52 protein-coding genes and 1 other RNA gene (2 of these 53 running past the window's edge) are annotated in these 57,671 nt (G+C 53.4%); 37 read left to right on the top strand and 16 right to left on the bottom strand.

The window, feature by feature from the left end; all coding sequences use genetic code 11:
* Together JIN85_RS01890 and JIN85_RS01885 are read right to left on the bottom strand one after the other, a co-directional pair.
* Positions 1–552: the 5' portion of a hypothetical protein gene (locus tag JIN85_RS01890; RefSeq protein WP_200267045.1), read on the bottom strand. It extends 372 nt beyond the left edge of the window; the window shows 552 of its 924 coding nt (coding positions 1–552); it begins with the start codon at positions 550–552; the stop codon falls past the left edge of the window.
* A 60-nt stretch (positions 553–612) separates the two neighbouring features.
* Positions 613–1,104: an asparaginase domain-containing protein gene (locus tag JIN85_RS01885; protein WP_200267042.1), complete on the bottom strand. Its 492-nt coding sequence runs from the start codon at positions 1,102–1,104 to the stop codon at positions 613–615.
* 189 nt (positions 1,105–1,293) lie between these two features.
* Between JIN85_RS01885 and JIN85_RS01880 the strand changes: the two genes are divergently transcribed.
* The 6 genes from JIN85_RS01880 to JIN85_RS01855 all read left to right on the top strand — a co-directional run bounded on the left by JIN85_RS01880 (position 1,294) and on the right by JIN85_RS01855 (position 8,901).
* A complete protein-coding gene (locus tag JIN85_RS01880; RefSeq protein ID WP_200267040.1) occupies positions 1,294–1,671 on the top strand; it encodes a GntR family transcriptional regulator in 378 nt (125 codons plus the stop codon).
* Positions 1,672–1,678: 7 nt separating this feature from the next.
* Positions 1,679–2,581 carry an ABC transporter ATP-binding protein gene (locus tag JIN85_RS01875; RefSeq protein ID WP_200267038.1) on the top strand — a complete coding sequence of 301 codons (903 nt, stop codon included), beginning with the start codon at positions 1,679–1,681 and terminating at the stop codon, positions 2,579–2,581.
* Positions 2,550–4,271: a hypothetical protein gene (locus JIN85_RS01870; RefSeq protein ID WP_200267037.1), complete on the top strand. Its 1,722-nt coding sequence runs from the start codon at positions 2,550–2,552 to the stop codon at positions 4,269–4,271. The genes JIN85_RS01875 and JIN85_RS01870 overlap by 32 nt, the downstream gene beginning before the upstream one ends.
* A gap of 118 nt (positions 4,272–4,389) precedes the next feature.
* Positions 4,390–5,607 carry a hypothetical protein gene (locus JIN85_RS01865; protein WP_200267035.1) on the top strand — a complete coding sequence of 406 codons (1,218 nt, stop codon included), beginning with the start codon at positions 4,390–4,392 and terminating at the stop codon, positions 5,605–5,607.
* Between the two features lie 104 nt (positions 5,608–5,711).
* Positions 5,712–7,691 (top strand): DNA gyrase/topoisomerase IV subunit A, encoded by a 1,980-nt coding sequence (locus tag JIN85_RS01860; protein ID WP_200267033.1) that lies wholly within the window; start codon positions 5,712–5,714, stop codon positions 7,689–7,691.
* A 61-nt stretch (positions 7,692–7,752) separates the two neighbouring features.
* Entirely contained in the window at positions 7,753–8,901 is a 1,149-nt protein-coding gene (locus tag JIN85_RS01855; RefSeq protein ID WP_200267031.1) for a cysteine desulfurase family protein, read from the top strand.
* 15 nt (positions 8,902–8,916) lie between these two features.
* Here the strand turns inward: JIN85_RS01855 and JIN85_RS01850 are convergent, their stop codons facing one another.
* Positions 8,917–11,082: a serine/threonine-protein kinase gene (locus tag JIN85_RS01850; RefSeq protein ID WP_200267029.1), complete on the bottom strand. Its 2,166-nt coding sequence runs from the start codon at positions 11,080–11,082 to the stop codon at positions 8,917–8,919.
* 140 nt (positions 11,083–11,222) lie between these two features.
* Between JIN85_RS01850 and JIN85_RS01845 the strand changes: the two genes are divergently transcribed.
* From JIN85_RS01845 to ykgO, 7 genes are all read left to right on the top strand, one after another.
* Entirely contained in the window at positions 11,223–12,506 is a 1,284-nt protein-coding gene (locus tag JIN85_RS01845) for an argininosuccinate synthase (protein ID WP_200267027.1), read from the top strand.
* 40 nt (positions 12,507–12,546) lie between these two features.
* Positions 12,547–12,735: a hypothetical protein gene (locus JIN85_RS01840; protein WP_200267025.1), complete on the top strand. Its 189-nt coding sequence runs from the start codon at positions 12,547–12,549 to the stop codon at positions 12,733–12,735.
* A gap of 166 nt (positions 12,736–12,901) precedes the next feature.
* A complete protein-coding gene (locus JIN85_RS01835) occupies positions 12,902–15,964 on the top strand; it encodes an alpha-mannosidase (protein ID WP_200267023.1) in 3,063 nt (1,020 codons plus the stop codon).
* A 123-nt stretch (positions 15,965–16,087) separates the two neighbouring features.
* Positions 16,088–18,742: an FG-GAP repeat domain-containing protein gene (locus JIN85_RS01830; protein ID WP_200267021.1), complete on the top strand. Its 2,655-nt coding sequence runs from the start codon at positions 16,088–16,090 to the stop codon at positions 18,740–18,742.
* The gene (locus JIN85_RS01825) at positions 18,735–21,488 is read left to right on the top strand and encodes an FG-GAP-like repeat-containing protein (RefSeq protein WP_200267019.1); all 2,754 of its coding nucleotides are present in this window, start codon (positions 18,735–18,737) and stop codon (positions 21,486–21,488) included. Before JIN85_RS01830 ends, JIN85_RS01825 begins: the two co-directional genes overlap by 8 nt.
* Before the next feature lie 58 nt (positions 21,489–21,546).
* Positions 21,547–22,416: a hypothetical protein gene (locus JIN85_RS01820; RefSeq protein ID WP_200267017.1), complete on the top strand. Its 870-nt coding sequence runs from the start codon at positions 21,547–21,549 to the stop codon at positions 22,414–22,416.
* 198 nt (positions 22,417–22,614) lie between these two features.
* Positions 22,615–22,779 carry a type B 50S ribosomal protein L36 gene (gene ykgO, locus JIN85_RS01815; RefSeq protein WP_200267015.1) on the top strand — a complete coding sequence of 55 codons (165 nt, stop codon included), beginning with the start codon at positions 22,615–22,617 and terminating at the stop codon, positions 22,777–22,779.
* A gap of 130 nt (positions 22,780–22,909) precedes the next feature.
* Here the strand turns inward: ykgO and JIN85_RS01810 are convergent, their stop codons facing one another.
* On the bottom strand, positions 22,910–23,734 hold the full coding sequence (locus JIN85_RS01810; protein ID WP_325107922.1) for a tRNA threonylcarbamoyladenosine dehydratase: 825 nt from the start codon (positions 23,732–23,734) through the stop codon (positions 22,910–22,912).
* A 172-nt stretch (positions 23,735–23,906) separates the two neighbouring features.
* Between JIN85_RS01810 and JIN85_RS01805 the strand changes: the two genes are divergently transcribed.
* Entirely contained in the window at positions 23,907–25,220 is a 1,314-nt protein-coding gene (locus tag JIN85_RS01805) for a hypothetical protein (RefSeq protein ID WP_200267012.1), read from the top strand.
* Positions 25,221–25,222: 2 nt separating this feature from the next.
* Here JIN85_RS01805 and JIN85_RS01800 read toward each other — a convergent pair whose 3' ends face one another.
* On the bottom strand, positions 25,223–25,747 hold the full coding sequence (locus tag JIN85_RS01800) for an NUDIX hydrolase (protein ID WP_200267010.1): 525 nt from the start codon (positions 25,745–25,747) through the stop codon (positions 25,223–25,225).
* A gap of 59 nt (positions 25,748–25,806) precedes the next feature.
* On the opposite strand from JIN85_RS01800, the gene JIN85_RS01795 reads away from it, so the two are divergent.
* From JIN85_RS01795 to JIN85_RS01770, 6 genes are all read left to right on the top strand, one after another.
* Complete coding sequence (locus tag JIN85_RS01795) at positions 25,807–26,952, top strand: 3-dehydroquinate synthase (RefSeq protein WP_200267206.1); 1,146 nt, start codon at positions 25,807–25,809, stop codon at positions 26,950–26,952.
* Positions 26,953–27,016: 64 nt separating this feature from the next.
* Complete coding sequence (locus JIN85_RS01790; protein WP_200267008.1) at positions 27,017–28,525, top strand: SEL1-like repeat protein; 1,509 nt, start codon at positions 27,017–27,019, stop codon at positions 28,523–28,525.
* 77 nt (positions 28,526–28,602) lie between these two features.
* The gene (locus JIN85_RS01785; RefSeq protein ID WP_200267006.1) at positions 28,603–29,205 is read left to right on the top strand and encodes a TetR/AcrR family transcriptional regulator; all 603 of its coding nucleotides are present in this window, start codon (positions 28,603–28,605) and stop codon (positions 29,203–29,205) included.
* A 53-nt stretch (positions 29,206–29,258) separates the two neighbouring features.
* A complete protein-coding gene (locus JIN85_RS01780; protein WP_200267004.1) occupies positions 29,259–30,449 on the top strand; it encodes an efflux RND transporter periplasmic adaptor subunit in 1,191 nt (396 codons plus the stop codon).
* A gap of 33 nt (positions 30,450–30,482) precedes the next feature.
* Entirely contained in the window at positions 30,483–33,635 is a 3,153-nt protein-coding gene (locus tag JIN85_RS01775; RefSeq protein WP_200267003.1) for an efflux RND transporter permease subunit, read from the top strand.
* Positions 33,632–34,381 carry an SDR family NAD(P)-dependent oxidoreductase gene (locus JIN85_RS01770; RefSeq protein ID WP_200267002.1) on the top strand — a complete coding sequence of 250 codons (750 nt, stop codon included), beginning with the start codon at positions 33,632–33,634 and terminating at the stop codon, positions 34,379–34,381. The genes JIN85_RS01775 and JIN85_RS01770 overlap by 4 nt, the downstream gene beginning before the upstream one ends.
* A 126-nt stretch (positions 34,382–34,507) precedes the next feature.
* On the opposite strand, the gene hflC is transcribed toward JIN85_RS01770, so the two are convergent.
* The 5 genes from hflC to JIN85_RS01745 all read right to left on the bottom strand — a co-directional run bounded on the left by hflC (position 34,508) and on the right by JIN85_RS01745 (position 39,534).
* Positions 34,508–35,485 (bottom strand): protease modulator HflC, encoded by a 978-nt coding sequence (gene hflC, locus JIN85_RS01765; RefSeq protein ID WP_200267000.1) that lies wholly within the window; start codon positions 35,483–35,485, stop codon positions 34,508–34,510.
* Positions 35,486–35,498: 13 nt separating this feature from the next.
* Positions 35,499–36,437, bottom strand: a complete 939-nt coding sequence (gene hflK, locus JIN85_RS01760; protein WP_325107916.1) for an FtsH protease activity modulator HflK — start codon at positions 36,435–36,437, stop codon at positions 35,499–35,501.
* Positions 36,438–36,562: 125 nt separating this feature from the next.
* Positions 36,563–37,780: a hypothetical protein gene (locus tag JIN85_RS01755; RefSeq protein ID WP_200266998.1), complete on the bottom strand. Its 1,218-nt coding sequence runs from the start codon at positions 37,778–37,780 to the stop codon at positions 36,563–36,565.
* Between the two features lie 81 nt (positions 37,781–37,861).
* Entirely contained in the window at positions 37,862–38,290 is a 429-nt protein-coding gene (gene rpiB, locus JIN85_RS01750; protein WP_200266996.1) for a ribose 5-phosphate isomerase B, read from the bottom strand.
* A 62-nt stretch (positions 38,291–38,352) separates the two neighbouring features.
* Positions 38,353–39,534: an MFS transporter gene (locus tag JIN85_RS01745; protein WP_200266994.1), complete on the bottom strand. Its 1,182-nt coding sequence runs from the start codon at positions 39,532–39,534 to the stop codon at positions 38,353–38,355.
* Positions 39,535–39,604: 70 nt separating this feature from the next.
* On the opposite strand from JIN85_RS01745, the gene JIN85_RS01740 reads away from it, so the two are divergent.
* Genes JIN85_RS01740 through ispF form a run of 4 tightly spaced genes read left to right on the top strand, consistent with a single transcriptional unit; the run spans position 39,605 to position 42,449 of the window.
* A complete protein-coding gene (locus JIN85_RS01740; RefSeq protein ID WP_200266992.1) occupies positions 39,605–40,477 on the top strand; it encodes a LysR family transcriptional regulator in 873 nt (290 codons plus the stop codon).
* 28 nt (positions 40,478–40,505) lie between these two features.
* Entirely contained in the window at positions 40,506–41,207 is a 702-nt protein-coding gene (locus JIN85_RS01735; RefSeq protein ID WP_234047174.1) for a phosphopantothenoylcysteine decarboxylase domain-containing protein, read from the top strand.
* 4 nt (positions 41,208–41,211) lie between these two features.
* Positions 41,212–41,961, top strand: coding sequence for an inositol monophosphatase family protein (locus JIN85_RS01730; protein WP_200266990.1), 750 nt, complete (start codon positions 41,212–41,214; stop codon positions 41,959–41,961).
* Positions 41,962–41,984: 23 nt separating this feature from the next.
* On the top strand, positions 41,985–42,449 hold the full coding sequence (ispF, locus tag JIN85_RS01725) for a 2-C-methyl-D-erythritol 2,4-cyclodiphosphate synthase (RefSeq protein WP_234047173.1): 465 nt from the start codon (positions 41,985–41,987) through the stop codon (positions 42,447–42,449).
* An 89-nt stretch (positions 42,450–42,538) separates the two neighbouring features.
* Here ispF and JIN85_RS01720 read toward each other — a convergent pair whose 3' ends face one another.
* From JIN85_RS01720 to JIN85_RS01705, 4 genes are all read right to left on the bottom strand, one after another.
* Positions 42,539–43,129: a hypothetical protein gene (locus JIN85_RS01720; RefSeq protein WP_200266988.1), complete on the bottom strand. Its 591-nt coding sequence runs from the start codon at positions 43,127–43,129 to the stop codon at positions 42,539–42,541.
* A 7-nt stretch (positions 43,130–43,136) separates the two neighbouring features.
* Positions 43,137–43,505: a DUF6404 family protein gene (locus tag JIN85_RS01715; RefSeq protein ID WP_200266986.1), complete on the bottom strand. Its 369-nt coding sequence runs from the start codon at positions 43,503–43,505 to the stop codon at positions 43,137–43,139.
* A 75-nt stretch (positions 43,506–43,580) separates the two neighbouring features.
* Positions 43,581–43,969: RNase P RNA component class A (gene rnpB / locus JIN85_RS01710), an RNA gene on the bottom strand.
* A 30-nt stretch (positions 43,970–43,999) separates the two neighbouring features.
* Entirely contained in the window at positions 44,000–44,533 is a 534-nt protein-coding gene (locus JIN85_RS01705) for a DUF456 domain-containing protein (protein ID WP_200266984.1), read from the bottom strand.
* A gap of 402 nt (positions 44,534–44,935) precedes the next feature.
* Between JIN85_RS01705 and JIN85_RS01700 the strand changes: the two genes are divergently transcribed.
* From JIN85_RS01700 to JIN85_RS01660, 9 genes are all read left to right on the top strand, one after another.
* Positions 44,936–45,859 (top strand): D-alanyl-D-alanine carboxypeptidase family protein, encoded by a 924-nt coding sequence (locus JIN85_RS01700; RefSeq protein ID WP_200266982.1) that lies wholly within the window; start codon positions 44,936–44,938, stop codon positions 45,857–45,859.
* 22 nt (positions 45,860–45,881) lie between these two features.
* Positions 45,882–46,955: a 6-phosphofructokinase gene (locus tag JIN85_RS01695; RefSeq protein WP_200266980.1), complete on the top strand. Its 1,074-nt coding sequence runs from the start codon at positions 45,882–45,884 to the stop codon at positions 46,953–46,955.
* Positions 46,956–46,974: 19 nt separating this feature from the next.
* The gene (locus tag JIN85_RS01690) at positions 46,975–47,460 is read left to right on the top strand and encodes an Lrp/AsnC family transcriptional regulator (protein WP_200266978.1); all 486 of its coding nucleotides are present in this window, start codon (positions 46,975–46,977) and stop codon (positions 47,458–47,460) included.
* Positions 47,461–47,556: 96 nt separating this feature from the next.
* Positions 47,557–48,216 (top strand): RNA polymerase sigma factor, encoded by a 660-nt coding sequence (locus JIN85_RS01685; RefSeq protein WP_234047172.1) that lies wholly within the window; start codon positions 47,557–47,559, stop codon positions 48,214–48,216.
* Entirely contained in the window at positions 48,200–48,835 is a 636-nt protein-coding gene (locus JIN85_RS01680; protein ID WP_200266976.1) for an anti-sigma factor family protein, read from the top strand. The genes JIN85_RS01685 and JIN85_RS01680 overlap by 17 nt, the downstream gene beginning before the upstream one ends.
* Positions 48,832–49,347, top strand: coding sequence for a hypothetical protein (locus JIN85_RS01675; protein ID WP_200266974.1), 516 nt, complete (start codon positions 48,832–48,834; stop codon positions 49,345–49,347). Before JIN85_RS01680 ends, JIN85_RS01675 begins: the two co-directional genes overlap by 4 nt.
* Positions 49,348–49,353: 6 nt before the next feature.
* On the top strand, positions 49,354–50,025 hold the full coding sequence (locus tag JIN85_RS01670; protein ID WP_200266972.1) for a DUF1573 domain-containing protein: 672 nt from the start codon (positions 49,354–49,356) through the stop codon (positions 50,023–50,025).
* Positions 50,026–50,106: 81 nt separating this feature from the next.
* A complete protein-coding gene (locus JIN85_RS01665) occupies positions 50,107–50,778 on the top strand; it encodes a DUF1573 domain-containing protein (RefSeq protein ID WP_200266970.1) in 672 nt (223 codons plus the stop codon).
* Positions 50,775–51,221 (top strand): rhodanese-like domain-containing protein, encoded by a 447-nt coding sequence (locus JIN85_RS01660; protein ID WP_200266968.1) that lies wholly within the window; start codon positions 50,775–50,777, stop codon positions 51,219–51,221. Before JIN85_RS01665 ends, JIN85_RS01660 begins: the two co-directional genes overlap by 4 nt.
* Here the strand turns inward: JIN85_RS01660 and JIN85_RS01655 are convergent.
* Together JIN85_RS01655 and lexA are read right to left on the bottom strand one after the other, a co-directional pair.
* Positions 51,205–52,179, bottom strand: coding sequence for a hypothetical protein (locus JIN85_RS01655; protein ID WP_200266966.1), 975 nt, complete (start codon positions 52,177–52,179; stop codon positions 51,205–51,207). The two genes, JIN85_RS01660 and JIN85_RS01655, sit on opposite strands and share 17 nt — an antisense overlap.
* A gap of 497 nt (positions 52,180–52,676) precedes the next feature.
* The gene (gene lexA / locus JIN85_RS01650) at positions 52,677–53,288 is read right to left on the bottom strand and encodes a transcriptional repressor LexA (RefSeq protein ID WP_200266964.1); all 612 of its coding nucleotides are present in this window, start codon (positions 53,286–53,288) and stop codon (positions 52,677–52,679) included.
* Positions 53,289–53,426: 138 nt separating this feature from the next.
* Here lexA and JIN85_RS01645 point away from each other — a divergent pair, with 138 nt between their 5' ends.
* The 4 genes from JIN85_RS01645 to JIN85_RS01630 all read left to right on the top strand — a co-directional run.
* Complete coding sequence (locus tag JIN85_RS01645; RefSeq protein ID WP_325107898.1) at positions 53,427–54,671, top strand: MFS transporter; 1,245 nt, start codon at positions 53,427–53,429, stop codon at positions 54,669–54,671.
* A gap of 72 nt (positions 54,672–54,743) precedes the next feature.
* Positions 54,744–55,409 carry an OB-fold-containig protein gene (locus JIN85_RS01640; RefSeq protein ID WP_200266960.1) on the top strand — a complete coding sequence of 222 codons (666 nt, stop codon included), beginning with the start codon at positions 54,744–54,746 and terminating at the stop codon, positions 55,407–55,409.
* A 38-nt stretch (positions 55,410–55,447) separates the two neighbouring features.
* Positions 55,448–57,490: a flotillin family protein gene (locus tag JIN85_RS01635; RefSeq protein WP_200266958.1), complete on the top strand. Its 2,043-nt coding sequence runs from the start codon at positions 55,448–55,450 to the stop codon at positions 57,488–57,490.
* 58 nt (positions 57,491–57,548) lie between these two features.
* Positions 57,549–57,671, top strand: partial view of a DNA repair ATPase gene (locus JIN85_RS01630; protein ID WP_200266956.1) — the 5' portion only. 4,995 nt of this gene lie beyond the right edge of the window; the window shows 123 of its 5,118 coding nt (coding positions 1–123); its start codon is at positions 57,549–57,551; its stop codon lies beyond the right edge, outside the window.

Below are 57,671 nucleotides of genomic sequence, written 5' to 3'. Positions count from 1 at the left end.
TTCACCTTGGATCACCAACTTGGATCGAGGAGAAATGGCCTCCGGGAGCTCGATCAGATGGTGGTGATTGAGGAAATCCGGATCATCCTGAAGTAGGATTTTCGTTTTCAAAATGGCGGCATGGAGCCATTCCGTGCCTTGGTGAGATTCGGGATTCCGCCGGATTCCTTCTTCGATCCATTTTAAGGCGGAACCGAGATCGCCGTGAAGCTCGTATGCAGTTCCTAGATTCGAAGCAGTGCTGTAGCGACCGGGAAATTCGGCCTCAAGATCGGTCAAAATGGCGATGGCTTCGTCAAAGTGGCCGGACAGGATTTTCCGAACCCCGGATTTTTCCAGTTCAGTGATCGGGTCTTCATCTGGCCCGGATTCATGCGAGATCAAATCCATCATCGACCTCGGGTCGGAGTCCATCGCTCGTCTCAAATCACCGGCCGGATGACTGAAGAGCAAGGTTGATTTTCCATCGAGCGAAGTGCCCGGAACGTTGATGCAGGCTTGGCTCCTGAGCTGAAGAAGGAAAAACAACGGGATGAAGCGGAGAAAGTTCATGGACACCTTTCCCACCTGATCAGTTTGTTTGCAAAACGGCAACAATAAACGGGTTGCCAGTTATGGCGTATCCGTGCGCTCAAAGCGGCCTGCTTGATAATTCTTCCGAACTTTTCCAGCGGGAAAAATCGTGCCATTCATGGCGAGATACACGCCGGGAGTGAGGGATTGCACGGCTCCCAGCGCGAGCCCGAGGTTAAAGATCGCGTCCGTTGTACGAAACCTGGCAGGCGCCAAGGCTCCCGTGAGCACAATGGTTTTTCCGGCAATTCCAACGAGGGCTTCAGCGGTAACAGCCATCGAGTCGGTTCCGTGAGTGATCAGAATGTGTGACTCGGCGGCACCCTCGCACACTTTGCGAATTGCAGCCCGGTCGTTGTCGTCGAGCTCAAGGCTGTCCTTTCGCATCAGGGGTTCGAGTCGCCATGGCAAGGTTACGCCCGCTTCCTCGAACACGGCAGGAACGGTCGACGTGCCAACCTCATACTGGGATGAGGCGTCAAAGTAAACTTTGTCGATGGTGCCGCCGGTAGTCAGGATCAGGAGGTTCATGGGGAAGTAGCGCTAGTGGATTCCGATACGTGGAAACAAAGCAAACCGCCAGCGAAACTCGCCCCGGAATTTCATTCCTCATGCGGCGCAGCGCTTTGAGGCATCTGGCATTCAGATGAAATGATCGCTAAATCGCAAATTGTTCTTGAGGTGTAACAGTTGTAGTGATACACAAATAACACATTCAACATGCTTCCGTTTTCATTCCAACTACGCGATGGCGAACCGGTCTCGGACCAAATTGTCCGCGCGGCGCATCATGCTCTGGCGAGTGGTGAGTTGCGGGAAGGGGATCTATTTCCCTCGGTGCGCGCGCTGGCGCAGGAACTAAAAATTTCTCCAACCACCGGCCACAAGGTGATCCAGCAATTAAAGGATCTCGGCTTTCTGATCAGTCGACCCGGGATTGGCATGGTCATTCAGGCACCCCAGCTGCCATCGCTCGAACAACGGCTAGCGATGATGGAGCCGGCGGCGCGGCGGTTTCTCGATGAAGCGCGATCGCTCCATCTAACGATCGATGAAGTGGAGCAATTGCTACGGCGGTTGCAATCGAACCAAATCTAACAAAATCATGATAACTATTCGCGGATTGCAGAAGCGATTCCATGGGAAGGATGCCCTGCGCGGTGTCGATCTCGATATACCCGAAGGAAAGGTGACGGCCTTTCTGGGACCCAATGGCGCTGGGAAAAGCACCACGATCAAATGCGCCATGAACCTGATCGATCGGGATGCCGGTAAAATCCAGATTCTTGGATCTGATGCCCGTGATCTTGGCCCGGAGCAATGGCGGCGCATTGGCTACGTTTCAGAAAATCGCAGACTTCCGGAATGGCTGACAGTTCCCAAACTGCTCGATTTTATCCGGCCGATGTATGGGGATTTCTGGGACCGCGATTTTGAGAAAAAGCTGCTGAAGGATTTGGAAATACCGCTGAAAACCAAATTGCAGAACATGTCACGCGGTCAGAAAATGAAGGCCGCCTTGCTCGCTGCATTGCCTTATCGGCCACAACTCATCGTGCTCGACGAACCGTTCACAGGGCTGGATCCCTTGGTGCGGGACGAATTTCTAACAGGTCTGTTGGAACTGACCGAAACGGAAGGTTGGACTGTGTGGATCTCCTCGCATGACATTGAGGAAGTGGAGCGTTTTGCCGACCGCATCGCCGTATTGGAAAATGGCCGGATCGATTTGCAGGAAGATGTGGAAACCCTCCAGTCGAGATTCCGCCACGTGGAGCTTTGGTTCGATGAAGCGGTGGAATTGCCGGCGAATCTTCCTGAAACCTGGATCAACCTGCAGGCCGCAGGGCGAACCATTCGCTATGTCGATATCCAGTCGAACGGACCCGAGAGTTCCACAGCGTCGGTTCAGCTTTTTCCATCCTCCGTCCGACAAGAAATACGTCCCATGACTCTCCGGGAAATCTTCGTCGCGCTTGCTCGCAGTTATCGAATCAAAACTCACTAAAATTATGCCATTCTCACCGCTTACTCGGTTTCTTGGAATTACTATTGTTCTATCTTATGCCATTGCGATATTGTGGCCCGATGATCAATCCTACCTTTGGGGTTGGAAGATGATCCCTGCTTTGTCGCTGATTATCAGTCTCTTGAGTTGGAGCATGGTTCGTGATGCTGCGCCGTTTGATGATCGATCTTTTCATCGAACCTTGCCGGTAGCGAATGGCCTGATATTTAGGAGATTGCTCGGCATGTATGGATGGATTCTTCTTGGGATTGCTGTGGTTGTATTGATCTATTGTTGGGTATTTAACTTTGGTTGGCGTGCCATTAGCTATGGTATGGTTTATCTAACGGTGCCAGTATGGTCGATGATGGCTGCGACTGGGTTGGCTTTTAGCCTATGTGGTTCAAGAGGGTATCGTAAGTTGTTGAGCTGTTTAGCAGTTTTTTTTGTGCCATTGATCTCTGTGAGTCTATTGTTTTGGTGTAAAAACAAGTTTCAATATGGGGTATATGAAAAGAATAATCTGGTTATTGATGGGTTTATCTTCAAGAAAATGCATATTCTAGACTCGGTAGAAGTTGCTATTTTGGTTGCGGCGATATCGTATCCTTTGATTTGGTGGATGGTTTCGGTTCGGAGATTCTATTCTGTTGGGGTGTTACTAAGTGGTTTTGTGGGTGCAGTTTTACCTTGGGTCTGGACTTATCTCGATTTTGGTGAATTGCCTGAACGTTTTTATACGGGAGAATCTGCTCAAACTCAGCATCGCTTGGTAATAGAGATGAAGTCGGATTTTTCGAAGGATCAGAAGTGGATTCCTATTGAAAAGATGGTCTCTATAACGGGGCTGAAACCTGGTGAATTTACCGATATTTGGTTCATGATGGGCCGTGATGCAGCGGGTGACCACTTCGGGGTTCAACTATTTGATGTGCCTGATCAACCTGATTTCGGAGATCGCTCAATGAGGACACGATTGGTGGTTTCCAGATCTGCGGATGGAACAATGCACTGGGGTAGGAGGCCGGCTGTCTGGTCGCAACTTGAAAGGCTTATCCCTCAGCATGAAACATTTACTTTTTGGAATAAGGACGATCAAATTCCCACCCACTTGTCAGTCTCTAGAGATTCACTATATGCTAAATCTGAGGATGCCCAGCCTCTGCCAGTAGATGAGTCGACTGAAATCTATTGGCCAGATTTACATTTGCCGATACGGATTTATGGACCCGGGGTTTTTAAATTAGAGGAAGTCGGAATATTCGACTTGTCCTCGGGTGGGAGTAGTAGACTCGCAGGCGGAGGAAAAGCTGTGATTGGCAAGCTTTCGGAACATGATAATCATTACAGTATTACCCTCAAACGATATACCGAAGACCTTTCGGAATTGAAAGGGGCATGGCTCGGAGGAGAGATGTCTGACTCAATCCCAGACGCCTACGGTCAGCCCTGGTTGATTGCGATAGATCAATCAGGCAAACATGCAGTAGCTCTCTCTAGCGGTGAGAGACCGAGTATGCAGTTCGATTTGGTAATGCTGGGTCGTTGCTACAAAACGACCTTCGATCTAGGAGAAGTCAAAACACCAGAGGAGATCGCTCGTATGGAATGGTTACGAAAATCCAAGCTTTATGTGTTTTGGTCGAGACGTGTAGAGTCACTGCCAAAATTCATGAGCATCAGTAAATAGAATGCTAGTTTTTGGAGAATGGAGAATATTTCAAATGATGCTGGATTTTAAGTTGCTCATTTCGTAGATGGGCAACAGCACAGAAGTTTGAAATCTCCAATCTGGAAATATCCCATTCATGAAATCGTCCCGTTCTCCTTGGAAATCCTTTGCGATATTGGTTCTTGGACTCGCCCTCGGCACGGGCATCGGAGTTTTTGTTGGCCCGAAAGTCATCCCGGGCTCTCGCTCGATTGCTGATACTTCCGCATCTTCAGCTGCCGCGCCCAAACCTGCAGCTGAAGCCGGGAATGACGTGAAGGCTTCTTCTGAACCAGTGGCGCCAGAAGAGACTGCATCTCAAGATCTGGGAGATCGGGTTCGTGAAATTTTCCGCGAACGGGTAGAAACGGAGCGCTATGAGAAGTTCTGGAATTTAGTTCAAGGAATCGAGTTGAGCCAATATCCGGAAATGGTGGCTCTCGTTCGGGAAAGCGACCTGCAGGGGATTGATGCCGGAGGCGAGTGGTCGCGCATGTGGACGAGCTGGGGAAGGCGCGATCCGGTTGCGGCCATGGAGTTTCTGCGCACCAACACCTGGGCGGGTTGGGATTCGTTAGCGATCACCGAAGCTCGGGATCGGGCGCTGACGGCCTGGACGGAGGTCGATGCGGAAAGCGCTCGGAAATTTGTCGATGAGAGCCCAGAAATCGCAAGCGGCGATCGGTCATACGTTTACGGCCTGGTTCGTGGCTGGGCGAATGTGGACCCGGATGCAACCGTGGCTTGGCTCGCGAAAACCGGCCTGGGAATGCGCGGCGAGTTCAAAATGGTGGTGGCTGCGGTTTACCGAAAAGGTGGCCAGGAAGGCATCAATCAATGGTTTGCCAAGATCAATCAATCGGATTTGCCGGTGTCAGACAAGGCGGGCTACGCGCTGGAGATCGAGAAAGTGAAAGAGGAGTATCAGCCGGCGGAAACGGCCGCTTGGGTGGTGCCTTACTTGAGCGAAAACTGGATGCAGGGCAGTGAAATACCTCGGCGGGTCATCCAAGCATACGCCAAGAAAGATCCGGTGGCTGCACTTGAATGGACGGAACAGCATCAACCCAACTTGACCTATCTGGCGGTAGACTACTGGTGTCAAAATGACATCGGAAGCGCGATCATGTGGTTCGATAAACACGGTGATGAACTGAAGTCTGCCAACATGGCGAATATCATTTGCTTAAATCTAGTCAAAAAAGATCCGATTGGTGCGAAAAATTGGATCGAGTCCCTGCCTGACGAAACCATGCGGACGGACTTGATGCGGCTAGTTCCTAAGAGCATTTTGAAATCTCCAGCGACGCGTTGACTGGTTGACGGATTCCAGGCTCTGTCGGGGCTTTTTGCAAAAGCCACCAGCTTCCCGGTCAAGTTGCTTGCCTGCCCCTCCGCAGTCCTCTAAGTCTCCGCTGCATGACCCATGACCCGGACCAGCATTCCTCGTTGAAGGGGATGTACCAGGACTATTTCCTCGACTACGCCAGCTACGTCATTCTGGAGCGGGCGGTGCCGCATTTGCATGACGGCCTGAAACCGGTGCAGCGCCGGATTCTGCATTCGATGGAGGAGCTGGATGACGGGCGTTACAACAAGGTGGCGAATGTCGTCGGAAACACGATGAAATACCACCCGCACGGCGATCAATCGATCGGTGATGCGATGGTGCAATTGGGTCAGAAGGATCTGCTCATTGATACTCAGGGAAACTGGGGCAACACCCTCACCGGTGACGGCGCGGCGGCGCCCCGATACATCGAGGCCCGGTTGACGAAATTCGCGCTGGACGTGGTGTTCAATCCTAAGACCACCAACTGGTTGCCGAGTTACGATGGGCGGAACAAAGAGCCGGAAACCTTGCCGGTGAAATTCCCGCTACTGCTCGCTCAAGGCGTCGAAGGGATCGCCGTGGGCCTCGCCTGCAAGGTCTTGCCTCACAATTTCAACGAACTGATTGAGGCGTCGATTGCCGCGCTGCGCAATGAGCCGTTCACGCTTTTGCCGGATTTTCCCACCGGCGGGATCATGGACGCCAGCGATTATCGCGATGGTCTGCGAGGCGGCAAAGTGCGCGTCCGGGGCGTCATCTCCATGGAGAAAAAAGGCATCCTGCGCATCACCGAGATCCCATTCGGCACCACCACTGGCGGCGTGATGGATTCGGTGGTCAACGCTGCGGATAAAGGCAAAATCAAAATCGCCAAGATCGAGGATAACACCGCTGCCAATGCGGATATCCTGGTTTATCTCCCGGCCGGGGCCGATGCGGAAACCACACGCGACGCGCTCTACGCCTTCACGGATTGCGAGATGAGCATCTCGCCAAACGCGTGCGTGATCGTCGATGGCAAACCGCAGTTCCTCGGCGTTTCCGAAATTCTCAAGCGCACCGCGGACCAGACCCGCGAGCTGCTCCGCATGGAGCTGGAAATCAAACTCGGCGAGCTGGCCGACAAATGGCATTTCAGTTCGTTAGAGCGGATCTTCATCGAAAATCGCATCTACCGGGACATCGAGGAATGCGAAACCTGGGAAGCCGTTCTGAAGGCGATCGACGACGGATTGGAGCCGTTCAAGAAATTGCTCAAGCGCGAGGTGACGCAGGACGATCTGGTCCGCCTTACCGAAATCCGAATCAAGCGGATCTCGAAATACGATTCGTTCAAGGCGGATGAGGAAATTCTCGCTCTGGAGAAATTGATCGAAGAAACCGAGAAGAATCTGCGGAATCTGACCCGCTACACGATCCGTTGGTATGAGGGCCTGATGAAAAAATACGGCAAGGATCGCGAGCGCCGGACCGAGATTTCTTCGTTCGAAAAAGTCGATCGCTCACAGGTCGTCGCGTTGACCGAAACCTTGTATCTCGATGCGAAAAACGGTTTTGCCGGTTACGGCCTGAAGAAAGAAGAGCCGGTGGAGCGGTGTTCACGCCTGGACGATGTCATTATCTTCGCCAGCGATGCGAAGATGCGGGTGACGAAAATTGCCGAAAAATTCTTCGTTGGTGCCAAGCCGCTGCGCGTCGCCATTTTCCGCAAGGATGAGGAGCTGATCTATTCGCTGATTTATCGTGATGGCCGCAGCGGGCCGATTTTGGCGAAACGTTTTCGTGTTGGCGGGGTGACCCGCGATAAGGAATACAGCCTGACCAAGGAGACGCCGGGATCGAAAATCCTGTATTTTGCGATCCACACCTCGGAGGCGGAAAGTGATGCGCAGATGCTGCTGGTTCACATCAAACCGGCACTGCGGATGCGGAATTTGATCCGCCCGCTGTTGTTCTCCGAATTCGGCATCAAGGGCCGTTCCAGCAACGGCAATGTGGTCACCAAGCACGCGATCGAAAAAATCGTCCGCGCACCGAAGGATTACGATCCGACCAGCGGCAGCTGATGGCGCCACGGAACCGGATTTTCCAGGTTGAAAACACGCCGGGTGGATCGGATGCTGCGGCATGATTCATTTGGACGCCAATGCGACGACGCCGCTGTTGCCGGAGGTGTTGGACGCGATGCTGCCGTGGCTGCGCGATGGTTTTGCAAACCCGTCCGGGGCTTATGCGAGTGCGAAGCTGGCCCGCAAGGCGATCGATCAGGCGCGTCGCCAAGTGGCCGATTTGATCGGAGCCGAACCGAGCGAAATTCTGTTTACCAGCGGCGGAACGGAAAGTGTCAACACGGCGCTGCATTCCCTGGATCGCTTGACAGGGGAAGGGCACGCGGTGGTTTCGGCGATCGAACACAGCGCGGTCCTTCGCTATGCGGAGTCGCTGCAGCGTGAGGTCAAGCTGGCGCCGGTCGATGCCGATGGCCGGGTGAATTTGACGGCCTTCGCAGAATTGTTAGACGGTGCGGCGTTTGTTTCGATCATGACCGCGAATAACGAAACGGGGGTGATTCAGCCGATTGCAGAGATGCGAAAAATGGCGGCGGAAAAGGGTCTTCCGTTTCACTCGGACGCCATCCAGGCGGCGGGGAAAATGCCGATCGATGTCAAGGCAACCGGAGTCGATTTGCTCTCGCTCTCCGCACACAAATTCCACGGCCCCAAGGGCATGGGCGCACTCTATGTCAGGAAAGGCCTGCGCTTCATGCCGTTGCTGCGCGGTGGAGGTCAGGAGGATGGGCGGCGCAGTGGAACGGAAAATACGGCAAGCATCGTAGCAATGGGAGTCGCCGCTGCGTTCGCAGCCAAGCCTGACTATGGAAATCTGGATGAAATGCGAAATGCCTTTGAAAAAAAGGTGATGGAGCAGGTCGCCGGGGTCACCGTCAATGGAAGCCTGGAGCATCGCTTGCCGAATACGTCCCATCTGTCATTCGATGGCTGCGAAGCGGCGGGTTTGTTGATCTTGTTAGACGAAGCTGGCGTCGCCTGCTCGGCGGGGTCTGCGTGCATGACCGGGAAGCAAAAACCCTCGCACGTGCAGCTGGCGATGGGGATCGATGAAGCACGTGCCAAAAGCAGCCTGCGATTCAGTTTTTCGAAGTTGAACACGATGGAGCAAGCGCAGGCCGCTGCCGATCAAGTGAAGCGGGCGGTGGAAAAATTGCGCCGCATCCAAGGATCGGGAGTGGGGCCGGTGGTGGTTTACTCACCGTGAAACCGAAGGCCGGGATCAATTCCCGCTCATCGCATCGAGTGCCTTTTGGGCGCGGGTGATCACGGCTTCACTTTTGCCGTTGCTGATGATGGTTTTCAGCACATCTGCCACCCAGGCCTCGTTTCGGTTGGTGGTGATGCTGCGGACGAGTTGATCCTGCTCCAGGCTGGTTTCCGCGTTTGCCGCGAGTAACTTCCAGAACTGTTCGTCCTGCTCGGGTTTGCGCGAATGAGTCGGGTCCAGTAACAGCCGGAACGCCGAGTCAAAGAGGCTGGTTCGGAGTCCGGTGTTGGTGGTGGATTTCAGAGTGTCGACCAGCGGGAGAAACATCGAGTCATCCGGCCAGACTCCCACCGAAATCGCTGCGGCAGCCTTTTCCGGATCGGTTCCGGATTTTAGAATCTCACGGATTTTGTGCCCCGGTTGAGAGCCTCCCGCATGGCCCATTAATCGGATCAACGCGAGTCGCACGTTTGCATCCACCGCGCCTTGATAGGCTGCCACCAATTTCTCGCCAAATGTGTCGCGAAGGGGAGCCGCCAGGATCAGCTCGGTGATGGCCGCCTCGGAGGTTTCGCGGATTTCATCGCTCGTGGTGTAGAGCAGAAGCTGCAGAAAATCCTCCCATTGGCGCTGCGTGGCAAGTGCCCGGGCGGTCTCCAGCGCCATGTTGGCGAATGCTCCATCGTTGGTCTTGCTGACGTAATCGAGAAGGGGCTGCACGGCGGATGGCTTGCCGCGTTGGCGCAGGATTTCGCCGATCAAGGTCTCCCTAACCTTGTCCGGGAGATCCGGTTCACCGGCGAAAATGGCGATGCGTTTGTCCAAGTCCGCAGCGTTTTTGGGCGTGGCGATCAACAGGTCGCGGTAGATTTTCTGCAGGCGGGTGTTGTCACTGGTTTCCAGAGTTGCTCGCAGCAGGATGCCAATCTCGGATTCGGTGACCGGCAGCTCCCTGGTCCCTGGCTCCGAACCTTTCTCCAGCAATTGATCGAGGATTTCCGCCTGCTGGTGTCGGGTGTTTGCCTTGCTGATGAAAAGCACCGCCACACAGATCACCACCAGAGCGAGAACTCCGATGACGGTTTTCTGGACGTTGCTCATGCCCGGTTTCGGGCGCGGTGGCAGCGGGCGGCTCGGCGGCCGCCTGACTGGAGTCGGCGCAAGTCGGGTCGTCGGCCCCGGCGTCATGCGCTGGGTGGGTAAATCTGAAGCCGAAAGCGTCACTGGCGTGGTGTGGACGCTCGGTTGTGAACCTTCCGGCGGAAGCAGCGGTTGAGGGGAGGGGACGGTTTTGCCGCTGGCGGGATCGGTCCGATCCGATGGTGGTCGCAGGCTGCTGGTCGGCGGGCCTTGCTGCGCATCGTTCATCAGGAACAACTTCAGCGAGTCGCGCGCGGTGGCGGGTCTGTCGTCCGGTTTGCGATTTAGCAGCCACATCACCCAGTCACACACCCAGTTGGGCAAATCGGGCCGCAGTTGCTGCAAAGGAGTGACGCTGTGATTCAGATGGGCGGCCATCACTTCCTGCCCGGTTTGTCCGTCAAATGGATGCAGCCCGGTGAGCGCGTAATAGTAAACGCTGCCCATCGCATAGAGATCGGTGCGGCCATCGATGAATCCACGCTCGAATTGCTCTGGCGCCATGAAGAAAATCGAACCAAGCACCGCGTCGTTTTCATCGACGTCCTGCAAGGTCGGCTCCGGCATCAGCTGGGCCAGGCCGAAATCGACGATTTTCACCTGAAATTTCCCGGATGGCAGCCATTTGAGCATCAGATTGCCGGGTTTGATATCGCGGTGGACCAGGTCCAGCTCTTGCGCGGCGATCAGCGCCTCCTGCGTCTGCATCGCCAATTCACGAAAATCCGGCCAGGTCAGCGGGGCGATTTCCACCAATTCATCCAGCGTTTTGCCGGAAATCAGCTCCATCACGACGTAGGGGCCTTCGTCGTCGCTGCCGACATCGTAGATGGTGACAATGTGCGGGTGCTGCAGCGAGGCCAGGGCTCCGGCTTCTTTCGAAAGCTGTTCGGTCGCGCTCGAAAGTTGTTGGGCATCGTCGTTGGGGGTGATGCGTTTGAGCGCCACCTCGCGATTCATTTTCTTATCGAAGGCGCGGTAGACCGAGCCAAGCCCGCCCTGGCCGATTTGTCCGCGGATTTCGTAACGATCTTCCATGATGAATGCGACGACTTGAAAACTGACCGCAGGAACGCACCGGCGGCAATGAAGAATTGCGGGGGATCATGGGGGAACTGCGGACTTTGCCGACGTTCTCCGCTTGCTCGTCTCGCGGGATCATGCTTGCCTGCGCGGCAATGAAAATTCTCGTCGCCTACTCTGGAGGTCTCGATACCTCGGTTCTTCTCAAATGGCTCAAGGAAAAATATTCCGCTGAGATCATCGCTTACTGCGCCGATGTCGGCCAGCGCGAAGAACTGGACGGCCTTGAGGAAAAAGCGCTCAACACCGGCGCGTCGAAGTATTTCCTCGGCGATCTGAAAGAGGAATTCGCCCGCAACTACATTTTCCCGATGCTGCAGGCGAACGCGATTTACGAAGGCCGCTACCTGCTTGGCACCTCGATCGCCCGTCCCTGCATTACCAAAGGCATGCTGGATGTCGCTCTCGCTGAAGGAGCTGATGCGATCGCCCACGGCGCGACCGGAAAAGGCAACGACCAGGTGCGTTTCGAACTTTCCGCCGCTTCTTTGGCACCACAAATCAAGTGCATCGCCCCATGGCGCGACGCCTCATTCCGCAAGGATTTCCCCGGCCGGGCTGAAATGATCGCCTACGCGGAAGCCAACAACATCCCGGTCAAGGCATCGATGAAGAAGCCGTATTCGATGGACCGCAACCTCCTGCACATTTCCTTCGAAGCCGGCGCCATGGAGGATCCATGGTATGACGCCACGACCCCGGCGGATCGCGACATGTATGTGCTTTCGACCGCTCCTGAGGATGCTCCCGACAAGCCGGAATACGTGCAGATTCTGTTCGAAAAAGGCGACGCGATCGGCCTGCAAGCGGAAGGTCTGGCCGAATTGATCACAGAGCTGGGTGACTTCCAAGTGCTCGGCGAAAAGGACGGCTACACCTTGCTCACCCCATACGGCATCATGCGCGTGCTCAATGCCCTCGGCGGCAAGCACGGTGTGGGCCGGGTCGACATCGTCGAGAACCGCTTCGTTGGCATGAAATCCCGTGGCGTTTATGAAACCCCGGGCGGCACCATCCTGCTCGCTGCTCACCGCGACCTCGAAACCTTGGTGGTTGATCGCGAGGCGATGCACATCCGTGATTCACTCATCCCGAAATACGCGCAATTGGTTTACAATGGTTTCTGGTTCGCTCCAGAGCGCGAAGCCATCCAGGCGCTGGTCACTCACACCCAACAAACGGTTTCCGGCGAAGTGCGCGTGAAACTTTACAAGGGCAACGTGATGAACGCCGGTCGCCGCTCACCACACAGCCTTTACTCCGAAGCCGTCGCCACCATGGAAGGCGGCCAGGAAGAAGCCTACAATCAGGACGACGCCACCGGCTTCATTTCCCTCAACGCCCTGCGCCTCAAGGCCAGCGCGCGTCAGGTGAAATGATCCTGTCGACATGGCGGTAAATCTACGTTACCCGTCCTCCATGAGCACTCAGTTTTTCACTGACGATCTTGGCAACAAGGTTGCCGTTGTGATTCCCATCAAGGGACACGACGAGCTCATGGAGGACGCCGTGGATTTTGCGGCAGTCGCTGAGCGGCGGGATGAAGAGCAGATCTCCCTCGCAGAACTCAAATCGCAACTCATTGCGGATGGACTCTTACCGCATTGAGTTTTCGAAATCTGCAGCAAAAGACCTCCGGGGTTTCCCTGTCGAGGCGCGGGTTTTGGCCTGCCAGTGTTTATCCGTTATTTGTTTGAGCGAGATCAAAGCGTCCGTTTCGTAATTGATCCCCAATTTGTTTCCCCACTTTCCCAATCCCATCCTTCTCCAAACCATGGAAACCAGAGCAAAAATTGAGACCCGAATCGAGATGGCGGAAGCCCGCTTCATCATGCCATTGCTATACCCGGAACGCGCGCCGTTGAGTGCGGCGATGTGGGAGGCCGCAGGCGAACCCGTCACCTATGACGTGGCGGTGGCAAATGAGTTCGCACCTGTCGAGAAAGGGGTGCTCTGGGGCAAGGAATGGGGCACCGCGTGGTTCCGTTTCAGCGGCGAGATTCCGGCCGCTTGGAAAGGCAAAACCGTGGTCGCTTTGGTCGATCTCAGCTTTGAAGACGAAGAAGGATTCGGTCGCGAAGGTCTGGTCTGGAAAGACGGCAAACCGGTGATCGCGGTCAGCCGTTATCGCAGCGCCATCCCGGTCGAGTTCGGCAAGTCGGTCGATTTCTACGTCGAGGCTGCCGCCAACCCGGTGGTCGAGTGGCACTGGCCTTACGGCAAAGCTCCGGTCGACCCCGAGCAACGCCTGTTCCGGCTGAAAGAAGCCTGCCTGGCAGTTGCCGATCCCGAAGCGTTCGCCTTTCTCATGGATTTCCGCGTGCTGCGCGAAACGATGCTGGAGCTGCCAATCGAAGGCACTCGCCGCGCCCGCCTGATGCGTGGGCTGGATCAAGCGTGCCGCAAAATGGAAGTCGGCAGCAGTGCTTGGTTGCCCGAAGCCCGCGCGATTTTGAAACCGCTGCTGGCCGCGAAAAACGGCGACACCGTGCACCGCATCACCGCCACCGGCCATGCCCACATCGACACCGCCTGGTGCTGGCCATTGCGCGAAACCATCCGCAAGTGCGCCCGCACTTTTTCGACCGCGCTGTCCTACATGGAGCGCTACCCGGACTACCGCTTCAGCTGCTCGCAGCCGGTGCAATATCTGTGGATGAAGGCGCTTTATCCCTCGATTTTTGAAGGCATCAAAAAAGCTGTGAAGCGCGGCCAATGGGAGCCGATCGGCAGCATGTGGGTGGAGCCCGATTGCAACGTGCCATCGGGTGAATCGCTGGTTCGCCAGTTGATCCACGGCAAGGCATTTTTCGAACGCGAGTTCGGCGTCGAAACCGAAGACCTGTGGCTTCCCGATGTGTTCGGCTACTCGGCCGCGCTGCCGCAGATTTTGCAAAAAGCCGGGGTCGATCGTTTCCTCACGCAAAAGATTTCCTGGAACGATACCAACCAGTTCCCGCATCACACGTTCATGTGGGAAGGGATCGATGGCACCCAAATTTTCAGCCACTTCCCGCCGGTTGATACCTACAACGCCCGCGTCTGGGCGAAGGAATTGACCCGCGCCGAGCGCCAGTTTGCCCAAAAGGATCAGGCGAGCCACTCGCTCATGCCATTCGGTTACGGCGACGGCGGCGGCGGCCCATCGATCGAGATGATCGAGCGCATTCGCCGGTTCGAAAACTTGGAAGGCATGCCGTCCGTCGAAATGGGAACCGTGCGTGGATTCTTCGATGCCGCCGAGGCGGAAATCGAGGAACCGCCAGTTTGGAGCGGCGAGCTTTACCTGGAGCTGCACCGCGGCACCTACACCAGCCAGTCGCACAACAAGCGCATGAACCGCCGCTGCGAGTTGCTGCTGCGCGACGCGGAATTTTTCGACGCAGTGACCTCGTTGCTCGCTCCCGGTGAGTTGGTGGAGACCGATCCGGCACCGGAGCGCGTCATCTGGGACGTCGATGGACACGGCCCGGAAAAAGAAAACTCTCCAACCGCGAAGACGCTCGATCGCGCCTGGAAGTTGCTGCTCCTCAACCAATTCCACGACATCCTTCCAGGTTCGTCGATTGGCCGCGTTTACGATGACAGCCGTCGCGATTACGAGGTGATTGAAAAAATCGCCCTGACTGTGCGCGAAGCGGGTCTGCAACGCTTGCTGCAACCGACCGCCGGATCGCACGTCGCCTTCAACACGCTGGCACACGATCGCGCGGAAGTCGTGGAATTGCCGGACGGAAAGCTCGCCTACGTGCAGGTGCCTGCCTGCGGTTATGCCACCGTGGCTGAAACCAGCGATGTGCCGGAAGCAGTTCAGCTGAAGGAAATTTCCGGCGGATGGGAACTTTCGAACGGCTTGATCGATGTGAAAATCGCCACGGACGGCACCTTGAAATCCGTGACCGATCTCCAAACCGGCCGCGAGTTTCTTGCCGGAACTGGCAACGAGCTTCACCTGCTGCGTGACTACCCGAACCGTTGGAGCGCGTGGGACATCGAGGCGTCCGCCATGGAAGACTACGAGGTCGTCGGCCAGGGCGCGACCGGCAAAGTCGTCGAGCAACAACCGCTGCGCGTGGTACTGGAATTTGATCGCAGCTTCGGCACCTCCACCATGACCCAACGGATCGTGATGCGCGCCGGAACCAGCCGCCTCGATTTCGAAACCTTCGTCGATTGGAAAGAGCGCAACAAGGCACTCAAGGTTTCGTTCCCGCTGTCGATCCGTTCGGATCACGCGCTGTTCGAGATCCAATCCGGCAACGTCCGTCGTCCGGTGCATCGCAACACCAGCTGGGATGCGGCACGGTTCGAGGTTTCGATGCAGCGTTGGCTCGACCTCAGCGAAAGCGATTGCGGTGCGGCGTTGTTGAACGACGGAATTTTCGGCTGCGATGTCCTCGGTGGCCGAGTCCGCCTGACTTTGCTGAAAGGTGCCGGTGCACCGGATCCGAATGCCGACATCGGCCAACACCGCTGGACCTTCAGCTTGTTCCCGCATGCCGGAGCTGGCGTCGAAGGTGGAGTGGTGGAAGCAGCCGCCGAACTGAATACACCTCTGCTGGTGCGCGAGGGCACGATGTCGGAATCGAGTGCATGCTGGCTTTCTGCCAACAAGCCAGGTGTCACGCTTGAAGCCTTCAAACGTGCCGAGGACGGCGATGGCGTCGTCGCCCGTTGGCTCGAAAGCTACGGTCGCGAGGTCAAAGTCGATCTTTCCCGGACCTTGCCGATCGATGGTCTGCAGGAAACTGACCTGCTGGAACGCATCAACACCGACGGCGACAACGGCGAATCCATCGTCCTCCGGCCCTTCGATATCCGGACTTTCCGGAGTTAGTCGAATTCCCAATAGCAAGCGTCCGTTAATCCGGGCGCTTGCTTGCTGTGGGAAAATGCCTTTCTACAAATAATCCGATGTGGGTCTTGCCGAAGTGCGACGCATTTTCTATTGGATCGTTTGTTGAAACGTATCCTGTATTTTTACCTTTTGATTTTCGGCCTCGCTCACGGAGCGATGGAGCTCGAATATTTCGGAATCATTTCCCGCCAACCGGACGGTCTCGGGCCGGTCTTACTGCAGGACCTGGATGGCGATGGGGATGAGGATTTTCTGATCACGGGCAGGAGAAACGACTACGTTGGCTGGAAGGAAGGATCGGCCAACGGGGAATTCGGATCGCTGAAATGGATCGATACCGGGGAATTCCACACGGAAGGCCGAAAACCGTTGTTGCTGGATTTTGATCATCTCGGTTTTCCGGACATTCATTATTCCGGCTGGCGAATTCCAAATCTCTATCGGCGCTATGGCAAAGCTGAGGCATTTGAGCCTACAGAAGGCTGTGACCTCATCACGGGAATTAGCGATTGCGTAATCGGTCGGGAACGCGAAACCGGTGAATGGCAAGTCATTACTGGGACGGGGAGGACTGCGCTGCAGACCCCGTCCGGGGTTCTGCGGACTGAAAGCACTCCTGACGAAAAATTGGTCGCTTACGGTGATGTTAACCGAGATGGTAAGCTGGACCTACTTGTCGCTCTAAATCACGCGAGTCTTGGAGATATCCAACTGAGTGGATTTTATTTATTTCGCGGTGCGGAAACTGGATTTGATGATCCGACTCTGCTTACGGAAAAAGTTCCTATTTATATTATCGTTGCTCAGTTGTCATCTCCAAATTGGATCGCACTGCGAATGTTTGCAACTGAAGAAATAGCAAGTGATGGAGACTATAAAGGGCAACTTGTAACACGAGTATATTTAGCCAATAATCCGAGTGGGCAAACTAACAAATTTTTCTATGAAACTCCGGCTTTAGAGGAATTTCCTGGTCAGCTAACGGGGATTTATTATCAAGATATGACTTCGGCTTACGAGGCTCGAATATCTTTTAGATGCAGAGATCGAAATGACGTTAATTCAGTCGAGAGAGTAAGGATATGGGGTAGGCGCGGAGACGGTATCCCAATCTTCAAAGTAGAATTGCCTCTGGGAGAGGTGGGAACTGGAGAGTTATTTGAGCTCAAAAGCCGGACTGCCATGATTACTTGTTTCCAGTCCAATCTCTCGGAGGATATAGAAGGGGCTGAATGCTTGATGAAATATGAAACCTCCGGACTTGAGGATAATCCGGATTCTTCTCAGTTTCTGGAAGGCGAATTGCTTGAGGGGCCCTTCGGAGAGCTGCAGCAGGCACAGTGGATCGATTTAACGGGTGATGGTCGAGATGATTTTATAGGATGTCCAAGTAGATCGAATACACTGTGTATACTTCCGGATGGTGGATCGACAAATATGATAAAATTGAGGGAGCGCTTGGAGAACTTTCAGGAATACATTCTCGATGATTGGGATGCTGATGGTGATCCCGATTTCGTATTTCATACATATCGTCCAGCTAACTATGTGGATGAGGTTGGTATGAGTTATTTATTGCGTGAATGGGAGAATATGGGTAATGGGGATTTTTATAGTGCGAACAGTCAAACCGCAGGTATTGCATATCCGGAAATTGTTGAATCGCCTCGCTTTATTCGGAAAGAGCATGATGAGGCGGATTCAGTGATTGTGAGTTCAAAGGGCAGATTGTTTTGGTATGGATTGGTTGGATCTTACCGGTCGACGCGATTAATCGGATACCCGGGGACGAACGCGGAGGTAATTTTAAGTAGCGAGGATGTGGATCAAAATGGGGTTAGGGACTTCTTGTTTTATCCTTCCGTATTTGGGAATAAGATTGCTTTGGGTAAAATGGATGCTTCCGGGACGTATTTGAATTCAATGGAGGCAATCATGGAAGTTCCAGAAGATGTATCCATTCCGAATCTTGTGCCCGGAGATCTGGAAGGTAATGGATCACATGATTTTTATCATGCGGGTTTAAGTTTCGAGCAATCTAGGGTGATCTGGCTCGGTTGCAGAATCGAGAATGGCGCAATTTCTCCCTTATCCTATCCAGATTGCCTTGTTCCTGGCTCAACGATCGCAGTTGCTGCGGTTGATGTAGACGGAGATGGTGACACAGACCTGTTACGATTTAGTTCTGATACTGTTACAGGGCCATCGACTCCGGATACAGTAACTACGAATGTTTATTGGTCTGAGCACGAAGCGGGTACATGGGTCAATCATGAGGAAATTCTTGGCCAGCTCCGGATTTTGAGTTCAGAGCCTAATTTAGTACTGACTCGCTCAAACTTGGGAAACCAGCAATCACGGATTTTAGTGGCAAATCGAATTGGCGAAGTCCTTCAACTCGACACTCGTCTTACGCAGGAAGACTCGGTGGTGTCCGAAAAGATCGAATTGGATGACCTTGCAAAGAAGATTGTTTTACTAACTCCATCTCCCATAGCTGGCACAACATCGAAGCTGGAATCTTCACAGGAATCTACACAGATCTTGAAGTTTGGAGTGCCAGTGTCACTCGAATCATCGAATATCCATGCCAGAGTGGAAATCAGTGAGGACTTATTGGAATGGCGGGTGATCGATGTTGAGCCGGACTTTGTTCAAGAAGATAATGAATTCTTTTGGTATCAAGTCCCGCTTACTCTCAGTTCGGATGTGTCTCGGAAATTTTTTGCTCGTATTGGGATTTTGAATTATGATTAAGCTGCTTAATGCTGTGGTGCTGACCATGTTGGTTGCTGTCAAATGTGGATATGCACAAGTTGATTTTAGTAAATATCGGGAGATTACCGCCTTCCCATTGGTTGTAAACGATCTTCAGGTTAATGATTTTGATCAGGATGGTGATGATGATCTAATCATGCACGGCCAGAACACCTTGGTTGTTTGGAGCGAGAATCTAGGGGATGGACAGTTTGCTCTACCGAAGACAATTGACTTCGGGGAACGAGGCAAATGTGATTTGGCACCAGTTTTAGTCGATCTGGATGGCGATGGAATCAAAGAGTTGGTAAGCGGAGTAAATCCAACGATTCTTTCATTTAGCAGTCTCGACATTAAAACTCCTCTCACCGTGCCATTGCCTTCAGTTATGAATGGTGTGGCAGAAGTACAAGCCGTTATTTCCGGTGCTACCGGTGATCGTGAACAATTTGTAATGGCGAACCCTAATGATGGTGGTATTGGTAAATACTTGGTAAGATTGAGTTCTGATGGTGTATTGATTGTAGAACCATTGATGGTTGATGGTCTAGCTCTAAATGAACTGCCGGAATATGGAATTTATGATGATGACATGATTGGGTTTTTCGATGCGGATAATGATGGGGATCAAGATATGTATTATACGGTTTCGGGGGAGATTAATATCGCTCGCAATCGAGGAGATGGTCGATTTTATAATAATGAGGTGATTGACGGGGTGGCGGATTCCTTTGAATTGTATGATCCTTTCCGCCATGCGCCTATCGCTGTATACATTGTTGGAGAAGATTATCCTGTTCTTGTTATGCAGCCTGAAGAAGATGAGGATGATGATGTTGATTGGAGGAGTCTGATATTTAGAACTCAGTCGGTGGTGGATGGTAATCTTAAGTTTGCCCCAGAGGATTATTGCCCTCCTATTATGCCTGCTCAGGGTGAGCTGGTTGAATCTGTCATAAAAATGTCTCCAGGTGTGGGATTTAGCGATGAAATATGGGTAAGGTTTTATGAGTATGATTATACTGATGGGAATAGTTTCGGTTATTTGAATGATTCCCTGAAAATTTATAGATTTGGTGAAGATGGGCAATGGTATGTTGCCTCTGAGTGCATATTGCCGTATCGAGGCTTAGGTGGTATGGTGCCGATGCAAATTGCACTTGGGGGTGAGGATGGTGTCGCTTTTCGATGCGGTGGTGCCTTGTATACGAGGTATGGATTATATTCCTCTATTGAATCCGAAAATATAATAATTTGGGCTTCCAATCAATCCTTGAGAAGTGGTGATCCGGAATGGAAAACACTAGTCGGTCCTTTTATGTCGATACGGGACTATCAAATATCAGATATAGATGCAGACGGGAGTTATGATTTAATCGGGACTCAATACGACACTGCTCTTGCTGGCTTGGTTAGTGGTAGGGTCTCAATCATTTCTGATTTCCTAGATTCTCCGAAACTGAGTGTCTTTGATTCTGCAGATTCTGTGATTTTTGAGAGTCTATCGTTATCTCCTAAGAATAATTCAGTAGTCGGTGATCTTGATCATGACGGTCTTCAGGATCTCGCCGTCCTAAATGATCAATCTGGTGAAATCCGTTATCTCCAGAATCTAGGCGGTCGACGATTTGCTCCTGGGATTGTCATGACTTCTTCTTCGCAAGCGCTAAAACCTGTCCTGATTGAGCAGGGCAATCTGTTTTTCCAGGAAGCTGGCCTGCTGAAATGGCTTCCTGCTGATCAAGCTGGCTCTATATCGACTCTGTATGATATTGGGGCTCCCGCAGATTTGGTTTTCTCGGATATGGATAGCGATGGCATCAAAGATGTGGTTGCTTATCCATGTCCGCTCGGGCAGGTGATTGGTTGGGGGAAAATTAATTCTCAGAATCAGGTAATCAAGTGGGAATACCTTAGCAATGAGCAACCCACTTGGTTGAGTGGTGAGAGTGGAAAAGGATCATTGATGTGGTTCGATTCTCCTGATTCTGACCATCCGACACTTTCCAGTGTCTCCAGCGATAAGGATGGTGTGGCTAAAGTGGTTTTCTCAGGGCCCGTTCCGGATAATCTAGTTTTTCCACCAGTTGATTTCGATCATGATGGCGATCTGGACTTTCTTTGTGTAACTAGTGTATGGTATGAACAATATTGGTATTTATACTCTGATATCACATGGTATGAAAACCAAAATAGATCTTTGATATGGCATCCGCAATCCATCCTCCAGATGTATTCAATCAGATCAGGGCGTCTGGTGATGAAAGAAATCGAGAGGGATGGGGGGCCTCAATTCCTCTTAAACTCGGGCTTGGGTGAAATTTTTCTGTTAGACCCAGAAGTGAAACTTCCTCTGGGACAGCTCAAGGACTGGCTGGGAAGTTACGGTTTAACAGGTGCCGTTTCCGGGCCGGATTCAGATCCTGATGGAGATGGTATTCCGAATTTTGCTGAAGCTTTACAGAATACTTCGCCTCTGAGTGTAAACACGCAGCCTTTTTCTGTTCCGGTGACTTTTGCAGGGAACGGGAAATGGACATTCACCGTGCCGGTGGAACTGACGGGAAGTGGGCTTGAGGCTGTAGCGGAAGTGAGCGATGACCTCGAATCATGGCAATCACTCAATGCAACTCCCGAATTGCTCGATGAAGAAGGTGGATCATATCGCTATGTGATTTCGGATATTTCTGGATCGGGAACTGCAAATCGACGCTTTGTCAGGATTAAATTCAACGCGCTAGAGTAATCTTGATTTGCCATTTTGAATGGTTTACATCCGTATCGCCTTTTAAATTGGCCAATTCATGATGAATGTGAATCGATTCCAAGCTCTGCCGATAGCTCTATGTGGTGCACTAGTGCTGGTGCTGGCGATGGGTTATCAGATTCTCGAAATGCAGCGCATGCATCAGAGTATCCTGGAATTGTCCGCGCAACTCACTTCTCACGACATATCTAAGAATGAATCTGGCGGTGAATTGCTGAATTCGATTCAACCGGGTAGTCAAGATGACGCGATGAAAATCATGGCGAGGATTGACGCACTAAATGAGGAGGTTTCATCGCTTCGAGTGAAACTGGACCAGGCAATTCAATCTGATGGGCGAACCCATATGCTTTCTCGCGAGGTTGTTGGAGCGAAAAAGAAAGAGCAGGATGTGTCGGATCCGCTTGAATTGCTCTTGCAGGAGCTTGGTGCGGGAAACCTTTCGTCTGAGGACGCGGCGAAATGGGTGGCAGGTTTGCCTCCAGGTGAAGAGCAGGACAAGGCTGCGTTGGCGGTGATCAATTACTGGCTCGAATCAGATCCAAGTAGCGCTGCTCATTGGGCTGCTAATTTTGGTGAGGGGAACTTGCGTGATCAAGCCCTTCGAGCGGTTTCCAGACGTTGGGGGCTGGAGGATTGGAATCAGACATCTGCCTGGCTGGCTACCTTGCCTGATGGTGAATTCAAGGATTCGGCCATCGGTTCATTCGTAACGAGTGCGGATGGGAAAGACATTGCGTTGGCGATCGAGTGGGCCAATCAAACCGGGAATCAGGATGACCGCACCAAACGGGTCCAATCGGTCGCGAAACGATGGCTCCTTGAAGATGAAGCTGCTGCGACCAAATGGCTGCAAGCGGCCGACCTCCCTGTCTCATTGAAGCAGGAATTGCTGGGGAAACGTTGAGGTGGGAATGGTAGCGCATCGCGAGTATCTCGAATTTGCAAATTGCGACGAGCCGGTGTCTCTTTTATATCGAAATCCCCCGCATGAAATCCCTGTTTTCCGGGGTAGGAGAAGAAATGGCTTTACAATTGAAGGGTGATGGGTAGTTTTCGCGCCCCGGTCGTGCCTGCGGCCTCATCGCTTCAACCATTTCCAGTCATGAAAGTCCTTTCTTCCCTCGCTTCCGCGAAACGCCGTCATTCCGATTGCCAAGTCGTGAAACGCAAAGGAACCGTTTACGTCATTTGCAAATCCAACCCGAAGTTCAAAGCTCGTCAGGGCGCAACTGTCGGCACCCGTCTTTCGAAAAAAGGCGTAAAATAATGACGAATTGCCCGGCGATTCACGCTGGGATTCAGATTTTCGAAAGCGATCTCGTGCGATGAGATCGCTTTTTTGCGTTTCGCCTAAAGCGATCAACGACTTACTGATCACGGTGGGTCTGATTTTTTCTTCAGACGCTAGCTGCCAGCTGCTCCAGGACGCGGCTGGCGGCAATAAGGCCAAAACTGGCGGTCACGTGGGTGGCCGTGCCGTAGCCTGAATGGCAATTCAGCCGCAGGTCTGCATTTTCCGGGCGATCGCAGGAGACGCCGCCATCGGCCTGCGGAAACAGGGGGGGCTCGTCAGAATAAACGGCATCGATCCCCAATGGGTCGGGTTTCTGGTTGATCGGAGTTTTGGCAAATCCGTGTTGTTGGCGCAAGGTGCGGCGTAGCTGGTGCAGCAAGGCGTCTTTGCCGCTGTAGGCGAGGTCGCTGACACGAATTCGCGTCGCGTCGCGTTTGCCTCCCGCGCCGCCGCAGGTGACGATGGGAATGTCGCGTCGGCGGCATTCTGCGATGAGGAGAGCTTTGTGGCGTATCGAATCGATCGCGTCCAACACACAGTCAAAGCCCGGATCGAGGATTTCGGCGGCGGTTCGCTCGTTGAAGAAACTTTGGATTACTTTGACATCGCATTCCGGGTGAATGGATCGGGCACGATCCGCCATGGCTTCGGTTTTTTGGCGTCCGATCTGACCGTCCATGGCGTGGAGCTGCCGGTTCACATTTGTCACGCAGATTTCATCCAAGTCGACCAAGGTGAGATGGCCAATGCCGGAGCGAGCCAGCGATTCGACTGCCCATGAACCGACGCCGCCGATGCCGATGATGGCAACCCGGGATTGGAAGAACTTTTCAAGCGTTTGCACGCCGTACAGGCGGGCGATTCCACTGAAGCGGAGCAAGGCATCGGACACGGCTGGAGCATGCAGCGGGATTTCCACCTGAGTCACGAATCGAATGAAACTAAACGCCGATGAGACATCGAATCCTCCGCACAATCGCGTATCTCCAGCCCACAAGGAGAGGTTTCTCTTTGAGTCAGCTGAAATCGGGTGATAGTTACGGGTTGAGTCGTGACGGTGCTGCCATCATGTCTTGAAAACCCATTATTTTAAATTTGTTATGTCTTTTGAGAGCGAAGGAATGATTCCGGAGGTCCAAGAACGCCCGAAAATGTCTTACTGGCGGAGGGCTGGCGGTGGATCACTTACCATTTCGATCATTGTTCACGTGATTCTTTTAGCGATCGGACTTTTTTGGGTGTTGAGCGTGAGCAAGCCGCCGGAAAAGAAAATCGATTTTTTGCCTCCAGCGGGTGGTGGCGGGTCTCCTTCCACGACAGCGCAGCAGCAAAAACAGCAGCAACGCCTCGCTCAAAATGCACCACGTATCGCGGCGTTGGATGCGGTTGGTGCGATGACCCTTCCTGAGCCCGACATGACATCGATGATGAATTCGTTGGGAGCTCTTTCGTCCGGTGGTGGCATGAGTGCAGGCATGGGCGGAGCTGGTTCCGGCGGTGGCTTGGGCAACGGCCATGGCAAGGGAGTGGGTGACGGAATGGGGATCGGCCTGGGGGGCGGGGGAAGCATCAATCCATTCGGAATGACGGATCCAAATGCGAACGCGTTGGTTGGGACGTTTTACGATCTCAAGCAGACGCCGGAGCGCGAGCCGACGAATATCACGGATGACGAGACCAAAGAGGTGGTTCGTAAATTTGTCGACAACTGGAACTTGCGGTATCTGAGCAAATACTACAAAGCCTCGAACACGCTCTATCAGACAAAGATCTACATCCCGGCGATGGATGCAGGTGAGGCACCCAAGGCGTTCAATTGCGCGAATGAAGTGCAGCCAAGCCGATGGGTTGTGGTTTACAGCGGCAATGTGATCGCTCCAAAAACAGGGAAATTCCGGTTCGTTGGGGCGGGGGATGATATCATGGTGGTCCGCTTCAATAAGAAGAATGTCTTTGATTGGGGATATACCATGGGGACGGTGGACTTTGAGCCCCATTTGCATATTCCATATCTAACAGGTCAGAATGATAATCGTGAATTTGACCGACTGTTGCGCTCTTCCGCGATGAAGGAGGACAAGATCAAAACTTATCAATATGAGACCACGCAGAACTGGAATGAGAAGAACCTCGGTTTGGGCGTGGGGCCGACTTTCGATGTGGTTGCCGGTCGCACTTACCCAGTTGAGATTTTGATTAGTGAAGTGCCGGGCGGCCTTTTTTGTGCAGCACTGCACATCGAGGAAGTCGGTGCGGATTACAACAAGGCATCCACGGGCTCTCCGATTCTGCCGCTGTTCCGCTTCGACCGCAGTTTGCCTGAGAAATCGAATGCGGACAATGCACCACCGTTCGATCCAAACGGTCCGGTTTGGAAAATGGCGAAATCAGGAGATACCAAATTCGGAATTTGAGTTCAGGCGATGATTCCGGCCATCCACAGGGTGGCGTGGATTTTGAAATCGATCAGTAGCCCTTCCGATTCTTTCTGCTTCAGCCACGCGCGCAGCTCGGAAAGCGGAACGTGGTGCACGGTGATGTCTTCATTTTCTGTTCCGCCACCGGGCCCTCTTCTTTCGAGATTGGATGCTTGGAACAGATAGATGATTTCCGAGCTCATGCCTGCCGTGGTGGGCGTGCCAAGCAGGAGTTTCATGTCTGAGGCGAAATAGCCGGTCTCTTCCAACAGTTCGCGGCGTGCGGTTTCTTCCAACGGTTCACCGATGTGTTCTGGCTCGTCACCCACGATGCCCGCAGGGACTTCGATCACCCGGCGTTGCATCGGAATGCGAAACTGCTCAATCAGAATGATTTCGCTTTCAGGAGTGACCGCAAGGATGCCCACCGCCGTTGGCGCGTGCGGCCTGCAAGCGAAATCCCAGTGACCGATTCGATAGAGTCCGAGCCATTCCGTTTCAAATAAGGTGGTGATTTTCGACATGGGATTATAAGAAGAAACGTTGGCGCGACGGCGTATTGGTGCCTAGCTTCCGCCCGCCGATGTCCCGCTACGATTTCCAAATTCCTGTAACCTTCAAGCACCGGATTGTTTTTACTCGAGATGCCTTTTCGAAATCGAATCCGATCTTGAATGAAATCCTCGAGGAAGGAGCAGGGCGACGAGCGATGGTCTTTATCGAGCAAGCCGTTGCTGATGCCTGGCCGTCACTTGAAGCAGAGGCGAATCAATACTTTGCGGATTCCCAGGTGGAGCTGAAAGGTGTGGTGGTAATGCCAGGTGGTGAGCCGGTGAAAGCGGATGATCGTTTGGTCCGTGAGATTTGGGAAAAATTGAATGATGCCCACATCGACCGTCATTCGTATGCGCTGGTGATTGGCGGTGGGGCCTTCTTGGATGCGGCCGGCTATGCGATGGCGACGGCGCACCGGGGGGTGAGACTGGTCCGTTTTCCAACCACAACTCTTTCACAAGACGACAGTGGCGTGGGGGTGAAGTGTGCGATCAATGGTTTAGGAAAGAAAAACTGGATCGGCGCGTTTGCCGTGCCATACGCCGTCATCAATGATTTCCGCTTTCTTCATTCGCAGCCGGATGACGTGAAACGCGCCGGGCTGATCGAGGCGGTCAAAGTTGCGTTGGTGAAAGATGCCGAGTTTTTCGATTGGATGGATGCAAACATCGATGAACTCGCCGCGCTCGCTCCAGACATTCTTGAAGAGTGTGTCAAACGTTCGGCGTTGTTGCATGCCCGGCATATTGCGACGAGTGGTGACCCATTTGAAAGTGGTTCCAGTCGCCCGTTAGACTTCGGCCACTGGGCGGCGCACAAACTGGAAGCGATGACCGGTTATGTTCTGTCGCATGCTCCGGCGGTGGCGGTGGGTCTGGCGATTGATACGCTTTATTCGGCGCGCACCGGGCTCTTGGCTCAGGAAACAGCCGATCGGATTTTGCGCATTTTGGACAAACTGCAGTTGAAAACCTGGCATCCGATGCTGGATGAAACATCCACTTCAGGGGAGTTGGCGGTGTTTGATGGTTTGGCGGAATTTCGTGAACATCTTGGTGGGGAGCTGACGGTCTTGTTGTTACAAGAGCCGGGAAAAGGAGTGGACGTGCATGAGATGGATCGAGCGGTGCTGATCGAATGCATTGAAGATCTTCGCACGCGTTCCAGCTGCTGAACCAATTTTTCCGCGCCCCATCTATCCGGTTGCGCACCAGGGGGTGGGCAGGCTAGCGTCCGCCATGCGGTTCAAATTCCCTCTCCTGTTCCTTTTGGGTGCGATTTCACTGGGTTCGGTTCATGCGGCGGAGCCTGGAACGGACCCCGCGCCACCTGCGATCCCGACCGAAGTGGACGGGCCGGTGAAGGCTGCCGTTGATGCGTTTCAGGCTGGTGATTTCGACAAGGCGATGGAACTGGCGAAGCCTCTGGTCGAAAAGGGAAATGCGGACGCGCTCTATCTGATGGGCTTTGCCTACGAGACCGGCAAGGGAGTGGAACTTTCCCAGGAACAAGCTCTGGACTATTACCTCAAGGCGGCCGCTAAAGGCCAGAATGATGCGGCCTACCGCATCGCTTTCATTTACCTCGCCTCGGAAGACCCAAAAGTCCGTGAGGATGCGAAAAAGCGCTTGGAAACGAAAGCGGAGACGGATCCTCAGGTCGCGGGAAGAATCCTCGGCGAGGCTTATTTGCGGGGACGCTTCAGCAAAGAGCCGGATTACGATCAGGCCGTGCAATGGTGGGGCAAATCCGCAGATGCAGGCGATGTCACTGCCATGGTTTTGTTAGGCCGCTTGTATGAAGGACAATTTGGCTTTGCCGATAAGATCGATATCAAAAAAGCGATGGCGGCATTCAAGCGCGCCGCGGATCAGGGTGATGCCGGAGCCATGGTGACCTTGGCGTCCCGACTGTTGAGCGGCCCCGAGGAAATCCGCGATCTGAAACTCGGCCGTGAGTGGTTAGATAAGGCGATCGCCTTGAAAAATCCATCCGCCTATTTGGTTCTCGGCGACTTCGAAGAAAAAGTGAACCACGACGACAAAGCGGCGCTTGCAGCCTTCGAGCGTGGCAAGGATGCCGGCCAACCGGATTGTGCCATGCGCGCGGCAGATTTCTATCTGGAAGGCAAAACCGTCGATAAGGACCAGGGCCGCGCGGTCGATTTGTTAGAGACGGCTGCTAAAGCCGGAAACCCGGAGGCGCATTTCAAGTTGGCAGTGATTCGACTTTCCGGTGACAAGCCGGACTTGATGGCCGGCTACAACAATCTTCTTAACGCCTCAGTCGGTGGTCTTGCCGAAGCTCAAAATGAGCTCGGGCTGTTTTATCTTTCTGGCAAACTCGCCGTGGCAGATCCGGCAGCTGCGGCTGCCTGGCTGGGCAAAGCGGCGCAAGCCGGTTACCCGCAGGCCCAGAATAACCTCGGCGCGATGTATGAGCGAGGCGTGGGTGTGCCGCAAAATCTTGGAAATGCCGGAAAGCTTTACTCCATGGCCGCGGATCAGGGGAATGGTCCTGCGACTTTTGCAGTCGCGCGGATGCTTTCCCAAGGATTGGGAACCAAAGTGGATTTACCGAAGTCCTGGGCCTATGCGACACTGGCTTCCGAGCGCGGTGAAACCAGCGGTAAAGAGCTGGCGGACAAACTTTTCGGCGGCTTTGATGATGCGCAAAAGAAGCAGGCTCAGGTCGAACTCGGTGCTATCAAATCAGGGAAAGCAAAGGCGAGCAGCGAGGGTAAATGATCCCTGGATGATTTCACCCATGGCGATTTCTGAAAAAATCACTTGTAGTTGACCAATTGGTAAACTATTAAAAACCCATGGGCCGCACGAGTGATGCAAAAGAGCGCCTGCTGGAAGCTGCACTGGATTTGATCTGGGAGCGTAGCTACGGCACGGTGACGATTGATGCGATCTGCGAGCGTGCCGGAGTGAAGAAGGGAAGTTTTTACTATTTCTTCGATTCCAAATCGACCTTGGCTGTAGCGGCGCTGGAAGCAAATTGGCAAGACTCGGCCAAGCCAAAGTGGGACGCTTGGTTTTCGTCCTCCACCCCGCCGCTTGAGAGAGTGCGTCAATTCATGCAGGAAATCCTGGATTTTCAGGCAGAAATGCTCGCGAAACACGGCCAAGTTCTCGGCTGTCCCTGCTTTTCGGTAGGTAGCGAAGTTTGCAGTCAGGACGAACTGTTGCGTGCGAAAGCACAGGAAATTCTCGATCGGCAAATTCGCTATTTCGAATCGACGATCCGTGATGGCCAAGCTCAAGGCGTATTTTCCGAAGGTGACGCGATGCGCATGGCGAAAAGTCTGTTCGCTCTGTTTGAGGGCAGCATGGGCCAGGCGCGAATCCAAAATGATTTGGAATATCTCAGGAACCTCCCTGAAGCCTCAATCGGGATTCTTGGCGGGAAAATCGCCTAAATTTCCCCTTTTTTTAGTCTATTACTTTACTAATTAGTCAACTACATCCAATTATGAGTCCTGTTTTGATCTTTTCGCGCAGCCGCTTCAAGCGTTTTCGTTGGCTTGATTTATCAGCCGCTGCCGGGGTGGCGTTGATTGTTTTCTATTTAGTCAATACGACGGCCCAGGCAGCGGAGGGGCAAGCGGCGCAAGCTGCCCCACCTCCGCCGAAAGTGACCATCGCTCAAGTGCAGCAAGAAATGTCGGTGGAGTTCCGCGAGTTGCTCGGCAGGGTAGAGGCTCAGGAAAGTGTTGAACTGAGAGCGCAGGTTTCTGGGCCCATCGTCGAGGTTCGTTTGGAGGCCGGTAAAAAGGTGGAGAAAGGCGATGTGCTGTTTGTCATCGATCCGCGCCCATTTCAGGCTCAAGTGGATCTGGCGAAGGCAGAGTTGGAGCGCACCAAGGTTCGGGTGCAGATTGCCGAAAGTCAGTCAAAACGCTCGGATGATCTGCTTGGCAGCAAAGCGATCTCCATGGAAGAAGCGGAAGTCAGGAGTTCGACCCTGGCCGAGGCTAAAGCCGCAGTCCTGGCAGCTGAGGCATCTCTGAAAACAGCGTTGCTGGATTTGGAATACACCGAGGTCCGGGCTCCGATCAGTGGTTTGGTGAACCGCGCCTATGTAACTACGGGAAACATGGTATCTGGAACGCCGGGGAATGGCACCGTGCTGACCAGAATTGTGTCTGCGGGTGATGTGTTTGTTTACGCGGATGTGGATGAAAACACCCTACTGACTTTCAACCAACTGGTTCGGGAGGGGAAGATTTTGCAAAAAAAGGGTCACATCCCGGTCGAAGCCCAACTGAGCAATGAAGATGACTTTCTTCATGTGGGATACATTGAATCCACAGACAATCATCTTGATTCAGGAACCGGCAGCTTAGTGCTGCGGATGGTGTTTCCAAATGTGGATGAGGAATTGATTCCCGGTCTATCAGCGCGGGTGCGACTGCCGATCAGTGCGGAAAATCCGACCTTGTTTGTCAGTGAGCGGGCGATCGGCACAAGTCAGGATCAGAAGTATGTTCTAACTGTTGGAGCGGATAATACGGTGGCGTATCGCACGGTGAAACTCGGCCGTGTTATCGGCGGACGTAGAGTCATTAGGGAAGGATTAGCTGCAGGAGATCGGGTGATTATCAACGGACTGCAAAAGGTCGCAGCCGGCATGACCGTGGATCCAGAAGTCGCGGTACGCTGAATCAAATCTGAATGGATCTTTAAAAAGACGCATATGAACTTTTCCGATTTCTTCATCAAGAGGCCGATTTTTGCCGGCGTCTTGTCGATTGTGATCTTCCTCGTGGGGGCGATCTCGCTTTTCCGGCTTCCCGTCAGTGAGTATCCGGAAGTGATCCCGCCGACGGTGGTGGTTACTGCGACTTATCCGGGGGCGAATCCGAAAACGATCGCCGAGACGGTTTCAACGCCGCTGGAGCAGGCGATCAACGGCGTCGAGGATTCCATCTACATGTTTTCCCAGGCGACGAGTGATGGGGTGATGACCTTGACCATCACCTTCAAGCTCGGCACGGATCCGGACGATGCCCAAGTCCAGGTGCAAAACCGGGTGGCACAAGCATTGCCTAAATTGCCGGAGGAAGTTCGCCGTCTTGGTGTTACCACCATCAAAAGCTCTCCGGATTTAACGATGGTCGTGCATTTGCTTTCACCGGACAAAAGGTATGATGAGATTTATGTCCGGAACTACGCGACCTTGCAGGTTCGTGATGTGTTAACACGGATTCCCGGTGTGGGGCAGGTGCAATTATTCGGCTCAGGAGATTATGCCATGCGCGTGTGGCTGGATCCTAACAAAGTTGCTTCGAGAGGGCTGACGGCCGGTGATGTGGTCAACGCGATCCGTGAGCAGAACGTCCAGGTCGCAGCCGGCGCAGTGGGTCAGCAACCGAATCCGGGGGGCGCTGAAACCGAGTTGCTGATCAATACAAAGGGGAGATTGGTCACGGAGGAGGAGTTCGAAAATATCATCGTAAAAATCGGTGAACATGGTGAGCGCACCTTGCTGAGAGACGTTGCTAGGGTGGAGCTGGCTGCCTCGGAATATGCGTTGAGGTCGCAATTGAGCAACCAAACGGCGGTGGCGATTCCGATTTTCCAATTACCTGGCGCGAATGCGATTGAGCTATCCAACAACGTCCGCAAAACGATGGAGGATCTGAAAAAGGATTTCCCGGACGGGCTGGATTATAAAATCGCTTACGACCCGACGGTGTTTGTGCGCCACTCGATCGAAGCGGTCGTGCATACCTTGTTAGAGGCGACAGTACTGGTGGTGCTTGTCGTGATTTTATTCCTCCAAACCTGGCGAGCGTCGATCATTCCCCTGGCAGCGGTTCCGGTTTCTTTGGTGGGAACGTTTGCCATGATGAGCGCCCTGGGCTTTACCATCAATGCTCTTTCGCTGTTCGGACTCGTCCTCGCGATCGGGATTGTGGTGGATGATGCCATCGTGGTAGTGGAAAACGTGGAGCGCAATATTGCGCTTGGGTTCTCTCCAATTGAGGCAACCAAGCGAGCGATGCGAGAGGTAACGGGCCCGATCATTGCCACGGCACTGGTGTTGTCTGCGGTGTTTATTCCCACGGCATTCATCACCGGACTTAGCGGGCAATTTTATAAACAATTTGCGATTACGATTGCGATTTCCACGGTGATTTCAGCGTTCAACTCGTTGACCCTTTCGCCGGCATTGAGTGCGTTATTGCTGCGTGATCACCATGCACCCAAGGATGGGTTGTCGAAGGTGATGGATAAGGCGCTGGGTTGGTTTTTCCGCCCCTTCAACCGATTCTTTGACTGGTCCTCGACCAAATACTCGGGCGGAGTGAATCGAATGATTCGGAAAAGTGCGATCGCGCTCGTGCTATACCTCGGGCTACTAGGGTTGACGTATTACAGTTTCAAAAAAGTTCCTTCAGGGTTCATTCCCGCTCAGGATAAACAATATTTGGTGGCGTTTGCCCAATTGCCGGATGGGGCATCTCTGGAGCGGACGGATGAAGTGATTCGCAAGATGAGTGAAATCGCTCTGAAACATCCGGGCGTTGCCGAATCCATTGCATTTCCAGGCCTTTCGATCAACGGCTTCACCAACAGTCCGAATTCGGGCATCGCGTTCGTGACTTTGAAGTCGTTCGAGGAGCGTGAAGGGAAAGGTTTGTCCGGGCCGGAAATCGCGGCTCAGTTGCAAGCGGAGTATGCGCAAATTCAGGAAGCATTTGTGGCGATCTTCCCGCCGCCACCGGTGAACGGTCTTGGCACCACAGGTGGATTTAAACTCTACGTCGAAGACCGGACAGGTGCTGGCTATGACGCGCTTTACGAAGCGACCCAGTCGTTGGTGGCGAAGGCGAACCAAACACCCGGGCTTGCGGGGGCGTTCTCTGGTTTCACGGTCAATACTCCGCAGTTGAATGTGGATGTGGATCGCGCCAAGGCAAAGCAGCAAGGGATTCCTCTGGCAAATATCTTTGAAGCGATGCAGATCAATCTCGGCTCGCTTTATGTGAACGATTTCAATCGCTTTGGTCGAACCTATCAGGTCATTGCCCAGGCAGATGCGCCATTCCGAACCAATGCGCAGGATATCCTGAGATTGCGGACCCGGAACGATCAAGGACAGATGGTGCCACTGGCATCTGTGATCAAGGTCAGCGAAACGTACGGGCCGGATCGTGCGATGCGCTACAACGGCTACGCAGCCGCTGAGGTCAACGGAGGACCAGCTCCCGGCTATAGTTCAGGGCAAGCCGAGGCGCTGATGGAAAAGGTGGCGAAGGAAACATTGCCTAAGGGAATGGCGCTGGATTGGACGGACTTGACCTATCAGAAAATTCTGGCCGGGAACAGCGGTGTCTTGGTTTTCCCGATCAGTATCTTGCTGGTGTTCCTCGTTCTCGCGGCACAATATGAAAGTTTCCGACTCCCGTTTGCTGTCTTGTTGATTGTGCCAATGGCCTTGCTCGCGGCCATGCTCGGAGTTTGGTATACCAAGGGAGATAATAATATCTTCACCCAAATTGGCCTGATCGTTTTGATCGGGTTGGCGGCGAAGAATGCAATTCTAATCGTCGAGTTCGCGGTTAAGTTGCGGGAAGAAGGCAAGGGCATTGTCGAATCCGCAGTGGAAGCCTCCAGACTTCGCTTGCGCCCGATCTTGATGACATCAATCGCCTTCATCGCGGGCGTCTTCCCATTGGTTGTGGCTCATGGTGCCGGGGCAGAAATGCGTAAGGCAATGGGCGTGGCCGTCTTTTCCGGAATGATCGGAGTCACCATCTTCGGTCTATTCCTGACACCGATTTTTTACGTGGTGCTTGAAAGCATTGGCGCGAAAAAACAAAGAACAAACATCGAATCATGAATCAACTCACTGGAAAAGTTGCAATCGTCACCGGAGCATCAAAAGGCATCGGTGCGGGTATCGCCAAGCATCTTGCTGCTGCGGGTGCGTCGGTTGTGGTCAACTATGCATCTAGTAAACAAGGTGCGGAGAAAGTCGTTTCAGAAATCACCGCTGCGGGGGGCAAAGCCATCGCAGTGCAAGGAGATGTCTCCAAGCAGTCGGATATCAATCGCCTGTTTGAGGAATCTAAGTCAGCATTCGGAAAGCTGGATATCCTCGTCAACAATGCCGGCATCTATCAGTTTTCTCCGCTGGAGGGAATCACCGATGAGCATTTCCACGCGCAATTCAATTTGAATGTCTTGGGGCTTCTTCTGACTTCGCAAAAAGCCGTGGAGTACTTCGGTGAAAATGGCGGAAATATCATCAACGTCAGTTCGGTCGTCGCATTTTCGCCGATGCCTGGAGCGTCGGTTTATAGTGCAACCAAAGCCGCAGTGGATGCCATCACTCAATCGCTGTCCCAGGAGCTTGGCCCCAAAGGGATTCGTGTGAATTCGTTGAATCCAGGGATGGTGGAAACCGAAGGGACGCATGCCACAGGGATCATTGAGTCCGATTTGAAAGAAGCGATCATCGCGCGGACTCCGCTGGGTCGTATCGGCCAGCCCGATGACATCGGCAAAGCGGCTGTGTTTCTTGCATCCGACGCCTCAGGTTGGGTCAATGGACAGGTTCTGGCAGCGGCTGGTGGTTGGAGGTAATTGCCTCTTTCAAAATCGTTAAATGCTCCGCCATCGACCTACAGGATGTGAGGTCGATGGCGGATTTCGCTCGAAGACATGCGGATGGCAACGGTGCACGTCTAACAAGCAAAGGGACGAAGGTCGTTATCGTTTGTCAGGATCGATCCGTTTCATGAGATGGAACAGATCACTATTGGTGGTAAAGATCGCAGTGCTATCCTTCCCGAGAGTCATGCGGTAGGTATCGAGAGTTTTATTGAACTGATAGAAATCTGCCGCTGTTGGGCTGGTGTTGTAGGCACTGGCGTAAATCCCGGTCGCTTGGGCATCCGCTTTGCCTTTGATCTCTTGTTCTTTCCGATAAGCCTCCGATTGTATCGAAAGGAGATCCCGATCTTTGCGGCCGATGATTTTTGCAGCGGCTCCGGCACCTTCGGAGCGGAATCTCTCTGCGATTTGGAGCCGCTCGGATGCCATGCGAGCATAGATCTTCTCGATGACGCCGGACTTGTAGTTGATCCGCTTGAACCGGACATCAATGATCTCGATGCCCCAGGCCGATACCTTGGATTGCGCGGCCTTGAGAATTTGTTCGTCGATGACCGCGCGGCCATATTGGATTGGCGGCAAGGTTCCGAGTGTTGAATCGGCCCCGGTCAACGACTCATCGCGGACGGGTTGGCGGTCTTTCCGACTGCGGACGACTTCGATCAAATCATGGGAAGCAATCGCATTCCGGGTTTCGCCGCCGATGATGTCATCAAGACGTGACAGCGCGCTGCGTTCGTCGCGCAGTTGTTCATAATAAGCGATTGGATCAACGATGCGCCAGCGGGCGAAGTTATCGACGGAGATATAGAGCTTGTCCCGGGTGGGCATTTCGGTCGCAGGGCCGTCCCATTGGAGGATGCGCTTCTCGATGCGGTTTACCTTTTGGATGAATGGTTTTTTGAAGTGAATTCCAGCTTCATCATGGTTCGGGTCTGAATTGATCGGCTTGCCAACCGGTTTGCCGAATTCAGTGATGAATGCCTGTTCGGTCGGTGAAACGGTGTAGGTGCACGTCGATACGATGAAAAGGAGCACGAAGAGCCCGAACACGAATGCGAGTATGGTTTTCATGAGTCCTGGGAAATTAGTTTTTGTTAGAAGCTGGGACTGATGATGAATTCAGGTTCATCAGTGGGAGAAATTGTTTGGCATCTTCATCGAGAATGATTTTTCCGCCCATTTTCGGCAGCACTTCATTCATGGTTTCGAGATACAGCCGCTGGCGGGTGATCGCCGGAGCCTTTTCGTATTGGGTGAGCAATTCCTTGAATCGGGCAACATCGCCTTCAGCTTCGTTGACCCGCTGGACCGCATATCCTTCGGCTGCGGAAATCCGTTGATCGGCCAGGCCTCGCGCTTTTGGAATGACACGATTGTATTGGCCATTTGCTTCATTGATCATCTGTTCCCGTTCCTGTTGGGCGCGGTTCACTTCGTCGAATGAGCTCTGCACCGGTCCCGGAGGATGGACGTTTTTCAGTTGAATCTGATCAGCACGGATACCGATATCTAACAAGTTGAGTTGCTGTTGCAATCGGGTGAGTGCCTCGACCTCAATTTCGGTGCGGCCAAATGTCAGCACCTCATCGACGGTCCGGTCGCCGATGATTTCTGTCATCACGCTTTCTGTTAGATCGCGCAGTGTGGCGGCGGGGTCGCGCAGGTTGAAGAGATATTTGCGGGGATCAGCGATTGTATATTGGACAATCCATTCCACTTGAACTGCATTCAGGTCTCCCGTGACCATGTCCCGTTCGAGTTTGGGTTCCTGACTGGATTGATAGGGATTGGTCGCGTTTGGTGTGGTGAACCCAAATTCAAGTTTTAGTTGCCGCCGCACTGGCACCATAATGGTTTCATCGATCCCATAAGGCAGCTTATAGTGCAGCCCCGGTGGTGCGATGCTGTGGAACTTTCCAAAGCGCAGCACAACTGCTTCCGATTCCATAGGGACGCTGTAGAAAGAGCTGAGTGATCCGACTAGGAAAAGGATAAGGGCGATGGCCGTGACTATCAACTTCACGACAATGGAAAATCTCTGCCGGGGCGGTTTGGATGATAATTTGTTTATAAAACTTTGAATCACGCTCCCGAGATTAATTGAATGAGCGTTGCCAGCAAGGGGAAGATCGGCGCTTGTTTGTAGCGTCAGTGATGTTCTTTAGTGGCGATCACCCCTAACAGGTTATCACGCGCCTTCGAATCCTGGATCGAAAGCGCAACTTTCCGTGCAGAGCCGAGATCGATGTTAATCAGTTGATAGGCCAAATTGAATGCGAGGTTTGTGTGCTCGGTGCTTTGCTGGTGTTGATCCAGCCATTCAATGGCAGCAGAAGTATCTCGAACGGCCCAGGTGTTCAGGACTTGCTGCTTGGCGGTGCCGGATTTGATGCGTTCCGCCCAATCCATAGCGTCTACGGGATCTGCCGAGGCGTATTCTTGAGCTGTGGCTTGGATCAATTTCTTATTCTGTGCCCAATCCAAGGTCGTATTGCGCTCAATCAATCCTGCGGCTTGCTGCGGGTCTTGATTCACAAGGCTGCCAATGACTTTGATCGCAAGTCCGTCGATATCTTTTTGCGGGGCACCCGAGCTGACGATTTTTTCAAACCACTCCGTCGTCGCTTGCACGCCTTCGGTTCGGCTCATTGCTTCCACCAATGCTCCGTATTCTCCGTCCACCCCGAGGCCGGTTTTAAAAAGCCATGTTGCTGCTGCATCGGGATCGTGCGCTGCCCAGCCCCGCACCAACCCGTAGAGGCCTTCTTCTCTACCTTGTGGCAGATCGACCGTTTCGAAATGTCGCAACGCGCCATCGAGATCTGTATCCGCCCAATAAATCATCGTCTGGTTGATCGCTTGCTCGGGAGCGGTGTGGTTCCATTCGCTCCAATCCATCGAGCGCATGAAATCGATCGCCGAGAGAGGATCGCGTCGGCCCCATTCCGCCCACAGCGCTGACCATTCGTTGCCGTTTCCGGTTCCACGTTCATCCATTTCCCGGATTAATGAAACGATCTGCGGAAAATCTTTCGGGGAAGTGGTTGTGAGCAATACCTTGAAACCCTCCAGTCGCTCATCTTCCAGATTGTTTTGAAGGATATTCCGATAGGCAGTCTCGACGGCAGGACCGGATTGTAGCTCGGCACCGCCATGGCGAATAGCATTTGGACGGCTTGATCGAGCCGGATGATCTTCAGAACGAGCTCGATCGTTGCTGCGCCAGTTGGGGGGTGGAAGTGATGTTGAAATCTCCGAAGTTGAGGATTTGCCGTGAGAGATCCAACCGGTGATGAGTCCGATTCCCAGACCTGTAGCAAAAATCACCAACAACGCAAAGCGGCTCAATTGCAGGCGATGGCTCATGGAATCCGAATTTGGAATTCACCATGTGCTATCAGGGCTTATGATGTTTGCAATTAAAATCCAAGCGCTTGCTGACTGGCTTCACTCGTCCAGTTCCCGAATTCGCGCAAGATGGCGGCCGCCTTCAAAGGCAGTGGCAAGGAAGACATCGACGATGGAAAGCGCGGTTTCCAAATCCATCATCCGTTCGCCCAGCGACAGCACGTTTGCGTCGTTATGCAGGCGGGTGAGGCGCGCGGACTCGGTGTTCCAGCAGAGGCCACAGCGGATGCCGCGAACGCGATTGGCCGCGATCGCCTCGCCATTGCCGGAACCGCCAAGGACGATGCCGCGATCGAATTTTCCTGCGGCAACGGCTTCAGCAACGGGACGAATGAATTTCGGATAATCCACCGCATCGGTGGAATCGGTGCCGAAATCCGTGACCTGGTGGCCTGCGCTGCGCAGGTAGGAGATGATTTCCTGTTTGTAGGTGTAGCCCGCGTGGTCAGATCCGATGGCGATGTTCATGAGGTCGAAGTGGTTGATCGAATTTCGATGAAATCACCCGGGTCGCAAACCCAATTCCTGAATCAATTTGGAACGGGCCGCAGCATCGCTCCACCACGGATGGCGATGAAAAGCGCGAAAATCACCACCAGTGAAAATGCTCCAGGAAGCCCGATCAGGTGACTTAACCCGCCGATGAGTGGCGGCCCGGCGAGGAATCCTAGGTAACCCATCATGGAAACGGCGGCGATGCCTTTGCCTGCGCCGCCTTCGTGGGCGCGACCACCGGCACCGAACAGCACGGGCACGAGATTGGAAAGCCCGACTCCAGAGAACAGGAGCCCCACGAAAGTGGCAGGCCAGAATTGGACGAGAACGATGATCAGCAGGCCGATGGTGGTGAGGGTGCCACTTACTTTCAGCACGCCGACGGGGCCAAGTTTCGCCGTGAAGTAATCGCCTGAGAGACGACCTCCCGCCATGGATAAGGAGAAAACTCCGTAAGCCACCGGTGCTAACCAATCGGCTGCGCCTGCGACGCTTTTGGTATAAACCGCGCTCCAATCCATCATGACGCCTTCCGCAAACAAGGCCATGCAGGCGAGCACGCCGATGCGAATCAACCGCTGATTTGGCAATTTAAAGCCGCTTTGTTTTTCAGGTGAATCGCTGTGGGTGGCATCACCGCTGATCAGATTTCCTGCGGCGATCATGGCAAGGCAGGCGAGGGAAATCGCGACGGTTGATGCGATCACCAAAGGCGAAACGCCTTGCTTCAAGGCCATGCTGGCGAACAGCGCGGCAATCAGACCGCCGCTGCTCCAAAGTGCCTGAAACGTTGCCATGATTGGCTTGGTGCCGGCATTTTCGACGGCGATCGCTTGCGAGTTGATGGTTACATCGAAAGCGCCCTTCACTGCACCGAAGAGCAAGGCCGCCGTGACTAACCAGACAAACGCGGGAGCCAGTGCGAGCGTGACGAGTGCAACGCAGAACGCCGGTGCCAGGCAGAGCAAAACCGGACGGCTGCCACGGCGGGAAATCACTTGGCCGACCAGCGGCATCGAAATTAACGCGCCAATCACCATTCCAAATAACGCGATACCGAGCTGGCCTTCATCGAGTTGGAATTTTGCTTTGAAAGACGGAATCAAGGTGGCCCAAGTTCCGAAGATCATGCCGTCGATGAGAAAATAGGCACAGGCTGACAATCGGGATTTCCGATGATCCGCCGCAGAGAGGGTGATCGTGTGATTCGTGTCCACACCCGGACTATCCGGGAAATTCGGGAATTCTTCTAATGGTAAGATTTCATGATGGTGATAACCTGAGGTTATGGAGATTCGCGAACTGAAATCTTTTGTCGTTCTGGCTGAACAACTTCATTTCGGGCGTGCTGCGAATCTGCTGAATCTCAGCCAACCGGCATTGACCAAGCAAATCCGCAAGTTGGAGGATGAGCTGGGTGGTGAGTTGTTTGAGCGTGGGAAACATCGGACCGTTCTCAGCGCGACCGGAATGCAATTCCTGCCGGAGGTGCGGGCGATGCTGCTGGGTTTTGATCGGCTTTTGCAGCGCGGCAGCATGGTCGCGCGTGGTGAGGTCGGGCAACTGAGGCTTGGGTTCGGATTTCATACATTTGAACTGGTTCCGAAGTTGATCGTCCGGCTGCGTGAGATCGCGCCCGGGATCGAGGTGAGTTTGCGCGACATGTCGACTGCAGAGCAGGTGAGCGCTTTGGAGGCCCGTGAGCTGGACCTCGGATTTCTACGCGCTCCAGTCCCGGCGTCGCTCCAGTCGATCGCGGCGGTGAAAGATCGGATGGCCTTCATTTCTTCCTCCGCTTCGCCGCTGCCGGAGAAGGCAACCTTGGCGGATTGCCGGGATCAGCCATTTGTGACGATTTCAGAAGATCGATCACCGGCATTTCATCGGCACACCTTGCAGCTTTGCGCCAGGCACGGGTTTCACCCGAAAATTGTGCAATCGGTCCCGGAATTCATGACTGCGGTGGCGCTGGTGCAAGCGGGGCTGGGGGTGGCGATGATTCCGCAATCGTTTTGGAATCATCGCATTGAGGGGGTTCGTTTCCATCGTTTGCGGGAAAAAAACGCGGCCTGGTCGGTTGCTGCAGCCTGGAATAAGGCCGATCGGAATCCGGCGCTGCTGGCATTTTTGAAATTGTTAAAAGCCGATTTGCGATCGTGATTTCCGAAGAAGCGCGGATCCCGGGCATTTGTCCGCTTGCCACGCGGCGGCAGCTGTCCAGACTGGCGGCGTGAACGTTCTCGTCACCGCCGGCCCCACACGCGAACCCATCGATCCTGTCCGTTTTTTAACGAACCGATCTTCGGGTAAAATGGGCTATGCCGTCGCTGAAGCCTTTGCCAAGGCGGGGCACACCGTGTTGCTGGTTTCAGGCCCGACTTCGCTGGACGTTCCTGACTACGTGGACTTTGTTCCCGTCACCACGGCTGCTGAAATGCACGAGGTGGTGGGGCATCATCTCAAGCGCATGGACATCGCCGTTTTTGTCGCGGCGGTCGCGGATTACACGCCGGCAAAGGTGGCGCCGCAAAAAATCAAAAAAGAGGGCGATTCCCTGATGCTTGAGTTGGTGAAAACCAAGGACATCCTCGGCTCCGCGCGCGGTGAGTTCGGCTTCGCCGGGACTTTGGTTGGCTTTGCTGCCGAAACGGAAAATCTTGAAGCCAACGCCCGCCGCAAACTGACCGGAAAGGGCTGCGATCTGGTGGTCGCCAATGACGTTTCGGAAGAGGGCAGGGGATTTGATAGCCACGGCAATGAAGTCACCCTTTGCTTCCCGGACCGAACCCTGGAATTGCCTCATGCTCCGAAATCCGAACTCGCCAAGGATCTGGTGGAAACCATTCTCGACCTTCATCTAACAAAAATTTCAACTTCATCCAACCACTGACATCATGAGCGATCTGGAATTGGCGACCTTCGCCGCACACGAAGCAGGAAAACTTTTACGCGCGAACTTCGGCAAGGAAGCTGCAGTTGATGAAGCGATGCACCACGATATCAAGCTGGCGCTGGACAAGGAGTCGCAGGATTTGATCACGAAAATTTTGCTCGATGCGCGTCCGTCCGATGCACTTTACGGCGAGGAAGGATTGGCCGGAAATCCGGATTCCGAACGCGAATGGATCGTCGATCCGATCGATGGCACGGTGAATTACTTCTACGGCATTCCTCACTTTTGCGTTTCGATCGCCTTGCGAGTGGCAGGTGAAATCACCGTGGGTGTGATTCATGACCCGATGGTGGGCGAAACCTGGACTGTCGAAAAAGGTGGCCCCGCTTTGTTGAATGGAGAGCCGATTCAGGTCAGTCCGCGTACGGACCTGGCGGAGTCCGTTTTGTTCGTCGGTTGCGGCAAGGACGAAGAAGCGTTGCGAACAGGAATCGAGCGCTTCCGTCGCGCCTCGCTCCAGGCTCGCAAGATGCGCATGATGGGATCGGCTGCACTCGGCATGGCCTACATCGCCAGCGGCAGATTGGACGCTTACGTCGAATCCAGAATTTCCCTGTGGGATATCGCGGCCGGCCAATTGTTGGTGGAAACCGCGGGTGGCAAGGTCGAGTTGACTCCAGCCGAAAACCATCAGGATGCCTGGGCAATTGTCGCGACCAACGGCAAGATTCCAATCGAGAAGATCCTCTAAGTTTCTGTTAGAATCCCATTCACATGACTGGAATCGGCTACGACGTTCATCGTTTTAAGGAAGGCAGACCGCTCGTTTTGGGTGGAGTGACAATCCCGCACACCCATGGTCTGGATGGCCATTCGGACGCGGATGTGCTTTGCCATGCGATTGCGGATGCGGTTCTGGGCGCGCTTGGCCAGCCGGATATCGGTTTCTTCTTTCCGCCGGGCGATCCGGCCTGCAAGGACATCTGCTCGTTGAAAATTCTGGAGAAATGCCGCGAAGTGGCGGATCAGGAAGGCCTGAGCATCGTCAATGTCGATTCCACCATCATCGCTGAAGCTCCCAAAGTCCTGCCACATCGTGAGGCGATGCGCGAAAAAATTGGTGCTGCCTTAGGCATCCCTCCTCAACGCGTGGGGATCAAGGCGACGACTAACGAAATGATGGGGTTTGTTGGCCGGAAAGAAGGCATCGCCGCGATGGCCGTGGCGGAGTGCCGGTGAGTAATCGAAGTAAGTTTGATGGTGTTCAGGTGTTGAAATTCATGAAGTATAGCTTGTTATTTGCCAGGTCGACGACGAAAAAGTCGATATCATTCACATGGCCAGACGAGGTATTGTAAAAAAAAGGCATAGTAACTTCCTTTTTGCTTCAACGCGGTCTCCATCGCTTCGAAATGCTCTTTCAGTTGCTCCACATTATCAATTTCATGAGGGGCGCGAGCGAATTTTAGATATTCCTTAAATTCGGGAGCTGAGGGTGTTTGACGCCAGTGCTCGAATTCCCAGCGATTCCGATAGTTCGGACGCTTCGGGAATTCGGATAATAGTCTGAGATCCGCGTTTTCGAAACGGGTTCGTATGGTAGCGGGTAGCTCGTATACCGCGAAGGAAAGTCCGTCACCATTGAAAGACCTCTCCGAGTCGTAGTCATACACGGGGACAGCCAACTCCACCTCAGTATCAAAAAGTCCGGCCAGGTAGGTTTGATGATCTTTTGTCTTAAATAAGAATAAACCGGCTATTGGTAGAGTTAGAGTTGTAACATATATTGCAATCTGCAGACTTACCTTTTTCCATCGCTTCTTGAATGCTGTGAGAATCACCCAGATCATGTATGGAATGAATCCGAGAATGGTGATGCTTAACACAATGCCCAAGATGGCAGGGATGATTTGGGTCATAGCTTTGTTAGATCGACTCGGCGTTGTCTTCCAATAGATCTTTTAAGGATGGAAGATGGAGCTTTTTACGGAGGTGGAGGAGTTCGAAGTTGCGGTATAACGCAACGATGAGTCCAAACGTTAGCGAGCCTGCTAGAAGAGGGCCACTGAGGGATTTGCCGGCGATGAGCCACATGCTGCATGTCCACAGCAATGATAACAGGAGGCACCGAACGAGAGTTGCCTGTGCCCCGGTTGCATAAATCGGAGGTTGGATCGCAAGTCCCATACGCCAGAACCACCGATGGATAGCGGGAGCTGACAGCTGCGGAGAAACGCCGAGCTGCATTAGTTTTTCCGCGCAGCGCGGCATTTCCATTCCGGAATTGTTCGCCATGGCTTCAAGTTAGTGATGTTCCTCACCTGACTCAATCAACTTCAGCGTTCGAGGTTAGAAGTTCGATCTTCAAAAGGATGCCGCTCCCCTGTAAGCCGGATTCTGTCCACCCGTTGCCGGGCTGGACGGCCATTTCTCTCACTCTGCCGAGGCGGAGCGCCCTGCTTGCGCAGGATGCGACTAATACCTGAATTTCTAACGGGCGGGCCGCCCTATTCTGTTCTGTCTTGCACCGCGCGGGGTTTTCCATGCCGCCGCAGTTGCCCTTGGCGCGGTGGGCTCTTACCCCACCATTTCAACCTTACCTGTGCCTTGCGGCCATCGGCGGTATTTTTTCTGCTGCACTTTCCGTCCGGTTGCCTCACGGCTTCCGTCCCTCGCTTTCACGAGGCGCGCTGCCCGATGGTGTCCGGACTTTCCTCAATCTGCAGCTTGCGCCCGATTGCGACCGTCCGGGGAGCGGCAGGGAGAAGCTGCCTGTTCACGGGTAATTATCAAACCAAAAAGACGTCCAGGAAGAACCAGAGGATCATGATGATGCCGATGGCAATTTTCATGCCCATGCCGGCAATGGTGCCGACGACCGAGCCAATGCCGGAGTTGGTGGCATAGCGGATGGATTTTTTTGAAAATAGCAGCTCACAGGCAAATGCGCCGATCAAAGGACCGAGCAAAAGCCCGAATGGCATGAAAAACAGGCCGACGATGCTGCCAACGAAGGCGCCGATCGCTCCCCATTTGGTGCCGCCAAACCACTTGGAGCCTGCTGCCCCACTGGCAATTTCAAAAGTTTGTGAAATGACCATGAAAAGGATGATCACCAGAAAGGACCACCACTCGAGCCCGGATCGATCCGCGCCGAGCATGAGCCGATGAGCGACCGCAGCGATAAGAATGATCAGGTGTCCGGGCAGGATGGGTAGAAAGCAGCCGATCAGGCCTGCAATAAGAAGACAGCTGGTAACAACCCATGCGAGGCCGATGCCAACGTTGTGCCAGGCTGCGGATGAAAGGATAGAGTGCCACATACGATATCTAGTGGTTTAAATGATCGATTGTGGCTTATCTCGTGGCTGCAAGGCGATCGCGAGCCTGGAGTTGATGGTGGAAAAAGGTGTGGTCGAATGATTTATGTAAGGGATAGTGGATTGCACGGGTAGGGAACTCGGGTTTTTCGGGGGTTTGGGGGCAAGAAATGTTCAAAGGGAAAGAAACATTTCGTGGAGAATTGCCAGGGGGATGGCGGGAATTGGTAAAAAGGGGGAATAACTCAATCGAGAGAAACGTCTGACGGCTCCAATTTCTTTCGGATTCGGAGAAGGCAGTTCGGCAAAAGATCGGGTTTGGAGTTGAGTTACAGCATCTGTCCGCTAATCTCAATGCCTTTAGGAATGCTGTATATGATTGTCAGGATTTTAGCACTGTTGTGCATGTTATTTCCAATGGTGGCCATGGGTCAAGGGACGGAAAGTATCATGGTGGTAGAGGCTCATTCAGGTAAAATCCTCATCGCCACCAATTCGTCGGTGAAGCGTCCGGTAGCGAGCTTGACCAAGATTGCAACGGCAGTGGTGGCGGTGGACTGGACAACCGCCAGTGGCCTGGATATCGGTTCGATTGAAATGACCGCACCGCAGACGGTGGCGATGGTGGGCGGACCAAATCCGATGAATCTGCAGCCGGGAGATCGGATTTCGATGCGGGATGCGATGTATTCCGCGTTGCTCGGATCGGATAACCTCGCGGCTCTGACGATTGCGGATTACGTCGGCCGTCAAATCCTGATCAAGCGCGGTAAGGACGGTGATCCAGTGGCGGCTTTTGTCGGAGAAATGAACAAGCTGGCGGCGGCGATCAATATGGATCGCACTCATTTCGAAAATCCGCACGGGTTGGATAACCGGAAAAACATCGGCACTTCCACGGCAGCAGATATCGCGCGGCTGTCGATTTATGCGATGCGCCGGAATGCGATCAGTTTCATCGTGAGACAAGAGAGTCGCAAAATCAGCGTCACAGGACCGGCGGGGACCCGGGAGTTCAATATCAAAAACACCAACGAATTGATCGGCGAACCTGGAATTTTGGGCCTGAAAACCGGCACGACGAACCTTGCCGGGCCTTGTCTTTCGGTTTGCATGGATCGCGATGCCTTTATCACCAAGAAGCCCGACGGTTCCAAAGGGGTCACTCCTCGCCGTCTGATTGTTGTTTTGCTGAACAGCCCGGACCGGTTTACAAAGGCTCGCAATCTCATCACGCAGGGTTGGTCCATCTACGATCCATGGCTTGAGTCTGGAGCACCGGTAAAAAATCCCGAGCGGGAAATTTTAAAAGTCCCTGACCCGCGCTGAAACCCATTTAGAATCTTTCATCATGCGAATTGGTATTCTCAATAGCGGCGGCGATTGTCCGGGACTGAATGCAGTGATCCATGGTGTGGTCGGAGCGGCCCACCAGTTGGGATGGGAGGTGATCGGGTTTCGCGATGGCTTTGAAGGGCTGCTGCCGCCAGGTGATTACAAGATTCTCAAACCTCAGGATACGATCGGCATCCTGAAGATGGGAGGCACCATCCTAGGTACCACCAACAAGGGCCATTTTGTGGCAAAAATCGGCAAGGGCGACGTGGCGGAGATTCCGCCTGAAATCGTAGCCCGTGCGAAACGGACTATGGAGCAGCTGGAAATCAGCGCGTTGGTCGTCGTCGGCGGTGATGGATCGCTGACCACTGGATTGCAGCTCTATCGTGAAGGTTGGCCAATCATTGGGGTGCCAAAGACGATCGATAACGATCTGGATGCGACAGCCATGACGTTCGGTTTCGATAGCGCCGTAACGTCTGTAGTGGATGGTCTCGACCGCCTGCACACGACGGGTGAAAGTCACAAACGGGTGATGGTATTGGAAGTGATGGGGCGCCACGCTGGCTGGATTGCGCTCTGGGGCGGCATCGCAGGTGGCTCCAATGTCATTCTATTGCCGGAAATTCCGTTTAGCCTGAACAAAGTCGCCGATTTCATCAAACAGCGCGATGCCCAGGGCTACCACAGCACGCTGGTCGTGGTTGCCGAGGGGGCATCCATGCCGGATGGTGAATTGGTGACGATTGCCTCCAATACCAGCGGCGAAGTCCGTTTGGGAGGCATCGGCGAACAAGTGGCAGCAAGTTTGCAGCGGCTCACCGGAAAAGATACCCGATCCACGACTCTTGGGCATTTGCAGCGAGGGGGAGCGCCCACGGCACTGGACCGGATTTTGGGCATGCGGTTCGGGGTCATGGCTGTGAAACTCGCGGAAGAAGGCGCCTTTGGCCGGATGGTCAGCTATCAGGCCTACCATGTGGATTCGGTTCCAATTGAGGACGCGGTCAGCAAATTGCGCCTGGTGGAACCTGGCGGAGAACTGGTTCTTGCCGCTAAAGCGGTTGGGATTTGCCTGGGAGACTGAACTGAGTTTTGTTGTGGCCATGCCTACCGACCCGTTAATCCAACTCCTGCGCCGCAAAGCCCGTTACTCCAACACGGAACTCGCGGATTTGCTTTCTCTTTCGCCCGATGAGGTATCGGTGCGAATGGCAGCGTGGGAAAAAGATGGCACGATTCTCGGCTATCACGCGGTGATCGATCCCGAGCATGCTGGCGATACAGCGGTCTCGGCTTTCATCGAGGTCAAAGTGACTCCGGAACGCGGTGGTGGCTTCGACCGCTTAGCGATGAGAATCGCGAAGTTCGATCAGGTCGTTTCCTGCTACCTGGCGAGTGGTGGCTATGATCTCATGGTCGTCGTCGAAGGCGGTGATTTGCGGGATGTAGCTCGATTCGTTTCGGAAAAACTCAGCACGCTGGAAGGCGTGCTTTCGACCGCAACGCATTTCCGTCTGAAGACTTACAAGGAAAACGGATTTTTATTTGAGGCAGAGCCGGGCGTTGAAAGGCTGGCGGTAGCCCCGTGATGCGTCCATCCGAACATTCCAGTTGCCTATGTTTTTTGAAACGATCAGGATTTCTCTCGGCTGCTGCGAGAGAATCGCGGAAAAAATTGGTGAAACATGAATAAAATGAGCGGGGACACGTCGAAGGATGCGAAAGGGCTTAACGGGCCCGTCGATCCGGACGATGCAGCGCTCGATCCGGATGACGATTTCCGGCTTGTCGCACTTGCTCAGAGTGGTGACATGCGGGCCTATGACGCGCTGATTACCCGTCATCGGGGTAGAATTTTCGCCATGATCCGCAATATGATTCATCAGGAAGCAGACGCTTGGGACCTCTCGCAAGAGGTCTTTATCAAGGCGTGGCAAGCGCTTCCCAAATTTGAAGCCAAGGCGCGTTTCTCGACCTGGCTTTATCGGATTGCGCACAATACCGTCTATGACTGGACGCGCAAGCGGAAGGTTGAGAGCGCTGGCGAACTCAACGACGAGATCTTTGAACGTGACCGGATTGATCCGGCTGCGCGGACGACCCCGTCGTTTACCGATGCGCCCGATGAATCGCTGGCACACGGCGAACTTCGAGAAAAAATCGAATCGGCGTTATCTAAGCTTTCACCTGAGCATAGGGAAGTTGTTATCCTTAAAGACGTGCAGGGACTTTCCTACAAAGAAATCGCCGAGGCCATGGAATCGACCCTGGGTACGGTGATGAGCCGCCTATTTTACGCGCGTCAAAAACTCCAATCGATGCTGAAAGATGAATACCAAACCTGATGAAATGATGCTGGCCCTTTGGCTGGAGGATGAACTGGAAGGTAAGGACTTGGCTGCCGTCGAAGCTTGGGCCCTGACCCAACCGGATCAACTTGCCGCCCGTCAGGAGGTTCGTGACTGGAAGAAAATGGTGAGCACGGCGCTCCCTGCTGCAGAAGAACCTCCATTCCCTGATTTCTTTAACAGCCGTATCGAGCAAAGCATTCGTGAATTGACTCCAAAGCCAGTACCGCGACCAGCTACGGTCACGGTGACTAAATTTTCCATTTGGAAGTCCTGGCTGATGCCCGCCAGCGCCTTTGCTGGGATGGCATTGGCATTCTGGATCGGCATGAAAACGCAGGACACTCCAGTTGCTGTGCCCGTTGCTAAAGTCAATCCGCCACTGGCCACCCCTGCTTCCTATACACCACTCGTCTATTCTCCAGAAATCGGCGTGGATGCTCATTGGTATTCCAGTTCTCCGGCTTCAGCGGCAGTTATTGTTTTGCAAGGGGTTAACGCCATTCCGGATTCGACCGATTTTACCCAAACGGTAATGATTCCGACCAATCGTGAAATGGATTCCACCGCAGGGCAACCTACAGGTGGCGGAGTAAGCCAACCAATTTCCCGATGAATCTTTGCAGATCCATCTTTCTGACCATTTTCTGTCTATTCGGCATGAATGGCGGCGCCCTTTTTGCCCAGGACGACCCCGGGAAAATGAGTGTTGGCCGCGTGAAGGTGGCGGTATATTACGGAACGGACGCTGATCCGGCAGCTGCGGGTGAGCGATTTCCGAAGGTAGAGGACACGGTGAAAAAGCAGCTGCAAAAAGAGCAGCAGCTTCAGTTCAAGCACTATCGACTGCTTGGCTTGGACGATCAACCGTTGTTCCGCAGTTACGAGAACTGGGCACAGCCATTGAAGCCGTCGGATGAGGTTCTGGTCCGTTTTGAATCCCGCAGCCTGCCTTCCAAAGACTCGATGAGGTTGGATTTGGAGCTTTGGCTGAGCCGTAAGAAGATTCTCAAGACGGATGCGCTGTTAGAACGCGATAAGCCTCTGTTCATTCTCGGGCCCGAGTGGCGCGGTGGTCGGCTGATTATTTCGGTAGCACTTGCAACCGATGAGAAACAGGCCCAGTAGTTGGCCATGAAAGTCGTGATCGCATCGTGGGCCGCACTGACGGGTGTGCTTTTCGCAGGCGGGCTGGAATTTGCCGAATCCACCAAGGAAGTCACTGTCGATCCCACTAAAGAGACAGTGACGGTCGATTTCAATTTCACGAATCGGAGTGACGAAAAGCTCCAGATTGAAAAGACCGATGGAGGTTGCACTTGCGTTGCGATCAAGGTTTCAGGAGGTAAAACCGTTTACGCACCGGGAGAATCGGGAGTTCTTCGAGCCATTGTTTCTCTCGAAAATTACACCGGAGAAGTCGATCGACCCCTGAATGTTTGGCTGAAGGGCGATCACCTGAAAACCCAGAAGCAGACATTGGATATCAAAATCAAGATCCCGGTTTTGGTTTCGGTGGAGCCTAAAACCCTGGTTTGGTCGGTTGGTGAAAAGCCGGAACCGAAAGTCATTAAAATTCAAATGCACGACACGCAACCGATCAAGGTTGAGTCGATTGAGTCTTCCAACGCATCGTTTGCGACGGAGTTGAAGACGCTCAAGGAAGGCACGGAATACGAGTTAACCGTAACCCCGTCCTCGACGGAAAAGCTCGGCGAGTTAGGCATTTTCCGGATTTTGACTGATTCCCGCGCCGAGCGGTATCGCTCGATCCAGGCATACGGCGGTATTCAGCAGAAACATTGAGGCGGGCTAATTTTACCTTCCTTCAGGATCAAATCCGTTCCTGCACTTGCAATCACTGCCAGATCGCATCATGTATAGCGCATGAAAGTCGTCATTGGATCGTGGCTGTTCTTGGCTGGGACGCTGTTTGCGGGTGGTCTCAAGTTTACTGAAACCTCCAAGGAAATTACGGCCGACCCAGCGGCCCGGAGTGTGACGGCCGAGTTCGATTTCACCAACGATACTCAGCACCCGGTGACGATTGAGAAAACTGACGGCGGTTGCTCATGTGTATCGGTCAAAGTAAGTGACGGCAAAACCCAGTTCTCGCCGGGAGAATCCGGAAAGATCCAAGCGGTATTCGATATCGGGAATTTTTCCGGTGAGGTCGATAAACCAGTGAAAGTTTGGCTCAAGGGAGAGGATGTCGATGTCGCGACCCAAACCCTCAAAATCCACATCAACATCCCGGTTTTGATCTCGATGGAGCCAAAAACCTTGAAGTGGACTGTGGGGGATAAGACGAGTTCCAAGACGATCAAAATCGCGGTTCATGATGACAAACCCGTTCATCTTGATGCGGTAAAATCCTCGACCAACGCTTTCACCACGAATTTGAAAACCATCAAGGATGGTGAGGAATACGAGCTTGAAGTTACCCCGGTCTCTACTGAAAAAATGGGCACTTTAGGCATTTTCCGTATTGAAACGGATTGTCCGATGGATCGCTACAAGCTGCTCCAGGCATTTGCTGTGATTCAGAAAAAGTCATGAAATCGTTCACTCAGCTCGCAATCATTGTGGGCCTCACGTTTGCAGCTGCAGGTGTCACTTATCTCGTGAAGGGGGCACCGGTACGAATGGTGATTTGTGATCCATCGACGCGCAAACCGGATGAAATCTGCTTGGGTGAGGTTGTCGAACCAGTAGTTTGGATCGATGCCAGATCCCGAAAAGCTTGGGAAAAAGATGGGCTTGAAGGATCGATCCTATGGAATCTGGACACTGCAGAGGACGCGCAGGAGCTTGAAGCGAACGCCGTCATGCACATCATGCAGAACCCCCATGTGGTGGTTTATTGCGATGATGAAAACTGCGGCCTTAGCCGACAAGTTGCCGCAAAGGTGCGGGCTCTGGATCTCGGCGCAGATGTGAAAGTCTTGCGAGGTGGCTGGCGCGCTTTAAAGGAAGCCGGTCGAATCAAGGGTTCCAATTGAGCGCGCTGATATCGAGCGCTTCAATGAAAGGCTTCTCGGGATCTTCCTCGGTGTTCCATCGGAGCAAAATCGTGCATGGCTGAGCCTGGCCATAGCGGAAACCCGAAAGATCATCCGAAAGAAGATCGGCTATCTGAGAGTGCTTGCTGCTGAAATACGCCTCGGCGATGGGCCGCGTGTTATCGTGCGCCATGAGTTTGATGGCCATCTTTTTCTCACGATTCGGCACCGCCTCATTGTAACAATTTGCTAGCGCTGAGGCGACCACTTCAAAGGTTTCAGCCTTGCTGACCGGAGTTTCGCAGAATTGCTTCAATCTCCCGCCATACAAATCGAGGAAAGGCTCAACCACCACTTTCGGATTTGCGGATTGTCGTGTTCGAACCAAGATCAGCTGTTGATCCGTGCCGTTGTTTTCCGTTCTGAATGCGACGCTGAAGTAGGTGTCGATGAGGTTTTCAATCGGATCCGGCGGCTGTTGCATTTCCACCACCGATCGCTGTACCGGAGGCATTGGTTTGGCCAGAACTGTGTCTTGCAGAGTGGTAGGATCTGCTTTGGTCTCGATCAATGGGAGCCGTTCTTCGAGGCTTTGAGCATTCAGAAATTGATTAAGCACTTCACCAGCTTGTTTGGCGACCTGTGCGAAATCCGGACTCTCTTTCGGGGCTGGCAACGCATCAGGAGTCTCTGGGGCACTGGGGGCATCTCCGCCGATGGATGATAATTCCTCAGGGGGGGGGCTGGCTTTGGGCGGAGACGTTGGTTGCAGGTCCTCTGCATTCGTCAGCGGCAACGGATCGGTTTTTCGATGCATCAGGAACATGCACAGTCCACTTACAATGGCGGCCAAGATGAGGATGCCGAAGATCGGGATCAGCATTCGTAAAATCGGACGCCGCCGGTAAGCGGACGGACGATAGGCGCGCCCTGTGTTGTAGGGATCTGGCTCCGGCATGGGCTTGCCGATCGGAGGCTCAGGGAAATCCGATCGCTGTGGCAAATGTCGTGGTTCCGGGCGAAATGGATGCTCAAGCCGAATGGGAGCTTCTGGGTCGCCCGACTCGGGAGTGGGTTGGTATTCCGTTCGTGCAGCTGGGGATGAAACAACGGGTAGGGGAATGTCCGATAACGATGGACGGTAATTTGAGGCTAATGGAGCTTGGATCTCGGTCCGGCAGTTAGGACAAGGTCCTACTACGCCTGCCAGATGAACGGGGAGTGTCAATCTCACCCGACATGCAGGGCACGAGAAACTGATCATGTTAGGGGGCTTCAAACTAGATCTATCCTAAAAAGCAATTCCATGTCCGTCAATTCCCCAGATTTGGTGAACTTATCTTTTCGGGACTGGGTATAACCGTAATCTCAAAACAAAAAACCGGAACCAGCCCGCGAAAGCGCTGATTCCGGATTATTTGTTAGAGATCGTGGTGGCTTTGAATCAGACGTGAATCAGTTGGTTTGCCGAAGCAGCGCGACGAGCACGCCTTGAATGATCAGCTCACGGGCAGGAATGAGATTCGGGTAATCTGGATTTTCTGCCTTTAGAAACGGTCGCCCTTTGTCCAAAACATAGCGTTTGAGAGTGGTTTCACCATCGATCAAAGCGGCAACAATGTCGTTTTTACGTGCTTCCTTGAATTCCAGAATCACCGTATCCCCATCGCAAATGTGCGCGTCAATCATGGAGTCTCCATGGACTTTCAACGCGAATGTGCGGGCATGACGTGGAATGCCGAGTGATGCAATATCGACGGAAATGCATCCTTGCTGTTCCTGAGGTGCGTCTTGGGACATACCGGCGGCAATCCGACCGTAAAGCGGAATGGTAACAACCTCGGCACGGTTGAGTTCATCGGGGAAAATGACGGCTCGGGCTTTTCCGGCGAGCCTCTGGATCACGCCTTTTCTCTCCAGCGCACGGAGGTGGCTCATCGCTGCAGTTTGGCTCGCGAAATTGAAATGGTGCTGAATTTCACGAGTCGACGGCATGATGCCGGACTCGCGTTGGGACGTTTTTAGAAAGTCCAGGATCTCTTGTTGGCGTGGGGTGAGGGCGTGCATAAGGGTGAACAGTGTTCGGTGGAACAAATCAAGTCGCAGGTCATTTAGCAAGGGAATTCGTAGATTCTACGGGGTGCGAGTTTGTAATTCCCATGAAAACCGACTGGATCTCTTGAGTCACACAGCCAAGCTCATGAAGTGAGGAACGACCCAGAACGCGGTAGTGGCAAATACGGAACATTCGTCTGGATTTGGCTCGCGTTCTTTTTTCAAGGCATGTCATCGGGCTGTTGGATGCCCGCCCTCACCAATATCATGCGATCCCTGGGCTTGTCCGAGTGGGTTGCGATCGCATTCATGGTGGCGCCGTTTGCGGCAATGGTTTCTCCACTGATCGGCGGCGCATTGGCGGATCAGCGGGTTGCCGCAAACCGATTGTTTGCCTATAGCTCGTTGCTCGGATCGATCTTTCTGGCGCTGGCATTTCTCGTATTGCATCGTGGCTGGAATGCGTGGTGGTTTATCGGTTTGTTAGGTCTATACTCCTTGGCTTGTGGCCCGATGTGGGGTTATCTTGCCACGGTTTCGTTTACCCATTTGGCGAAGTCCGAGCGAAGTTTTCCATTTGTTAGAATAGGAGCGACCCTGGGATGGGTGAGTGGCGGTCTGTTAACAGGACTCGTGTTGCATGCGGATAGCTCTCCTTTGGCGGGCTATGCTGGCGCGCTGGGCCGTCTGGCGGCAGGCGTCATCGGGCTTTGCCTTCCCTATACACCACCACTGGGCAAGAGCAGGTCGTGGCGAAGTCTGTTAGGCTTTGATGCGTTCACGCTGCTGAAGCAAAGGGATCATTGCGTTTTCTTTGTGGTGACCGCCTTGTTCTCCATCCCGCTTGCGGCATTCTACATGTTTTCGCCGGAGCAGTTGAAGGCAATGGGGGATACGCATCCGACTGCGACCATGGCGGTGGCTCAAGCTAGTGAAATCGTAGCGCTACTGATCGTTGGTTCGGTCATGGCGAGATTGCGTGTGAAAGTTGTGCTGTTGATGGCGCTGGGATTGTCCGCGCTGCGTTTTAGCTTGAGCGCGTATGCCGGGCTGGTTGGCGTCATAGGTTGGCACATCTTGGGTATCGGCCTTCATGGCGTTTGCTATACATTCTATTTCATTACGGCGCAGGTCTTCCTGGATCGCCGGGTGGATGCGGGAATGCGAGGGCAGGCGCAAGGACTGCTGGCATTTATGTCATCCGGATTCGGTCCGTTTATTGGTGCTCGCGTCTGTGGTTGGCTGCGCAACCATTTTGTTGAGGATGGAGTGGGAGGCTGGTTTCATTTTTGGGGAATCCTGGCGTCGATGATCGCTGTATGTTTCGTGATCTTCGCCGTGATGTACCGTGGCCTCGGAGTGGGTGGAAATTCTCAACACATAGATCAAAAGTGACTACAAACATGGGCTGCGTTTACACAGCGGAACATGTTGTCATGAATCGATGTGCTCCCTAAGGTCTCCTCCGTGAAAGAACTTTGGGAGCAGGCGTTGTTGCCATACAATCTGCCGCTGACAATCGCGCTAGGCGTGGTTGTCGTCTTCTGGCTTGTATCATTGCTTGGCGCAGTCGGTGTTGATCTGTTAGATTTCGATCTGCCCGACTCCGATGTTGACGTGGACATGGATGTCGATGTGGACGGCGATGCCGGAAATATTGGTGATGTCGCAGGAGCATTGCTTCGATTCGTAAATGCGGGGCTTATTCCGACCACGGTGGTCATCAGCGTGATGGTCACGGCCATGTGGGCGATTTCCATTCTGACGAATTATTATCTGAATCCAGGTCACAGCAATTTGCTTGCCCTTGGGTTTGCATTGGGCGCTCTGATTACGGGTGCCATCGTGACCAAATTGGTGACGCAGCCTTTGGTGCCACTGATGAAAAAGTTGAAGGAGCAGGAAGATGCGGTGCCGGTGATCGGTCAAACCGGCGTGGTCCGTTCCATCATTCTCGATTCAAAATTCGGTCAAGTCGAAGTCATTCGTGAACAGGGTGCTCCAGCGATTCTGAATGCGAGACTCACAGAAGGCGCGGACGCCATTCCCCGAGGTACTGAGATCGTAGTGGTATCACTCGATCAAAGCTCCGGAGTTTATCTAGTTCATCCCATTCCCACTACTTCAATCTAACGATTTATCCCAATCTAACCCTAGAAACCAAACCTCCCATGAAAGAATCCTCCATCCACTTGATTAGTTCCCATTTCCCTCCCGGGGTGTTGGGTGATCTCCTGGGCTCGATGAGCCTTGTTCTAATTGTGATCGGTGTCATCATCACCATTGGATTTGCTTATCTAATTCTAACTTGTTATCGGAAAGTCGAGAAAGGCAAAGCCTTGGTTCGGACCGGACAGGGACCGAAAGTGATTTTTAACGGTGGCTTTGTGTGGCCGATCATTCACCGCATCGAAGAGATCGACATTTCGGTGAAAAAGATCGAAGTCGACCGTACAGGAAAAAACGGTCTGATCTGTCAGGACAACATGCGGGCAGATATCAAAGTCGTGTTCTTCGTTCGTATCAATAACGTCCAGGAAGACGTGTTGAAAGTCGCCGAGTCGATCGGCTGCCAGCGTGCATCCAGTGAAGCAGAGATCCGTAATCTATTCGATGCGAAATTCTCTGAAGCGCTCAAGACCGTCGGCAAGCGCTTCCAATTCATCCAGCTCTACGAAGATCGTGATAAGTTCCGCGACGCGATCCTGCGTGTGATCGGCACCGATCTGAATGGCTATGTCCTCGAAGATGCTGCGATCGACTTTCTGGAGCAGACGCCAATCGAAATGCTTGATCCCGATAACATTCTCGATTCCGAGGGTATCAAGAAAATCACCGAACTCACTGCTGAACAAGCGAAGCTTTCGAACCGAATTCAGCGCGATAAGGAAAAGGTGATCAAACAGCAGGACGTGGAAGCACGTGAAGCCATCCTGGAGCTTGAGCGTCAGCTGAAAGAAACCGAGGCACGCCAGAAGCGCGAAGTCGAATCGGTGCAATCCCGTGAGGAAGCAGAAGCCGCCAAGGTTCGCGAGGAAGAACGCCGCAAAGCCGAGGTTGCACGCATCGCTGCAGACGAAGAATTGGCTATCGCTGAAGAAAACAAGCAACGCCAGGTGTTGGTTGCCCAGCGCAATAAAGAGCGCACCGATGCGGTCGAACTTGAGCGCGTCGAACGTGAGCGCATGGTCGAACAAATCGAACGTGAGCGCGTGACCGAGCTGAAACGCATCGAAGCGGAAAAAGCCGTCGAGATTCAACGCAAGGAAATCCAGGACGTCATCCGCGAGCGTGTCGTGGTTGAAAAGTCCGTGGTGGAAGAACAACAAAAAATCAAGGACACCGAAGCCTTCGCTGGTGCGGAGCGTGAGAAGAAGGTGCTGGTCACGGCTGCGGAGGCAACCGCTCAGGAAAACCTGATCCAACAAACCAAAGAGGCCGAGGCTCACAAACAAGCAGCGCAATTCAGAGCTGACGAAGAGGCGTACTCGATCACCACATCTGCGGAGGCACGTCGTCAGGCTGCAAAGCTGGATGCCGAGCAAATGATCATCATCGCCGAAGCCGAGCAAAGCTCTGCAGAGAAACAATCTCTTGCGAAGAAGATGCTTGCCGAAGCTGTTTCGAAGGAGTCCGCCGCAATTGGCATGGGCGAAGCCGATGTGCTGCGCGCCAAGGGCGAAGCCGATGCGGAAGCAATCCGTCTGAAAGCCGATGCGATGAAGCTGTTCGAAGAAGCCGGTCAGGATCACGAAGAGTTCAAACTGGAACTCGAGAAAGACAAGGCGATCGAACTCGCTCAGATCGACGTCCAACGTCAGATTGCCGAGCAACAGGCAGTTGTCATCGGAGAAGCCCTCAAGCATTCGAAGATCGACATCGTCGGCGGCGAAACCGAGTTCTTCGACCGTATCACCAAGGCGATTACTACGGGAAAAGTCGTAGATCGCGCGGTGGACAACAGCAAGGTGCTCGGAGACGTGAAGGACACCTTCTTCAATGGCGATCCGGAATACTTCAAATCCCAGATCAACACCTGGATCACCGATTTCGGTGTTTCCACTGAAGATCTGAAGAACTTGAGCATTTCCGCTCTGTTAGGAAAATTGATTGGAGATGCAAACGGTGAAAGTCGCCAGAAAATGATCGGTCTGCTTGGAACCGCGGAGCGATTTGGCCTTGCTGACGCGAAGGTCGCTTCGTTCCTGAAGTGATGATTACCCTATCCGGCAGGTTCTGTTAGAGCCTGCCGGAACTTTACCTTTTTTTGAGATGAGTGATGCACCCCAACAACTTGAGGGCGGCGCCTATGAGGTGATCCGTGCCCGGCTTGATCAACATGCGACCGTTCTGCGTGAGCGGATCGAGCAGTTGAACGCCGCGCGGCAGGATGTC

Origin of the sequence: Luteolibacter pohnpeiensis (genome assembly GCF_016595435.1) — a bacterium.
GTDB lineage: Bacteria > Verrucomicrobiota > Verrucomicrobiia > Verrucomicrobiales > Akkermansiaceae > Luteolibacter > Luteolibacter pohnpeiensis.
The sequence above is the reverse complement of the archived record's forward strand: the minus strand, read 5'-3'. Positions and strand labels throughout refer to the sequence as shown.

Bases quoted from the DNA above. Each gene is read 5' to 3' on its own strand.
- JIN85_RS01885 (WP_200267042.1), bottom strand. From the start codon at position 1,104: ATGAACCTCCTGATCCTGACTACCGGCGGCACCATCGACAAAGTTTAC.
- JIN85_RS01880 (WP_200267040.1), top strand. From the start codon at position 1,294: ATGCTTCCGTTTTCATTCCAACTACGCGATGGCGAACCGGTCTCGGAC.
- JIN85_RS01875 (WP_200267038.1), top strand. From the start codon at position 1,679: ATGATAACTATTCGCGGATTGCAGAAGCGATTCCATGGGAAGGATGCC.
- JIN85_RS01865 (WP_200267035.1), top strand. From the start codon at position 4,390: ATGAAATCGTCCCGTTCTCCTTGGAAATCCTTTGCGATATTGGTTCTT.
- JIN85_RS01860 (WP_200267033.1), top strand. From the start codon at position 5,712: ATGACCCATGACCCGGACCAGCATTCCTCGTTGAAGGGGATGTACCAG.
- JIN85_RS01855 (WP_200267031.1), top strand. From the start codon at position 7,753: ATGATTCATTTGGACGCCAATGCGACGACGCCGCTGTTGCCGGAGGTG.
- JIN85_RS01850 (WP_200267029.1), bottom strand. From the start codon at position 11,082: ATGGAAGATCGTTACGAAATCCGCGGACAAATCGGCCAGGGCGGGCTT.
- JIN85_RS01845 (WP_200267027.1), top strand. From the start codon at position 11,223: ATGAAAATTCTCGTCGCCTACTCTGGAGGTCTCGATACCTCGGTTCTT.
- JIN85_RS01840 (WP_200267025.1), top strand. From the start codon at position 12,547: ATGAGCACTCAGTTTTTCACTGACGATCTTGGCAACAAGGTTGCCGTT.
- JIN85_RS01835 (WP_200267023.1), top strand. From the start codon at position 12,902: ATGGAAACCAGAGCAAAAATTGAGACCCGAATCGAGATGGCGGAAGCC.
- JIN85_RS01825 (WP_200267019.1), top strand. From the start codon at position 18,735: ATGATTAAGCTGCTTAATGCTGTGGTGCTGACCATGTTGGTTGCTGTC.
- JIN85_RS01820 (WP_200267017.1), top strand. From the start codon at position 21,547: ATGATGAATGTGAATCGATTCCAAGCTCTGCCGATAGCTCTATGTGGT.
- ykgO (WP_200267015.1), top strand. From the start codon at position 22,615: ATGAAAGTCCTTTCTTCCCTCGCTTCCGCGAAACGCCGTCATTCCGAT.
- JIN85_RS01805 (WP_200267012.1), top strand. From the start codon at position 23,907: ATGTCTTTTGAGAGCGAAGGAATGATTCCGGAGGTCCAAGAACGCCCG.
- JIN85_RS01800 (WP_200267010.1), bottom strand. From the start codon at position 25,747: ATGTCGAAAATCACCACCTTATTTGAAACGGAATGGCTCGGACTCTAT.
- JIN85_RS01795 (WP_200267206.1), top strand. From the start codon at position 25,807: ATGTCCCGCTACGATTTCCAAATTCCTGTAACCTTCAAGCACCGGATT.
- JIN85_RS01790 (WP_200267008.1), top strand. From the start codon at position 27,017: ATGCGGTTCAAATTCCCTCTCCTGTTCCTTTTGGGTGCGATTTCACTG.
- JIN85_RS01785 (WP_200267006.1), top strand. From the start codon at position 28,603: ATGGGCCGCACGAGTGATGCAAAAGAGCGCCTGCTGGAAGCTGCACTG.
- JIN85_RS01780 (WP_200267004.1), top strand. From the start codon at position 29,259: ATGAGTCCTGTTTTGATCTTTTCGCGCAGCCGCTTCAAGCGTTTTCGT.
- JIN85_RS01775 (WP_200267003.1), top strand. From the start codon at position 30,483: ATGAACTTTTCCGATTTCTTCATCAAGAGGCCGATTTTTGCCGGCGTC.
- JIN85_RS01770 (WP_200267002.1), top strand. From the start codon at position 33,632: ATGAATCAACTCACTGGAAAAGTTGCAATCGTCACCGGAGCATCAAAA.
- hflC (WP_200267000.1), bottom strand. From the start codon at position 35,485: ATGAAAACCATACTCGCATTCGTGTTCGGGCTCTTCGTGCTCCTTTTC.
- JIN85_RS01755 (WP_200266998.1), bottom strand. From the start codon at position 37,780: ATGAGCCATCGCCTGCAATTGAGCCGCTTTGCGTTGTTGGTGATTTTT.
- rpiB (WP_200266996.1), bottom strand. From the start codon at position 38,290: ATGAACATCGCCATCGGATCTGACCACGCGGGCTACACCTACAAACAG.
- JIN85_RS01740 (WP_200266992.1), top strand. From the start codon at position 39,605: ATGGAGATTCGCGAACTGAAATCTTTTGTCGTTCTGGCTGAACAACTT.
- JIN85_RS01730 (WP_200266990.1), top strand. From the start codon at position 41,212: ATGAGCGATCTGGAATTGGCGACCTTCGCCGCACACGAAGCAGGAAAA.
- ispF (WP_234047173.1), top strand. From the start codon at position 41,985: ATGACTGGAATCGGCTACGACGTTCATCGTTTTAAGGAAGGCAGACCG.
- JIN85_RS01720 (WP_200266988.1), bottom strand. From the start codon at position 43,129: ATGACCCAAATCATCCCTGCCATCTTGGGCATTGTGTTAAGCATCACC.
- JIN85_RS01715 (WP_200266986.1), bottom strand. From the start codon at position 43,505: ATGGCGAACAATTCCGGAATGGAAATGCCGCGCTGCGCGGAAAAACTA.
- JIN85_RS01705 (WP_200266984.1), bottom strand. From the start codon at position 44,533: ATGTGGCACTCTATCCTTTCATCCGCAGCCTGGCACAACGTTGGCATC.
- JIN85_RS01700 (WP_200266982.1), top strand. From the start codon at position 44,936: ATGTTATTTCCAATGGTGGCCATGGGTCAAGGGACGGAAAGTATCATG.
- JIN85_RS01695 (WP_200266980.1), top strand. From the start codon at position 45,882: ATGCGAATTGGTATTCTCAATAGCGGCGGCGATTGTCCGGGACTGAAT.
- JIN85_RS01690 (WP_200266978.1), top strand. From the start codon at position 46,975: ATGCCTACCGACCCGTTAATCCAACTCCTGCGCCGCAAAGCCCGTTAC.
- JIN85_RS01685 (WP_234047172.1), top strand. From the start codon at position 47,557: ATGAATAAAATGAGCGGGGACACGTCGAAGGATGCGAAAGGGCTTAAC.
- JIN85_RS01680 (WP_200266976.1), top strand. From the start codon at position 48,200: ATGAATACCAAACCTGATGAAATGATGCTGGCCCTTTGGCTGGAGGAT.
- JIN85_RS01675 (WP_200266974.1), top strand. From the start codon at position 48,832: ATGAATCTTTGCAGATCCATCTTTCTGACCATTTTCTGTCTATTCGGC.
- JIN85_RS01670 (WP_200266972.1), top strand. From the start codon at position 49,354: ATGAAAGTCGTGATCGCATCGTGGGCCGCACTGACGGGTGTGCTTTTC.
- JIN85_RS01665 (WP_200266970.1), top strand. From the start codon at position 50,107: ATGAAAGTCGTCATTGGATCGTGGCTGTTCTTGGCTGGGACGCTGTTT.
- JIN85_RS01660 (WP_200266968.1), top strand. From the start codon at position 50,775: ATGAAATCGTTCACTCAGCTCGCAATCATTGTGGGCCTCACGTTTGCA.
- JIN85_RS01655 (WP_200266966.1), bottom strand. From the start codon at position 52,179: ATGCCGGAGCCAGATCCCTACAACACAGGGCGCGCCTATCGTCCGTCC.
- lexA (WP_200266964.1), bottom strand. From the start codon at position 53,288: ATGCACGCCCTCACCCCACGCCAACAAGAGATCCTGGACTTTCTAAAA.
- JIN85_RS01635 (WP_200266958.1), top strand. From the start codon at position 55,448: ATGAAAGAATCCTCCATCCACTTGATTAGTTCCCATTTCCCTCCCGGG.